Source organism: Bacillus sp. JJ675, from assembly GCF_036963165.1.
Lineage (GTDB): Bacteria > Bacillota > Bacilli > Bacillales > Bacillaceae > Bacillus > Bacillus glycinifermentans.
In genome coordinates this window covers 1-56,515 of record NZ_JBALMR010000046.1, presented here as the reverse complement: position 1 = coordinate 56,515, position 56,515 = coordinate 1, and the positions used below count along the sequence as shown (strand labels likewise).

The following is a 56,515-nucleotide window of genomic DNA, read 5'->3' as shown; positions in this document are numbered from 1 at the left end:
GTATAATAATGAAAATCATTATCAATTACGCGAGGTGATTCAGTTGGCGAAAGCGCTGATTGCGTTTGCCAGCATGTCTGGCAATACCGAAGATATCGCATCGATCATAAGAGATACATTGATCGAGCATTCCGTTGATGTCACATATTTGGAGATAGACGACGCAGACATCGATCTGCTGCCTGAATATGACTACATATTGATCGGCACATATACATGGGGCGACGGGGATCTTCCTTATGAAGCGGAACCGTTTTTTGAAGACGTCTCCTCGCTCGTTTTAAAAGGGAAAAAAGCGGCATGCTTCGGTTCGGGGGATTATGCGTATCCGCGGTTCTGCGAGGCGGTAAACACGTTTTGCGGCATGCTGGAAAAGACGGGGGCCGACCTTTTTCCTGAAACACTCAAAATCGAGCTGGCGCCTGAAACAGACGAGGATATCGAATGCTGCAAAGAATTTGCGCTAAGCTTTCTCAGATGGGCGAAACATGAGAGCGGGTTAGAGTCCCATGTTTCATAAAGGAGCAACAGCGGTCGCCTCTTCAAGGCGCTCGGGTTATTTTGTAGCCGTAAAGCGGGAAGGTATCTTTCATTATTCGTGTGAACAAGGCTGGAAAAAGCTATTTCAGCTAAAAAGTAAAATTTGTTCGATCGCATATGTCGGCCGCTATGTTTTCGGAGCGGGAGAATCAGGGGTCATCATCAGGTCGGCTGATGATGGAGAAACGTGGACGATGTCGAGCTTTCCGACAAATGCAACGATATGGTCCATCACAGGCAGGAACGACGGATTCGTATGTGCACACGGAAAGCATTGCATCTATACATCAGATGATTTCGGCGCATCCTGGAATATCATCAAGCCGTTTTCGGATTTGTCCGATCCGCCCGTCATCAGATCGCTGTGCATTCACGGGAACCGCTTGTACATCGGGACGCAGATTCATCATGAAAACGGCGGAATATGGTGTTGCGATTTGGAAAAAGGGACCGTTTATATGGTGAAAAAAGAAGCGGACCGCATGACGGCCTCCATGATTATTTTTGGCGGGGAATGGCTCGTTTGCGCGATGGGGTCAAAAAAAGGGAAACGCGGGGCTGTCGAAATTCTGAACACCCGTACAAACGCGGAACAGCGGATCTGTGCCGAAATCGTCGAAAAAGAAGAATCCTTTCTCGATGTATCAGAGAACAACGGCGTCATTTATGTGACATCCGCTCAGGATCATAACAAATTTTCGAGAATTTATCAGCTCGATTTCTTCGAGCGGGAACTAAAATGGTTCGACACGATCAAAGGTCACGGTTTCAGAGTGGCCAATCAAAAGGAGCATTTCTTTTGCGCCGGCCTTTACGAATGTAAATGTGTCAAACCTTTTGAACAGCCTGTAATCGCACACTAATATATCTGGAGGAATCAGAATGGGAAACGTTTTGCTTGTTTATGCCAGCATGTCGGGAAACACCGAAGCGATGGCGGACTTGATTGAAAAAGGCCTTTTGGAGGGCGGAGCCGAAGTCGACCGTCACGAAGCGATGGATATTGATGCATCGCTGTTCAACGATTACCGCCATATTATATTAGGCGCATACACATGGGGAGACGGAGACCTTCCCGACGAATTTTTGGACCTTTATGAGGAAATGGAAGATCTTGATTTCAGCGGACGGACATTTGCCGTTTTCGGTTCAGGTGACACATCCTATGAACATTTTTGCGGCGCCGTCGACATTCTTGAAAAAAAAATCGCAGAGCTCGGGGGAGAGATCGCACTCCCGTCCGTCAAAATCGAGATGAATCCGGAAGGCGAGGAGGAATCGATGCTGCTCGAATTCGGCAGGGCTTTTGCAGGGCAGGCTGGGGCGAAACAATAGCGCCTGCCGCCGTTACAGCCGATTTTTCGACAGGCTCCTTTTTTTCTTGTCTTTAAATCTTACCTTTGATACAGTAATGGGGTAGACAAGAGAAGGAGGACGTACATAATGAAAATGATGGATGCAAATGAAATTATTTCATTTATTCAAAATAGTAAGAAATCAACGCCTGTCAAAGTGTATGTAAAAGGCGATCTTGAAGGAATCGACTTCGGCGCTTCGGCACAGCCTTTTATTACAGGAAACACCGGGGTTGTATTTGGAGAATGGGATGAAATCAAAGCGGCCCTTGAAGCGAACAAAAGCAAAATCGCGGACTATGTCGTCGAGAACGACCGTCGCAATTCCGCGATTCCGACACTTGATTTGAAAAACATCAAAGCGCGCATCGAACCGGGTGCCATTATCCGCGATCAAGTGGAAATCGGCGATAATGCCGTAATTATGATGGGAGCTTCTATCAACATCGGTTCTGTCATCGGAGAGGGAACGATGATCGACATGAACGCCGTGCTCGGCGGACGCGCAACGGTCGGAAAAAACTGCCACATCGGAGCGGGAGCCGTGCTTGCCGGTGTTATCGAGCCGCCTTCAGCAAAACCTGTCGTGATTGAAGACGATGTTGTCATCGGCGCTAACGCCGTCGTTTTAGAAGGCGTAACAGTCGGAAAAGGAGCGGTCGTGGCCGCAGGAGCCATCGTAATCGAAGATGTCGCGCCTTACACGGTAGTCGCGGGAACGCCTGCGAAAAAAATCAAAGACATCGACGAAAAAACGAAAGGCAAAACGGAAATTAAACAGGAATTGCGTCAGCTGTAAGAAGCGGCATCGAAGCGTGCGTGGATGTAACAATCCACGCCTTTTCGCATATCTGGGAGGTTAAAAAAGATGAACTTGGAGCATTTGACAGCCATTCGAAGGGATCTGCACAAAATTCCCGAGCTCGGATTCCAGGAATATAAAACTCAGAGCTATATCCTCGACCATTTGCAAAAGCATCCCGAGAACAGGCTTGAGATCGAAAAGTGGAGGACGGGGGTGTTTGTTAAAGTGAAGGGTACGGCACCCGAGAAGATTTTGGCTTACAGAGCCGATATGGACGGGCTTTCGATCCGCGAAGAAACAGGCTATTCCTTTTCTTCCGTCCATCAGGACAGGATGCACGCATGCGGCCACGATTTTCATATGACGATCGCGCTGGGGCTAATCGATCATTTTGTGCATCATCCCGTCAAGCAGGATCTTCTGTTTTTGTTTCAGCCGGCGGAAGAGGGACCTGGGGGAGCCGAACCGATGCTTGAGAGCAGCGTTTTCAAAAAGTGGGAGCCGAGCATGATCACCGCGCTGCACATCGCACCAGAACTTCCGGTCGGCACGATTTCGACAAAAAGCGGACTCCTTTTTGCCAATACGTCGGAGCTTGTCATTGAGCTTGAAGGAAAAGGCGGACATGCGGCATATCCGCACCTTGCCGAAGACATGGTAGTGGCGGCAAGCTCGCTGGTCACCCAGATGCAGTCGATCGTGGCTAGAAACGTCGATCCCCTTGACAGCGCGGTCATTACGATCGGCACAATCAAGGGAGGATCTGCCCAAAACATCATCGCCCAGGAAGCGAAGCTTGAAGGCACCATCAGAACGCTGTCGCCTTCATCGATGGAGCGGGTGAAGACAAGAATCGAAGCGATGGTCAAAGGCTTGGAGACATCCTATCATTGCAGAGGAAAGGTCAGCTACCCTGCGGCGTATCATCAGGTTTACAATTCCGGCGACTTAGTCGAAGACTTTATGCGTTTTGTAGCCGAAAAAGGGCTTGCCAAAGTCGTCCGTGCAAAAGAAGCGATGACGGGAGAAGACTTTGGCTACATGCTGAAAAAATATCCGGGATTCATGTTCTGGCTCGGCGTCGATTCCCCGTTCGGACTTCATCATGCGAAGCTTACGCCGAAAGAAGAAGCGCTCGAAACGGCGGTCCGCGTTATGACGGCATATTTATCCGAGCAGGCCGATTAAATCCTTTAAAGACCGGTATAAAATCGCGGCAAAGGTGGCATCTTAGATGGTGGAGGTGTTTCTTCATGTCGAAAAAAATCGGAATTGAACAATCTTTATCAGATGTCGAGGCCGCACTAAAGGAAAAAGGATATGAGGTTGTATTAATGAAAACGGAGGATGATGCAAGGGGCTGTGACTGCTGTGTAGTAACTGGCCTGGATTCCGATATGCTCGGAATTTCTGACACGATGACCGGAGCTTCTGTCATTCAGGCATCAGGTTTAACCGCAGATGAGATCTGTGAGCAGGTTGACCGGAAGTTTCATTAATAGACGTTAAAACCGAAGTGTCATGCTTCGGTTTTAGCTTGTTTTTTCAGATGGGGAAGCGTGTGGTGCTAATTTAAATTCATTATCAATTAAAATTGACTAAAAAAACGCTTGACGCTATAATTGATTATGTGATGTTATTAACTAAATGAGAATGTATCATGTGCATTCTCATTTTGGATATGGGTAGCAGAACCCAAAAATATCATTGGAGGGATACATAAAATGGCAGAACGCATGGTAGGTAAACAGGCGCCCCGCTTTGAAATGGAAGCAGTGCTTCCTAACAAGGAATTCGGAAAGGTAAGCCTTGAGGAAAACATGAAAAACGACAAATGGACTGTCCTTTTCTTCTATCCAATGGACTTTACTTTCGTATGTCCGACGGAAATTACGGCAATGTCCGACCGCTATGACGAGTTCGAAGATCTAGATGCAGAAGTGATCGGTGTATCAACTGACACGATCCACACTCACCTTGCCTGGATCAACACAGACCGCAAAGACAACGGACTTGGACAGCTGAAATACCCGCTTGCAGCTGATACAAATCACGAAGTGTCCCGCGAGTACGGCGTGCTTATCGAAGAAGAAGGCGTCGCTCTTCGCGGATTGTTCATCATCAACCCTGAAGGTGAAATGCAGTATCAAACTGTTTTCCATAACAACATCGGCCGCGATGTCGACGAAACATTGCGCGTTCTTCAAGCGCTGCAGACGGGCGGACTTTGCCCGGCAAACTGGAAGCCTGGCCAAAAAACACTTTAATGCCGTCTCCCGGAATGGAATCGGATTGGAAAGGTCTAACATTTGTTAGGCCTTTTTCATCGAACAAATGAAAATGGAGGAAAAAACATGAAATTACGTCAGCCTATGCCGGAGCTTACTGGCGCAACAGAATGGTTAAACGGAGAAGTGTCAAAAGAGGAGCTGATCGGCGAAAAGCCGACGCTGATTCATTTCTGGTCAATCAGCTGCCATTTATGCAAAGAAGCCATGCCGCAGGTCAACGAATTCCGCGACCGCTACAGCGATAAATTAAACGTAGTAGCCGTGCATATGCCCCGTTCCGAAGATGACCTTGATGTCAATAAAATTAAAGAAGTGGCCGCTGAACACGATATTACACAGCCGATATTTGTCGACAGCGAACACAAATTAACGGATGCGTTTGAGAATGAATATGTGCCGGCCTATTATGTGTTTGACAAAACAGGACAGCTTCGCCATTTCCAGGCAGGAGGCAGCGGAATGAAAATGCTCGAAAAACGCGTGAACCGCGTTCTTGCCGAATCAGAGCAGGCTGCTGAATAAAAATAAAAAGCCCCGTTTTTTGGGGGTTTTTTATTTATCCGGGTCCTTCCGAAAAAATTTTTTTAAAAAATTCCGCACTCAGCCTCTCTTATCAAATGAATCATTAGACTCTTTCGGTTCATTTTGATGAGTCTAATTACCTGTTTTTAATGAAGTGTTATATTGCCCGTCCCCTGTTCATTCATGTATGCCATTTCGACACGAAGTGTCAACCAATTTAGAATATTCTAGATTTATAAGCCCTATAGATCACTGTTTTCTCACACTTTCCAGTCCGTGCGGATCGGTATATTCAGTTGCTTAATTATGTTCATCTCAAAAGTAATTTTCTAGGTTTCTTCATTATTTACCATATTTCGACAAGAGGGATGAGATAGGCCGATGTACTGCAAAAAACCCCATGGATTCAGCCTTCACAGAAATTTAGTTCTATTTTCTTAACGGGAAGCAACAGTAGAAAAACAAAAAAATAATTGATAAAATTAGTTTGGTAATCTAATATTTTTATTAGAGGGTTATTTATTCTGATAGGAGGGTAAAAACGGTATGTTTAACGAGAGGGAAGCATTGCGTTTACGATTGGAGCAGCTAAATGAAGCTGAGGTTAAGGTCATTAGGGAGTATCAAATTGAGCGTGACAATATATATGCAAAGCTGCGTGAATTGGATCGCCCATCCAGCTTTAATAACGATACAAAAAAAGATTTTCGCACAGAGCGAAAAACCGAATCGCTCCCTGTTTTAGCTGAATTGGCTGCACAGGAGATGAAAAGCTATCAACAGCAGCAACAGATGCAGACATCTCAAAAAACTCAGCAGCAGACTTCTCCGCAAGCCTCCGCACTGCCTGCCGGAATTCCAGACGGTACAACGCGGCGCAGAAGGGGGACGGCACGTCCGGGTTCAAAAGCTGCAAAACTGCGTGAAGCGGCGATTAAAACGTTGAAGCGTCACAATGCGGCAATCAAAAGCTCCGAACTTCAAAAAGAAATTGAAAAAGAAAGCGGGCTTGAAATTCCGAATATGACAACCTTCATGCAAAGTCTCATTAAAATGTATCCGGAAGTCAAAAAACCATACCGCGGTCAATATATATTAGAGGGAGACATATCTACCGAAACAGAAAAACAATAGTTTTATCCTTAATTTTTCAGATAGCGCTTGCATTGATAAGGATAAGGAGAGCGGCTTAACAGGCCGCCGTGTTCTTAAAACTGCTTGAGTCTATTCTCAAGCAGTTTTATCCATTTATCCCCTTAAAGTTTTGTTCAGTTTAAAGGTTTTGTTTCTTTATCCTTACGTTTTATTTTATAGACCCACTTTTGAGAAGGGGTCTCTTCTTTATACTGTTTTTTCCATTCTTCAATTTTATGTTCCATGATGCCGTCGTTTTTCTGAATGGCGCTCAGCTGCTTTTGCAGAACATCGACTTGTTCTGTCACGGATTGAAGAACCGCTTCAACCTGTTCTGAACGCTCAAACAATGCGCTGTCCTGCTGTGCTTCCTTCTTCGTCTGACGATGATATGCGTCAATATCGGCAAAATGAGAAGCAATCCACTTGTCGCTTTCATCAAGCTGCCTTTTGTAAGAAACGATCGTTTCGTAAAACAGCGTTTCCTTCGTTTTTTCCGCTTCTGCAATCCGATTTTCCATATCGATCATCCGCTCTTTTAATACACTTACGTCAGCTTCGATTTGCTTGAGCTGAAAACTTTTGGCTTGAAGATCGTCTTTCAGGAGGGCATTTTCCTTCGCCAGTTTTCCGAGTTCTTCTTCCTTTTGAAGCCTCATCTTTTTTTCTGTTTCTGCATGATGCTTTTCGGCTTTGAATTGCCGATAGAGACTTTTGTTTTCTTCCGCGGCTTTGACATTTATTAAATGAAGGCGGTGCTTTTCTTCTATTTCCTGCTTTCTCTTCAATGTTTCATTTTGAAGAAGCGCCTGCAGCGTCACGATTTTTTCGAGCAGTCCGCTTTTGATGCTGTTCAGCTCTTCATCCGCTCCGTCCTGCTTGTTTGCCAAAACCCGCTGTAATTCCAGTGTCAGCTGCTCAATCTCCTGTTTCATCGCGTTGTTTTCTTTATTAAGCTTTCGGTTCTTTTGATGAAAATAGCTCGCTTCAAGCTCATGAATCAGCTGATGGCATCTGGTGACCTCCGCCTTTAAAAAAAGATTTTCCTGTGACAGATCATGGAAGAAAGGCAGCGAACCTGATGGTTTTTTCATGGTGACCCAGCCTCCTAAAGAAGTTACAACTACAATATGCAAAATTTGAACGGCTCATGCTTTCGAAAATGTCTTTTACAGACTTGTTCCTTTTTCGTATGTTTTGCTATGATTTTCACTGAAACGTCTATCTGAACGAAGGAGGGAAGCGATGAAGCCCGTTCATGTCATATTGGCAGGAGGATTATCGAGCCGTTTTGGGGAACCGAAAGCATTTGCCTTATGGAAGAACAAACCCCTCTATCAGTGGTGCAAACAAGCTCTCGGGGGGGAAGCGCTCATATTGAGCCGTCCGGAGCTTACCGAGCGTTTTAAAGCCCGCGGAGAAACGGCGGTTCTTGAAGATGCCGAGCCGTTCAAAGGGAAAGGGCCTTTGGCCGGTATATATACGGCCATGGCGTATGAAGAAGGGGATATTTATACCGTTTTAGCCTGTGACACGCCACTTATCCGGAAAGAGACTGTAGCCGCTTTGAAGCAGCTGATCGCTACAGGAAGAGATGCGGTTGTGCCTGTCGCCGGAGGAAGAGCGCAGCCGCTTGCAGCAGTCTATCATAAAAGAGTCAAACAAACTATCTATGAACAGCTTTGTCGCGATCAGCTGAAAATCAGCGATTTCCTCTCGCAGATTTGTGTAGAGTACGTTGAAGCAGGCGAAATCGGGGCAAAGGAAGACGAATTTACAAATGTCAATAAAAAGTCAGATTTAGAAAGAATAGAAGCGTTTCGCTTTGAATGAACCGCTTTTATCAAAGCTTTCAAGAAGCCACCGGGCGGTCAAACGGTAAAATAGAAAGAGATTTTTACAGCGGAAAAGTGATATGATACTAAAAAAGACAGCAAAGGAGATTCCCCTGATGGATGAACGGTATTCAAGACAAATCAGATATCAAAACATCGGACAGGCAGGGCAGGACAGAATCAATAAAAGTCATGTTTTGATAGTCGGCGCCGGAGCGCTCGGCACGTCTGCCGCAGAAGGGCTGGTGCGCGCAGGCGTCGGTGATTTGTCCATCATTGACCGCGATTACGTGGAATGGAGCAATCTGCAAAGGCAGCAGCTCTATACGGAAAAAGACGCGGAAAACCGCTTGCCGAAGGCGATCGCTGCCAAAAACCGCCTGGCGCAAATAAATCGAGATGTCAACTTGCATACATATGTTGCAGAAGGCAACGCCGAAACGCTGAAGCCTCTCATTGAAGAGGCAGATGCCGTCATTGATGCGACGGACAATTTTGAGACGCGCATGATCATCAATGACCTCGCACAACAGACGGGCACTCCCTGGGTATACGGCGCTTGCGTCAGCAGCCAGGGGATGTACATGACAATCGTTCCCGGGCGTACGCCCTGTCTCGCCTGTCTGTTTGAAGAAATTCCGGTCGGCGGGGCTACATGCGATACATCGGGAATCATTTCGCCTGCCGTACAAATGGTCTCGGCTTATCAGCAGGCTGAAATATTAAAGGTCTTGACCGGTAGGGAAGAAGCGCTTCAAACCGCTTTTGTGACCTTTGATTTATGGATGAACACCCATTTTGAGATGCGGATCAGCAGGAATGGCGAATGCCCGTCATGCGGTCATGCGCCGGTTTATCCCCACCTTTCGGATAGAAGCCTAAAGAAAGCGGACGTGCTGTGCGGAAGGGAAACGGTCCAGATCCGCAGCGAAGCGCTAAAACGCCTCCCGAAAGAGGAGCTCGCCGAAAAGCTCGCCGCAATCGGGAAAGTTGACATAAATGAGTATCTGCTTCATGTCGCATATGAAGCGTTCAGAATCGTCATTTTTAATGACGGGAGGGCGCTTGTTCACGGAACGAACGATATCAAGGAAGCCAATTCAGTATTAGCCAGACTGATCGGAATGTAACAACAGGAGGTTTTTTGAATGATCGAAAAAAGAACGCCCATTCCAGTTTATGAAGCCACAGCGCTCGTGTCGCAGCACCATAAACACGGAGAAATAGAATGGGTTCATCTTGAAGAAAGTCTGAACAGATATTTGGCGGAGGATGTAACGGCTGATCACGATGTACCGGCATTTGACCGTTCACCATATGACGGCTTCGCAGTCAGGGCGTCCGATACGGCCGGCGCCTCCCGGGAACAACCGGTGCGATTCGAAGTCATTGATCACATCGGTGCGGGTGCTGTTTCCGAAAAAACACTCGGGCCCTTTCAAGCGGTCAGGATCATGACAGGAGCACAAATACCTGAAGGCGCTGATGCGGTAGTCATGCTGGAGCTTGCGAAAACCTGCAGCGAGGGCGAAAAACAGTATATGGAGCTGAAGCGATCTTTTCAGCCTGGAGACAATATTTCAAAAAAAGGTGAAGACGCTGAAAAAGGCTCGGTCCTCTTAGTGAAAGGAACGAGAATAACATCCGGAGTGATCGCTCTGCTTGCGACTTTCGGCTATGCATTGGTACCGGTCGTGAAAAAGCCGGTCATCGGTGTCATCGCCACCGGGACAGAGCTGCTGAATGTCAGCGATCCCCTCGTTCCCGGGAAAATCCGCAACAGCAATGCAAGCATGGTAATGGCACAAGTCAAAGAAGCGGGAGGCATTCCCCTATATTTAGGGAAAATTTCGGATGACTTCGAGGAGAGCTTTGACGCCGTAAAAAAAGCGCTTGAAAAAGTTGACTTTCTCATTACAACCGGAGGAGTTTCCGTCGGGGATTTTGACTTTTTGCCAGCCATTTATGAGAAGCTCGGCGCAGAAGTGTTATTTAATAAAATCGCGATGCGTCCGGGAAGCGTGACGACTGTTGCTCATTTGGACGGAAAGCTGTTATTCGGGCTTTCAGGAAATCCGTCTGCTTGCTTTGTCGGATTTGAACTGTTTGTAAAGCCTTCCGTCAGAACCTGGCTTCTCGATCAAAAGCCGTATGCCTTATGCGCTGAAGCCGTTTTAACCAGGGATTTTCCGAAGCCGAATCCGTTTACCCGCTTTGTGCGTTCTTTTGTTTCGGTCAAAGACGGAATGCTCCAGGCAGAGCCTGTCGGCTTGGATAAATCGAGTGCGGTCACCTCGCTGGCGGATGCAAATGCCCTCGTCGTCCTGCCGGGAGGTACGAGGGGCTATGAAGCCGGAAGGCGTGTACATGTTCTTTTATATCGGGATGAGAACGGAAGTGAGCAGCTGTGGCCGGAAATGTTCCAATCCTCCAGATCGTAGGCTACCAAAACAGCGGCAAGACGACCATTATCGAACGGCTCACGGAAAGGCTGGAGCGGCTCGGCGTAAAGGCCGCATGCCTGAAGCATCACGGACATGGGGGAGAGCCCGACTCCTTTTCGGAAGGAAAGGACAGCGACCGTTATTTGCGTTCGGGAGCAGCGGTTTCCGGAGTTGAAGGGGCAGGTGTTTTTCAGCTGACAGCACGCGGAAGCTGGACGCTTGACAAGCTGATTTCCGTCTACCGTCTGCTGTCAATTGACTGCCTCTTAATCGAAGGTTTTAAAGGAGCGCCTTATCCAAAGATCGTGATGGCCAGACATGAAGGGGACCATCAATTGATCGAACAATTGGAAGGGGTCCGCGCTGTTATTTATCAGCGCGGCGAACCGCCTGCACCAAGGCCGGACGTACAATCCTTCCATATCGAAGACCCGGCTGCCATATCATTCATATTACACCATTTAAAGGAGGAAGGCGTTTGTCTGAACGATTTATCATAACAGCAAAGCCGATCGTGATCGAAGATGTCGTAAAAAAAGTCGAAAAAAGGGAAGCGGGTGCGATTACGACGTTTATCGGCACTGTGAGGGAATGGACAAATGGAAAAAAAACACTTTATCTTGAATATGAAGCATACGTCCCGATGGCGGTTAAAATGCTTTCTCAAATAGGGGAAGAAATCAGCGAAAAATGGCCGGGAGCGACTGCGGCGATTACCCACAGGATCGGCAGGCTGGACATATCCGAAGCCGCGGTCGTCATCGCCGTCTCTTCTCCTCACCGTAAAGCGGCATATGAAGCAAACGAATATGCGATTGAACGGATCAAGCAGATCGTTCCGATTTGGAAAAAAGAGCATTGGGAAAACGGGGAATCCTGGATCGGCGATCAGCTTGAAACGACAGCTTATCCGGATGGCAAACCAGACATCGAAGCGGCGGCTTCGGCAAAGAAAGAGGTGTTAAAACATGATTAAAATTCTCCTGTTTGCCGGCCTTGCGGAACAAGCCGGGACGCAGAGCATCATGATGGATGAAGAGAAAACGACAACAGACCGCATCAAGGCATATTTAAAAGAAACATACCAGCTTCAGGGAATCGAACGGGCGATGATCGCCGTCAATGAAGAGTACAAGAGGGGAGAGAGCGACGTAATGTCAGGTGACACAGTCGCTTTTATTCCGCCGGTAAGCGGCGGGTGAAGAAACTGGCGCGGCAACCGGTTATGCATAAGCTATAACCGGTTGCCGTTTTTATCGGACGAATTCCCAAGGTAAAGAAAACAGCCGCGCCGTTCTTTCGAAATGTTCGGTTCTAATTTTTGAATCAGCTCATAAAGCTCACTAATGCGGTGAACGTTAAAATTGGTCCGTTCTTTCAGCTTCATTTTAAGCTCTTTTGTCGTCACGATTTTTCCTTTCTGCTGCTTAATAATTTCCACGCAATGTGCTGCATAATACTCTTTATTGGAACGTCTATGTCGATGGATTTCCCTGTCAAGCTCACCGAGCCTTGCATAGATTCCTTCTCGTTCTTTTCTGAAGTCTTTCCAGATTTTTTGTTCCAATTCACCTAAGAGGAGAAGCCGATTTTTTAAAGCCTCTCGTTTCGACATTGCAATCAACTCCGTCATTTATTATTCGATAATATTTTCTACTATTTTACATCATTTTCCTCTATTCATCAAAAAATTTCCTTTCTCATTTTATAAAAACTTGGAAAAATATATTTTTAGATACTGAGGGGATTTCCAGCATAAGGGGTAAAATGTTTACATAATTAGTCTGAATTTTATAAAATCGGTGGAAATTCATTTCGGAAACCGATATATTAGATGATGTGTTCCTGTTTACATGAATTGGAAAGGAGCTGATGCGAATGGAGTCGCTAAAAAAACTAAAAGCCTTTTATTGGCCTTATAAAAAATTGTTTGTATGGTCGCTGTTTTCGATGCTTTTGCTGACGGCGATCACCGTCGTCTATCCGATCATGCTTCAGATGACGATTGATGAAGTGATCCTGGGCGGCCGCTATGGCTTAGTGATTTGGATCAGCCTTGGCTTTATTGTCGTGATGGCGGTAAAGGGCGTTGCGACGTTTTTTCACCAATATCTCGGAGATATGTTCGGCATTCAATCAGTATACCGTTTGCGAAAAGAGCTGTATGCAAAGCTTCAGAGGCTGCCGTTTTCGTATTATGACAGCGCAAAAACGGGTGATTTGATGTCCCGTCTCACAGCAGATGTCGAAGGTATCAGATTCTTTTTATCGTTCGGTTTTTCAGAAGCCGTCAGATTTGTGCTGCTCGTGACGCTCAGCTTATCCGTCATGTTTTCCTATTCTGTCCCGCTTTCGCTTGTCACCATCGCCTCTTTGCCGTTTTTGGGAGCAGCAGTCTATCGGTTCGACAAAAAAGTACACCCCGCATTTCGAAATATCAGAAAATCCTTTGCCAGATTAAATACGAAAGTTCAGGAAAATATCAGCGGCATGAATACCGTCAAATCATTATCAAAAGAAGATTTTGAGATTCACAAATTCACCGATTCGAATGAACACTTTCGAACCAAAAGCTTGAATGCTTCATTGATCATGTCGAAATTCTTCCCTTTGATGGAGTTTATCGGAAATATTTGTCTCGTAGCGCTTCTCTCATTCGGCGGCTGGCTTGTCATTCAAAACAGCCTGCAGCCGGGGGAGCTCGTCGCTTTTTTCAGCCTTGTCAATTACATGATGTGGCCGATTATGAACCTCGGCTATGTGATCAACTTGTTTTCACAGGCGAAAGCATCGGGAGAGCGTTTGTTAGAGATTCTTGACGCCGATGAGGATATAACCGACCGCGCTCACCCGAAGGAAACCGGCCGGCTGAATGGTGATGTCGTGTTCAGCGGCGTGACCCTCCAATATTCGGAAGGAAACGCCGACGCTTTGCACGAGGTGTCTTTTCAGGCTCCGCGCGGAACGACGATTGGATTAATCGGGGGTACCGGCTCGGGTAAGAGCAGCATCGTACAGCTCTTAAGCCGTTTTTACGAGCCGACATCGGGAACGGTCACAATCGACGGAAAACCCCTTTCCCATTACTCATTAAAGATGCTCCGCTCCAACATCGGGATTGTGCCCCAGGAATCGTTTTTATTTTCGTCGACCATACGGGCGAACATTTCTTACGGCAGACCGGATGCATCGATGGATGACATCATCGAAAGCGCGAAAAGGGCCCAGGCCCATGATTTTATCATGGAGCTTCCGGATCGGTATGACACAATGCTTGGCGAAAGGGGGCTCGGGCTGTCGGGAGGGCAGAAACAGCGGATTGCGATAGCGAGAGCGATCTGTCTCGATCCGAGCATTCTGATTCTTGATGACTCGACAAGCGCCGTCGATATGGAGACGGAGCACCGGATTCAGCTTGCGCTCCGGGATGTAATGCGCGACCGGACGACGTTTATTATCGCCCATCGGATTTCATCCTTGAAGCATGCTGATGAAATACTCGTCCTTGATAAAGGCGTTGTCAAAGAAAGGGGAACGCATGAAGAACTATTAAGAAAAAACGGTTTGTACAAACGGATTTTCGATTTGCAGTATAAAGACCAAAATATTCTGAATGAACCGCATGTTGCGCGATAGGAGGTTTTGCCCTTGGAAAATCATGCGAAAAAACAAACGCTTTTGAACCGGTTTTATTATTCCTCAGATCAGATCATTGAAAAGCCTTTTAACTGGTCGCAAATGTGGCGTTTGCTCAAATACTTAGCGCCATACCGCAATAACCTGCTTCCCTTGTCTTTTCTGACGGTGATGATCGCTGCCGCTGTCAGGCTGACGGTGCCGAGCTTGATCGGCGTCTATGCGCTTGACAAAGCGATCACAGGCAAGGACATGAACCTCTTATTGATCTTAATATGCGTCATCAGCCTGATGTACTTGATCAACTACGGAGCGAACGTCCTGAGAATCCGCTGGATGAACATGCTCGGGCAGCATGTCATTTACGATCTCAGGCAGCATTTGTTTACACATGTTCAGCGCCTTTCACACCGCTTTTTCGATGAACGTTCGGCAGGCTCCATTCTGGTCCGGATCATGAATGATATCAATTCCCTTCAGGAGCTGTTTACGAGCGGGGTCATCAATTTGCTGATGGATATCTTGCTTCTTCTTGGCATTATCGTCATTTTGTTTTCGCTCAGTCCCGAGCTGACGATTGCAATCATGATTACGCTGCCGGTCATGTTTTTTATCTCTACTAATCTGCGCAGAAAAATCAGGCGTTCATGGCAAAAAGTCCGCCTAAAGCAATCAAAGCTGAACTCCCATTTAAATGAAAGCATCCAAGGAATCCGTGTTACACAGGCTTTTACACAAGAAAAAGAAAACATGATGTATTTTGACGGCGTAAACGGCGAAAACCTTGAGTCCTGGCGGGAAGCGACGAAAAAAAATGCGACATTCCGCCCGCTCGTGGAAATGACGAATGCGGTCGGAACGGCGATTTTAATTTGGTACGGTTCAAGTCTCATCATAAATGAAACGATTACGATCGGCGTCTTTGTGTCTTTTGCCTTTTACCTCGGAATGTTCTGGGAGCCGATATCAAGGCTGGGGCAGGTGTACAACCAGCTTTTGATGGGGATGGCTTCATCCGAACGGATTTTTGAGTTTCTTGATGAAAAGCCGATTGTAGCTGATAAGGAAGATGCGGCCCAAATCAAGGAATTAAAAGGCGCCATATCGTTTGAAAGGGTCGAATTTTCATACGGCGGGAAACGAAAAGCGCTTCACAGCGTATCATTCGACATTCCGGCCGGAACGTCGCTGGCGCTTGTCGGGCACACGGGTTCAGGCAAGACGACGATCGCCAGCTTAATCAGCCGGTTTTACGACGCCACGGGGGGAACGGTGAAGGTGGACGGAATTCCGATAGCCGATATATCGCTGTCTGATCTACGTTCGCAAATCAGCGTCGTTCTTCAGGATACATTTATTTTCTCAGGAACGATCATGGAAAATATCCGGTTCGGCCGCCCAAACGCAACGGATGAAGAAGTCATCAAAGCGGCAAAAGCCGTCAGCGCCGACGCGTTCATTGCGGAGCTTCCGGACGGGTATGCCACAGAGGTGGAAGAACGCGGCAATATGCTGTCGGCGGGCGAAAGGCAGTTAATTTCATTTGCGAGAGCGCTTTTGGCAGATCCGCGCATTCTCATTCTTGATGAGGCGACGGCAAGCATTGATACAGAGACGGAAGTGAAAATTCAGGCGGCGTTGAAAACCCTGCTAAAAGGGAGGACGGCGGTTATGATCGCCCATAGGCTTTCCACGATAAGAGACGCCGATAAAATCATCGTGCTTGATCATGGCAAAAAAATGGAGGAAGGCAGCCATTCCGAATTGATGGAAAAAAAGGGAATTTACTACGAGCTTGTCAAAGCACAATATCATTTGCTGCAAGTATGACAGTTTCGTATTAACGGAAAAAATGAAACTTTTGGCTGGATGATTCGTACTCATATTCAGAAAAAACTATTGGAGGTATTGCGAAATGGAAGCGAATTTGGAAAAAAATCCGGTTAAAAGTCCCTCGATATTTGGAATTTTTACGAGCCCCGGCGAACAATTTGAAAGAATCAAAACAAAACCGGCAATATGGGGGCCGCTGCTTCTCGTACTCGTTTTAACCGTAGTTGGTGCAGTGTATACGGCTGTGGGCACTAATTATGACGCGATTTTTAAAGAGTCCGGATTAACGGGTGAGGAACTTGAAATTGTCAGACCACTTGCGGTGGGCGGAGCCATATTCGGCACAATATTTATACAAATCGCAACCGTTTTTATTGCTCCGCTTATTTATTGGCTCTGCGTCAAAATATCCGGCGGTACGACAACTTACCGGAACATGCTGTCTTTGAACCTTTTCATTATGTTTATTTCCTGCATCGGCTTACTGATCAACGGACTATTCTTATATTTTACCGACTCAACTTCACTGTACAATGTAACATCGCTTGCGAGCATCATTCCGGCTGAGCAGCCTCTTGCAAGTATTTTAAATCTCTTTGAAGTATTCTCGCTTTGGGGGTATGTTTTGCTGGCTGTCGGCCTTGAAAAAGTAGGGGGAATCTCCAAAAAATCAGCGTGGATCAGCGTAGCTGTCTTGTTTGGAATTCTTTTGTTATTCTCAGTCGCATCCGGATTTTTTGATGCAATGTCGGCGGGTGCATAGAAGATGAAGAAAATATTGATCGGAAGCGGTATAGTCGTGATTGTCGCTCTATTTATCGGAATTAATTTGTACCGGTCAGCTGCTCAAACCGGCGGCAGCGCCGGTGCCGAATTCAAAACCGGTAAGCTGGAGGAAAAGGAGATAGCGGCAACCGTTATGGTTCCCGGTAAGTTAAAGTTTGAAAATGAACAATCTGTTTTTTATGAGGCGGATAAGGGAGATCTCGATCAGATAAAAGTAAAAGAAGGGGACAAGGTCAAAAAAGGAACGGTCCTCTTAACCTATACGAATGAACAGCTGAAGCTGGAAAAAGAAAAAAATGAATTGGCGATAGAATCTAGTCAGCTCAAACTCAAGCAAATCAACGAAAAGAAAAAAGCATTAAACAAAAAAGAAAAAGAGGCCGGCGAACAATTTGAGTCTCAGCGATCTGAGCTAGATATGGAAGAAAAAACGGCGAAACTCGAGTTGCGGCAGTATAATCTGGAGAAGAAATCACTTGAGCGCCAATTGAGTGACCTTGAAGTCCGCAGCGAAATTGAAGGAACTGTCATTTCCGTCGAAAGGGAAGCGGCATCTAAAAAATCCAAGATTCAGGAGCCGGTTATACATATTGGCAATACTGATCGTCTCATCGTTGAAGGTGCATTGTCTGAATACGATACGCTAAAGGTGAAAAAAGGCCAGAAAGTAGCGTTGACATCAGACGTCATTCAGGATCATGAATGGAGAGGAAGGGTTGCAGCTGTCGGTCTTGTGCCCGAAAGGCAAAACGAAACAGCGGCTGCGGGGGCTTCTGAAACGGAGAAAGCCGTACAGTATCCGCTCAAAGTTAAAATCGCCGGTCGGCTCCCTCAAGGAAAGCCCGGATTTAAATTGATCATGAATATTGAAACAGATAAGCGTAAAGCGAATACGCTGCCTGCAAAAGCTGTCAAAAAAGAAGACGATCAGTACTATGTCTATACGGTAAAAGACGGCAAGGCAACACGTGTCGACGTAAAGATCGGTGAAACGGTGGATAACCTCATCGAAATAAAGGATGGCATTTCACCGGATGATCAAGTCATTTTAAATCCTTCAGACGATTTGACTGACGGAACGGATGTGAGAGTCTGATGATTCAGCTTTCCAATGTGACAAAAAGTTATCATATCGGGAAAGAGACATTTGATGTCCTTCATTCCATTGATGTCGCCATTGAACAGGGAGAGTATCTTTCGATCATGGGGCCGTCCGGATCAGGAAAATCAACGCTCATGAACATCATTGGCTGTCTTGATCGCCCAACGTCGGGTACGTATAAGCTGGACGGAGAAGATATTTCTTCTTATAAAGATAAGGAGCTGGCGGCGGTCAGAAATCGATCGATCGGCTTTGTGTTTCAGCAGTTTCAGCTTTTGCCAAGGCTTAACGCTAAAAAGAATGTAGAGCTACCGATGATTTATGCAGGGATCGGCAAAAAAGAGAGGCAGGAACGGGCCGAAAGGGCTTTAGAAAAGGTTGGGCTAAAAGACAGAATGCTTCACATGCCGAATGAACTATCGGGTGGGCAAAAACAGCGGGTGGCAATTGCCCGCGCCATTGTGAATGAACCAAAGCTGGTTTTGGCAGATGAACCAACCGGAGCCTTAGATACGAAAACGAGCATTTCGATTATGGAGCAATTTTCTGAATTAAATTCCGAAGGTACGACGATCGTATTGGTTACACACGAACCGGAAATAGCAAATTATACGAACCGTATGATTTTGGTGCGCGACGGCGAAATCGTCTCTCCTGAAGGACAAAGGAGAGTGGGGGAATGAGCCTTTTGGAAAATGTGCAGATGGCTCTAAGCTCTGTGTTGGCTCATAAAATGCGGTCAATCTTAACGATGCTCGGAATCATAATCGGCGTCGGTTCGGTTATTGTCGTGGTAGCCGTCGGACAAGGCGGGGAACAGATGCTCAAACAGTCTATCAGCGGTCCCGGCAATACAGTGGAATTATATTATTCACCGAGCGAAGAAGAGCTTGCCAGCAATCCTGCCGCTTATCAAGCAAGCTTTACAGAAGCCGATATTAACAGTTTAAAGGAAATTGAAGGAGTTAAGCAGGTTGTCGCTTCAAAAACAGAAAGTATGTCTGCCCGCTATCGCGAAGAGGAAACCGATTCATCAATAATCGGTATTAACAGCGGGTATATGGATGTCAATTCATTGGACATAAAAGAAGGCAGAGGGTTTACCGAAAATGATTTTCTATCAGGAAAACGAGCGGGAATCATTTCTGAAAAATTGGCAGAGGAACTGTTTGACAAAAAATCACCGCTTGGTCAGGTCATATGGGTAAACGGACAACCCGTTGAAGTGATCGGTATCCTGAAAAAAGAAACCGGGCTGCTTTCGTTTGAACAGAGCGAAATGTATTTGCCGTTTACGATGATGAAAACATCATTTGGCACGAGCGACTACAGCAAAGTGTCCCTTCAGGTGCAGTCAGCTGATGATATCAAGGCGGTCGGTGAAGAAGCCGTGCAGCTGATGAATGACCATCATGGAACTGAAGATTCTTATCAAGTCATGAACATGGAAGAAATCGCAAAAGGCATCGGCCAAGTCACAACGATTATGACGACGATCATTGGTTCAATTGCCGGCATCTCTCTATTGGTCGGAGGGATCGGTGTCATGAATATCATGCTTGTATCCGTAACTGAACGCACTAGGGAAATCGGGATCAGAAAATCACTTGGAGCAACGCGAGGACAAATCCTCACCCAGTTTTTGATTGAATCGGTTGTTTTGACCCTGATTGGGGGGCTGATCGGAATCGGGCTCGGATACGGAGGAGCTTCACTGGTTTCTCTTTTGGCAGGGTGGCCGTCCCTCGTTTCTTGGCAGGTTGTTCTCAGCGGGGTCTTATTCAGTATGGTAATCGGCGTCGTTTTTGGAATGCTTCCGGCAAACAAAGCGGCCAGATTAGATCCGATCGAGGCTTTGCGTTATGAATAATGAAAAGAGACCGTTTGACGATCGGTCTTTTTTTATTGGAATTTAAAACAAAATTAAGCTGATTTTAATAAAACTTAGTCTGATAAATGCTAGACTGGGTATTGTCTTTATTTCATAAAAAGGAATTTTCAGGAGGAATTAGAAAGTGGAAGCAACGATAGAAACAGCAAAAGAAAAAAAGCCGTTTTTAATCGGCCTCATCACAAGTCCCGCCAAGCAATTTGAAAGAATGAGAGAACGGCCCGCCATCTGGCTGCCGATGATCATCGCAGCTGTATTATCAGCCTTGGCCGCCTATCTCGTCATCTCCAAAAGTGCCATATTCAGTCAAGAGGATTTAAACACTGTAAGAAGCACTGCAATCATCGTCCGTAATATTTTCCAATCGGTCATTTTCTTCGTGATTGGTGCTTTAGTTCTATGGCTGCTTGCGAAAATCGGCGGGGGAAAAACAAATTTTATCACGATGCTTTCGTTATGCGTTTTTGTGAATTTCATCCCTGCCATTAGGGATATTATCATCAGCGTCATTTATTATATGACGGGTTCCGGCGTCGTCTTTTCGGTAACGTCGCTGGACGGATTGATTCCTGCCGAAGAACCGCTTGCGACCGTTTTAAACGTCTGTGACATCTTTACGATCTGGTCATTTGCCCTAACGGCGATCGGCCTGCAAAAAGCGGGCGGATCTTCAAAGCGGGCAGCATGGATCGGAGTAGCCGCTTTATTTATCCTTAAGCTTCTTTTGGCTTATTTATACGGGATGCTCCTTCTTTTAATAGCAAATTTACCTAATTAACGGACCCGCCTTTTGTCAGCCTCATGCCTTGTGCATGAGGTTTTATTTTGTTTATCCCGAATGAATGAAGAATGAATAGATCATAATAATGTCACATATTTTTGCGGATTTTTATCGCTTATACAGTTTACAAATGGTATATATCGCGTTAAGATGTTAAAATGTGAAGGATTTTGATGGTTATTGAATGAATTTGAAAGATTTTTGTTGAGTTATGTCGAAAAAGCGTTTACAATAGAATTGTAAGTGAAATGAAGGCGTTTTCAAAGAGGGGTGGTAATGTGTTGACTCCCGAACGGCATCAGCTGATCATCGACGAGATCAAAAAGCATGATGTCGTGAAAATCCAGTATTTAATGAACTTGACAAAAGCATCTGAGTCAACGATCAGAAGAGATTTGTCGACGCTGGAAGCCCGCGGATATTTAAAGCGCGTTCATGGAGGGGCATCAAGGCTGTCCGACATTCGGACGGAGCCTGATATGCTTGAGAAATCATCCAAAAACCTTCATGAAAAGAAAAACATCGCCAAGGAAGCGGCCTCTCTTCTTGAAGAAGGCGATTGCATTTATTTAGATGCCGGGACGACCACCTTGCAAATGATCGACTTTATAGATCAAGAGAAGGATATAATCGTCGTCACAAACGGAGTCATGCATATCGAGGCATTAATCCAAAAAGGCATTACATTCTACTTATTAGGCGGACAGGTAAAGCATAAAACCGGTGCGATCGTGGGCGGCTCCGCTCTTTCGGCCATCGGCCAGTACCGGTTTGACAAGAGCTTTATCGGCGTCAACGGCATTCATAAGGAAGCGGGATATACAACGCCCGATCCCGAGGAAGCACTCCTGAAAGCAAAAGCTGTCAAACAGGCGAAAAAAGCCTTCATTTTAGCCGATGCTTCCAAGTTTGGGGAAATGTCTTTTTCTGCCTTTGCAAGTTTAGACGAAGCAACGATCATTACAGCAGGATCTGCAAAGCATTCATTCGATAACTATCAAGAAAAAACTGTCGTAAAGGTAGTGAAAACATGATTTACACTGTAACTCTCAACCCATCAGTCGACTACATTGTTCACGTTGAAAACTTTTCCTTGGGCGGATTAAATCGTTCAGCTTATGATTCGAAATATCCGGGGGGCAAAGGCATCAACGTCTCAAGGGTATTAAACAGACACCATGTGCCATCAAAGGTTCTCGGTTTTGTCGGCGGTTTTACCGGGGGATATATCAAGTCATTTTTGGAAGAAGAAAAGCTTGAGACAGCCTTTCATGAGGTAAATGGCGATACCCGGATCAATGTAAAGCTGAAAACGGGCGACGAAACGGAAATCAATGGACAGGGCCCGTCGATCACCGACGAAGATTTTGCGGCGTTTTTAGATCAGTTTTCAGATATGCAGGAAGGGGATATCGTCGTATTGGCAGGCAGCATTCCCGCTTCACTTCCTCAAGACACGTATGAAAAGATTGCTGCAAAATGCAAGGAGAAAAACGTCAGGGTTGTTGTTGACATCTCTGGAGAAGCGCTTTTAAAGGCCCCGGAAATGAATCCGCTTTTAATGAAGCCGAATCACCATGAGCTCGGAGAAATGTTCCAGACGACGATTCACACAGCTGAGGAAGCGGTTCCTTACGGAAAAAAACTGATCGAACAAGGAGCGGAAAACGCCATCGTTTCCATGGCTGGAGAAGGAGCTCTGCTGTTTACGAAAGATCGGGTATATCACGCAACCGTTCCTAAAGGAAAACTCGTAAACTCTGTCGGCGCGGGAGATTCAGTGGTTGCCGGTTTTCTTGCCGGCATCGAAAAGCGGCTGGGCATCGAAGAGGCTTTTCGGTTAGGGGTCGCTTCAGGGAGCGCTACGGCTTTCTCAGAAGAACTCGGAACGGAAGAGCTGGTACACAAGCTGCTTCCTGAAGTTCAGGTCAAAGCCATCTAAAGGAGGAAAGGTTATGAAAATCACAGAGCTACTCACGAAGCATACGATCAAACTAAGCCTTGAGAGCAGCAAGAAAGAAAACGTTATTGAAGAAATGGTAACGGTTTTGGATCAAGCCGGAAAGTTAAATGATAAAGAAGGCTACAAAGAAGCGGTCATCAACCGTGAAAAACAAAGCTCCACAGGGATCGGCGAAGGCATTGCCATCCCCCATGCGAAAACGGCCAGCGTAAAAGAGCCGGCGATCGCTTTCGGACGTTCAAAAGAAGGCGTTGATTACGAATCTTTGGACGGACAGCCAAGCCATTTGGTATTCATGATCGCAGCAACTGAAGGGGCGAATAACACGCACCTCGAAGCGCTGTCAAGGCTGTCAACATTGCTCATGCGGGAAGAAATCCGCAAGCAGCTTCTTGAAGCAGCAACTGAAGACGAAATCATTGACATCATCAACATGCATGATAAAGATGATGAAGAAGAAGAGCAGGCTGAAGAGGCTCAAGCTCCTTCTGCAAAAGGAAAAATCCTCGCGGTTACGGCGTGTCCGACGGGAATCGCGCACACGTTCATGGCCGCTGACGCTTTGAAAGAAAAAGCAAAAGAAATGGGCGTTGACATCAAAGTTGAAACAAACGGCTCCAGCGGTGTGAAAAATAAATTGACAGCACAGGAAATCGAAGACGCAGTCGCGATCATCGTTGCTGCCGATAAACAGGTTGAGATGGAACGCTTCAACGGCAAACACGTCATCGAAGTGCCGGTGACAGCGGGGATCAGACGTCCAAAAGAACTGATTGAGCAGGCGCTCAAACAAGATGCGCCTATTTATCAAGGCGGCGGCGCTTCCCAAAATGATGAAGGTGAAGCAAAAGGAAAATCCGGCGCAGGAAATGCCTTCTACAAGCATTTGATGAGCGGTGTCAGCAACATGCTTCCGTTTGTCGTAGGCGGCGGGATTTTAGTTGCTATTTCGTTCTTCTGGGGCATTAACTCAGCGAAGCCTGGAGACCCTTCTTATAATGAATTTGCGGCTGCGTTAAATGCGATCGGCGGCGGAAACGCCTTGAAATTAATCGTTGCAGTATTGGCCGGATTTATTGCGATGAGCATTGCAGACCGCCCTGGTTTTGCGCCTGGTATGGTCGGCGGTTTTATGGCAACACAGGCTGATGCAGGATTCTTGGGCGGATTAATTGCCGGTTTCCTTGCCGGTTACATCGTCGTTCTCTTGAAAAAAGTATTTGCAGGTCTTCCGCAAGTGCTTGACGGATTGAAGCCTGTTTTAATCTACCCGTTATTCGGTATCTTCTTTACAGGAATTATCATGCATTATGTCGTCAATACGCCGGTCAAGATGATAATGGACGGATTGACGCACTGGCTTGAAGGCCTTGGAACAGGAAACCTTGTTTTAATGGGAATCATTTTGGGCGGTATGATGGCGATCGATATGGGAGGTCCGATCAACAAAGCGGCCTTTACGTTCGGGATTGCGATGATTGACGCCGGAAACTTCGGTCCTCACGCTGCTATTATGGCGGGCGGTATGGTTCCTCCGCTTGGCATCGCGCTGGCAACAACGATCTTTAAAAACAAATTTTCAAAACGCGACCGTGAAGCTGGTATTACTTGCTATTTCATGGGTGCGTCATTTATCACAGAAGGTGCGATTCCGTTTGCGGCAGCCGATCCGGCACGGGTTATCCCTGCTTGTGTAATCGGATCAGCAATCGGAGGCGGATTGTCTCAATTTTTCCGAGTCACGCTTCCTGCTCCGCACGGAGGAGTGTTCGTCTTCCTGACAACAAACCATCCGCTTCTCTATTTGGTGAGCGTCCTGATCGGAGCAGTTGTCACAGCTGTCTTGCTCGGCATCTTGAAAAAGCCGGTTCCAGCTGAATAATAAGTGCTAGAAAGTGCCGCTTTGTTCTCTCTGCGGCACTTTCTTTTTTACTGTTTTTTCCGGCAGAAGGCATGCGAATTAGGAAATATCCCATGACTTATGATAAAGTATAGGAAAAGCCGATATTTTGCGTGATAGACTGTTTTAGGAGGAAGCGTTTTGACTGAAGAAAAATCCGCCAAAAAGAAAAGTTCTCTCTTTGAATGGGTAAAAGCCATTGTCATTGCAGTCGCTCTGGCTCTATTGATCAGGACGTTTTTATTCGAGCCGTATTTAGTTGAAGGGACATCGATGGATCCGACGCTCCACGACGGGGAACGCTTGTTTGTTTATAAAACGGTGAAATACGCCGGGGAATTGAAGCGGGGAGACATCGTCATTATCGACGGCGATGAAAAAAATGTCCACTATGTCAAACGCCTGATCGGTCTGCCGGGAGATACTGTGCAAATGAAGGATGACACGCTTCTCATTAACGGGAAGAAAGTGGATGAGCCGTATCTTTCGCACAACAAAAAAGAAGCTGAGGAAGTCGGGGTGAAGCTGACCGGTGACTTCGGTCCTGTCAAAGTTCCTGAAGGCAAGTACTTCGTGATGGGCGACAACCGCCAGAGATCGATGGACAGCCGGAACGGCCTCGGGCTGATTGATAAAAAGCGGATAGCCGGGACATCGGAATTTGTGTTTTTCCCGTTTAATGAAATCCGAAAAACAGATTAAAAAAACGCCTGACGTCCGCATCGGACGCCAGGCGTTTTTTCTTTTATGATGAGAATGATGCCAGTACTATAATAAACAGCACGGTAATGAACACCGAAGCTGTAATAAGGAGCACGCTGTAGAAGAGCTTGATGTCGGCGGCTTCTTTTCCGTGCTTTGTCAGCATGCGCTTTGCTGCGATATGTACGAACGTATAAATGATGGCGATTCCGAGATAAAGGCCGAGATCGCGCGCTGTAAAACCGGTTACCGCCACATATACCCCGGTAAAAAAAATAAACATGCAGTATTCTGTCAGAGTGATAAGCTTCATGTTTTCCTCCGTCTAATTTTCCGTGTTTTCCCCGAACATTACTTTTTTATAATATATCTTTTGGAGCCAGCCTACAAGAAGGCCGAAAAAGGCTAAAAGGCACGAAAAAATAAGAAAGTCCGTCGTCCACATATCATAGCCTTTAAAAAATCCGATCGACATCGTGGAAATCACCATCGCGAGCGAGACGAACAGCGCATGCCACGGCCTCATGTTTATCCATCTTTTAATTTCAGGATCATCTTTTATATTCATATTCCATCCCCCAATCCACATTAATTGTAACATATTGTAACAACATAGATGCAAGTGTTCATATTGCTTTAAAACTTTATTGTAAAAAAGCAAAGCATTTCTCTTAAAGACTATTCGTGTTATACTCTTTTTAATGAAGTATTAGTGATGGAGGATATTACATGATAGCTGTGAGTAATGTCAGCTTGCGGTTTGCGGACCGGAAGCTGTTTGAAGATGTAAACATTAAATTTACGCCTGGAAATTGCTACGGGTTAATCGGAGCAAACGGAGCGGGGAAATCTACCTTTTTGAAGATATTATCAGGGGAGATCGAGCCGCAGACCGGAGACGTTCACATGAGCCCGGGAGAGCGCCTCGCCGTGCTGAAGCAGAACCACTTTGAATACGAGGAACACGAAGTGCTGAAAGTCGTCATCATGGGCCATAAGCGCCTGTACGAAGTCATGCAGGAAAAAGATGCTATTTACATGAAGCCGGATTTTTCCGATGAAGACGGCATTCGCGCTGCAGAGCTTGAAGGTGAATTTGCCGAGCTGAACGGCTGGGAAGCTGAAGGGGAAGCGGCGATTCTGCTGAAAGGACTCGGTATTCCTGAAGAGCTTCATACGAAGAAAATGGCCGATCTCGGCGGATCTGACAAAGTGAAAGTTCTGCTTGCACAAGCGCTATTCGGCAAGCCTGACGTACTTCTTTTGGATGAGCCGACAAACCACCTTGATATTCAGGCGATCCAGTGGCTTGAAGAGTTTCTGATCAACTTTGAGAATACGGTTATCGTCGTATCGCATGACCGCCACTTTTTAAATAAAGTATGTACGCATATCGCCGACCTCGATTTCAACAAAATCCAAATTTACGTCGGCAACTATGATTTCTGGTATGAATCAAGCCAGCTTGCGCTTAAAATGGCCCAGGAAGCCAATAAGAAGAAAGAAGAACAGATCAAACAGCTTCAAGAGTTCGTTGCCAGATTCAGCGCAAATGCTTCCAAATCGAAGCAGGCGACTTCCAGAAAAAAACTGCTTGAAAAAATTACGCTCGATGACATTAAACCGTCATCGCGGAAATATCCGTACGTCAACTTCACGCCGGAACGCGAAATTGGCAATGACGTGCTTGTTGTTCAGGATCTTTCCAAAACAATCGACGGCGTGAAAGTGCTTGATTCGGTGAGCTTTATGATGAACAAAGACGATAAAATCGCTTTTACGGGCCGGAATGAGCTTGCCGCCACGACGCTGTTTAAAATTTTGGCGGGGGAAATGGAGCCTGACAGCGGAACCTTTAAATGGGGCGTGACAACATCGCAGGCCTTTTTCCCGAAGGACAACAGCGAGTTTTTCGAGAACAGCGATATGAACCTTGTCGACTGGCTTCGCCAATTTTCGCCGAACGATCAGAGCGAAAGCTTTTTGCGCGGATTTTTAGGCCGGATGCTGTTCTCCGGGGAAGAAGTGCTCAAAAAGGCAAGCGTCTTGTCAGGGGGAGAAAAAGTCCGCTGCATGCTGTCAAAAATGATGCTTTCAGGAGCGAACGTGCTTGTGCTTGATGAGCCGACAAACCACTTGGACCTTGAGTCGATTACCGCGCTGAACAACGGCTTAATCAGCTTTAAAGGCGCCATGCTGTTTACGTCCCACGACCATCAGTTCGTTCAGACGATTGCCAACCGGATCATCGAAATTACGCCAAACGGCATCGTTGATAAGCAAATGACCTATGATGAGTTTTTAGAAGACAAAACGGTTCAAAGCAAATTGGCCGAGTTATACGCATAACACGAAAGCCCGCCTCTTCGGCGGGCTTTCAGCGTGTCGACAAACCCTTGCATTCGTTGCCAGGCCTGCTAAGTCGGTGCTCACGAATAAGAAAGGAACGGCGGCTAAACGCTCAGGCGCCCTGCCTGAACGCCGCCGTCATCACATCCTGTGAAAGTCCGCTCTGATGCCCGGCCTTCCTAGACTGCAAGGGTTTCGGGTCACTCAGCAGCAGGATAATTGCACCGGTTGTTGACATCCTGTGCAACAAACGGACAGTTTCCGGTCGGAGCATCATAAAAAGGGCTTCCATTTGAAGCCCTTTCGCCTTAAAAAGCCCAATTGCCGTTGCGGAAGATTGGTTCTCTTTTTCCGTCGGCCGTGATTCCGTCGATGTCCATTTCGCCTGAGCCGATCATGAAATCGACATGGGTGATGCTTTCATTCAACCCTTCCTTAGCCAGCTGTTCGCGCGTCATTTCTTTGCCGCCTTCGATGTTGAACGCATACCCGCTTCCGATGGCAAGGTGATTTGAAGCATTTTCGTCAAACAGCGTGTTATAAAACAGGATATTTGATTTTGAGATCGGCGAATCGTGGGCTACCAGTGCGACTTCGCCCAGGTAGTGCGAGCCTTCGTCCGTCTCGACCAGCTCTTTTAAAATATCCTCGCCCTGCTCTGCTTTGACATCGGTAATCCGTCCGTTTTCAAACGTCAGCGTAAAGCCGTCAATGATGTTTCCTCCGTAGCTCAGCGGTTTTGTGCTGGAAACGGTTCCGTTCACCCCGTCTTTTTTCGGAGCGGTAAACACCTCTTCCGTCGGCATGTTGGCCATGAATTCATCGCCCTTTTCATTAACGCTTCCGGCCCCGACCCAGACGTGTTTTTCAGGAAGTTCAATCGTGAGGTCCGTGCCTTTCGCTTTATAATGAAGGGCCTGATAATGCTTTTCGTTTAAAACGCTCACTTTATCGCGAAGCGTCTGGTCGTGCTCTTTCCATGCTTTGACCGGGTCTTCGCGGTCGACGCGGGTCGTCTTGAAAATTTCGTCCCAAAGCATTTGCACCGCTTTTTCTTCGCTGCTTTCAGGGAACACTTTTTTCGCCCATGCCGGAGAGGGGGCTGCCACGACAGTCCAGCTCACTTTATCGGACTGAATCATTTGTCTGTATGTATGCAAAGCTTTTCCGGCCGCTTTTTGCTGCGCTGCAATCCGTTTTGAATCGATTCCTTTCAAAAGGTCGGGGCCTGATGAGACAATCGAAATAAATGCTGCACCCTCTCTGGCGAGCGTTTCCATGCCTTTTGCTTCCCATTCCGGATACTCTTCGAACGCTTCAGTTGGTGCAAGCTCATATTTCAGTCTGGTGACGACGTCATCCTGCCAGCGGACTGTCACATGTTTTGCTCCTCTTTCATATGCGCTTTTTACGAGCAGGCGTACGAAGTCGCGAATCTCCGTCGAAGCGTTGATCACGACTTGCTGTCCTTTTTGAACGTTGACACCTACTTCTGTGACAAGCTGGGCGTATTTACTAAGTTTATCGGTAAATGAACTCATGTTTGCAAAACCTCCTTTATTGTCCATAACATCATAACAAATTTTGACTCAAAATAAAAAGTTCGCAGCGGGCAGGCTGCGAACTTTTTCAGCGGTTTATTTTGGCTGTCTGGCCGGGGGGAGAGCTCGGCATGTTGCTGAGCGAAACACTGATCCCGCCTAAAATGATCCCGCTTAAGATAGCGGTAATGGCCACGCGTCTTCCCAAATCCTTGAGCATGTTCTTCCTCCTTATCGTTACTCCATTTCCCACGATATGAAGAAAGTCTGCAAAAAAGACGTTAAAAATAAAATTATTTAGCGGCTTTTTGCAATTTGTGAATTACGTCAAGAGAACGGCCGGTCCCGATGGCCACGGATTCAAGCGGATTTGCAGCAACGTGGACAGGAACGACGATTTCCTGGGAGAGCCATTCTTTGATGCCGTTCAAGAGGGCGCCGCCACCCGTTAAAATGACGCCGCGGTCGACGATGTCTCCGCTCAGTTCCGGAGGGCAGTCCTCAAGCGTTGCTCTGATCGCTTCGATAATGTGAAGAAGGGACTCGCGCATCGCTGCCTGGATCTCGTTTGATTCAAGCGTAATCGTTTTTGGCAGGCCTGTGACAAGATCGCGTCCCCTGACTTCCATCGTCTTCGTTTCATGCTCAATCAAAGCATAGCCGATTTCGATTTTGACTTCCTCGGCCGTCCGTTCCCCGATCAGCAGGTTGTATTTTTTTCGTACGAATGAAACGATGTCTTCATCAAGCTGATCGCCGCCGATTCGGATCGAGTGGCAGGATACGATGCCTCCGAACGAAATAATCGCCACTTCAGTCGTACCTCCGCCGATATCGACGACGACGTTGGCGACGGGTTCATCGACAGGCAGGTCTGCGCCGATTGCCGCTGCGACAGGCTCTTCGATCAAGTGGACCTGTTTGGCGCCGCAGTTTTTGACGGCGTCGCTGATGGCCCGTCTTTCGACAGCGGTCGAGCCGGAAGGCGTGCAGACGACGACGCTCGGCTTTCTGAATGTAAAGCCGATGTTTTTCCCGGCTTTTTTCATGATCTGTTTTAAAAGGTCGGTCGTCATGTCGTAGTCGGCAATAACCCCGTCTTTCAGCGGACGGACTGCGACGATTTTGCCCGGTGTCTTTCCGATCATGTTTTTCGCTTCGATTCCGACGGCCAAAACGCTTTTTGTTTCCGTATCAACGGCTACGACGGAAGGTTCGTTTAAAATGATTCCTTTGTTTTTACTGTAAACCAGTATGTTCGCTGTTCCTAGATCAATTCCGATCTCGGTTGTTTGAAACATATTTTCACCCAATCTCTATTTAAAATTTTTTGATAAACGAAATGGTTTTTCTTCGCGTTGAGAAAAAGATATTCATTCCATTTAAATTTTCTCTGAAAAACATCGATTTTTGGGGGTCTGTGACGACATTGAAAAAAACCTGTAAAATGATGACCTCATATTGGCATCATGAGAAAATTATTTCATTTTTATTGCGCGGATTTTTTGTCTGAAAGGGGGAAACCTTTTTCCCCTATTGTACGTCTATCGTTATACTAAGACAATATCTTAGAAAAATAGAAACATAATGAGGAAGAAGGCGAAAGACTTTGAAATCCATAGGAGTTGTGAGAAAAGTAGATGAACTCGGCCGCATTGTGATGCCGATTGAATTGAGAAGGGCGCTTGATATCTCAATCAAGGACAGCATTGAATTTTTCGTTGACAAGGATAAAATCGTTTTGAAAAAATATAAACCTTACGGCGTTTGTCTGATAACCGGAGAGATTACATCCGAAAACCGCGAATACGGAAACGGAAACATTACGCTCAGCCCGGATGGCGCCAAATTGCTTTTGGAAGAACTCAAAAGCGCGCTGGACCAGGCCAAATCGTAACATTGAGCCGCCCTGCCTGTTCACCCGGGCAGGGCTTTTTTTGCCAATTGGTTCAGAAATCGGTTTCCTCCGAAAAGATGACCGACATCACCGTCACTGAAAAATTCGGCAATACAGACGATAAATACTTCGAACAATCCTCTCAAAGATGGTGTAAAGAATGTTACAATTAACAGAGAAATACAAGTGGCAGGTGGGGTCATGAAAAGATATCAAGGACGGATCATTGCGACCGCTTTGGCAATGACTTTTATTATGTTTTGGAATTATTTATTTTACGGGATATTGGGAAATCAAATTAACTGGACGGTTGATCTGCTGTTTACACTTGTGACATTGGTCAGCGTATGGTGGCTGACGCTGTACATCGATGAATCCAATCAGCTTGTTTATAAGCTGAAGGAAAGCGAAAAACAATATAAAGAGCTTTCGGCGGCAACGAACCGGATTATGGACAACCTTCAGGAAATCGTGTTTCAAACCGACCGGAAAGGCAACATCACCTTCTTGAACCAGGCGTGGACCACCCTGACCGGCTTCAACATTGAAGAAAGTCTCGGAACGATGTACAATGATTATTTTGATCATGAAGAGCGCATCTCGAATCATCTGATGAGCCAGCTGAAGAACAGGGAGCGGGAAGGAAGAATCGAAGTTCTGTACCACCGCAAAGACGGAAGCAAGTTTTGGGGTGAAGTGCACTATAAGCTTTATTATACGAATGGCCAATTTACGGGAAGCTTAGGCACGCTGACAGATGTTACAGAGAGAAAGAACACGGAAATGGAGCTTTTGAAATCAAATCAGCGCCTTGCCATGCAGTCTCAGAAGCTGGCGATGGCAGGTCAGCTTGCCGCAGGAATCGCACACGAGGTGAGAAATCCGCTCACATCTGTAAATGGGTTCCTGCAGCTGATGAAAACGGAATACCCTGACAGAACCGAGTATTTTGACATTATCTTTTCTGAAATCAAACGGATTGATTCCGTGCTCGGGGAGCTGCTCGTATTGGCAAAGCCCCATCAGGTTCAGTTTAAAAAAATCAAGATCAATTCCGTGTTGCAGCAGGTCACGACCCTGCTTGAAACAAATGCGGTTTTGTCCCATATCGAAATCGAAAAAGCCTTTCAAAAGGAAGGAAGAGAGTGGGAAATAAACGGCGACGAAAATCAAATCAAGCAAGTGTTCATCAACTTGATCAAAAACGGGATCGAAGCGATGCCTGACGGAGGAAAAATCACGATTTCATCAGAGAAGGAAGCAAGCTTTGTGAAAATCAGCATCAAAGATGAAGGCGGAGGCATGTCACAAGATGACCTGGCCAAGATCGGCGAACCTTTCTTTTCGACAAAACAGGAAGGCACAGGGCTCGGGCTTACGATCTGTTTAAATATCATCGGCGCCCATAACGGGGAACTAAAGGTAGACAGCAAATTGGGCGAAGGGAGCACATTCCACATTTTGCTGCCGCTTGAGGAGGGCGCACAATACGAAAAATCGCAGAAATTGAGTCATGCAACCTGAATGAACATACATATGAAGAAAAAGAGGAAAAAACCTTTTTCATATGATAGAATTTGTAAAAGATTGACCCATGGAGGAATTTTCGATGAAAAAAGAATTTGCTGTAATCGGACTCGGCCGGTTTGGCGGCAGCATTTGCAAGACATTAAGTGAAGAAGGCCTTGAGGTGATGGCGATCGACAGGGACGAGGACCGTGTCAACGAATACGCGAAGATCGCTTCTCATGCAGTCATAGGCGACACGACAGACGAGTCCGTCCTGAAAAATCTTGGGCTGCGCAATTTTGACCATGTCATCGTGGCGATCGGAGAAGATATTCAAGCGAGCATCCTGACTACCCTCATGCTAAAAGAGCTGGGCGTTAAATCGATTACCGTCAAGGCGCAGAATGATTATCATGAAAAGGTACTATCGAAAATCGGAGCTGACCGGATCGTTCATCCGGAGCGTGATATGGGCAAAAGAATCGCGCATAATATCGTGTCCAACAATGTGCTTGATTATCTCGAACTGTCAGATGAGCACAGCCTTGTCGAAATTGTAGCCAACAGCAGGCTCGCGGGAAATACGCTGCTTGACCTCGATATCAGGGCGAGGTACGGAATTAATATCGTTGCGATTAAACGCGGAAAAGAAGTGATCGTGTCCCCGCTTGCCACCGAGGAGATTCAAAAGGATGATATTCTCATTGTCATCGGCTCCAATCCCGATATCGACCGTTTTGAGAAAAAGGTTTTTCAGCATTCATAATGTACGGCTTATGCCGCAAGCGTTTTTCGCTTGCGGTTTTTTTATCTTTTCATTGACTGTTTCAATCGATTCAGATACGATATTGAACAATATACATAACAAAACGAGAGGGGCTTTATACCTTTGGAGAAACAGATGTTCATTCACCGGCTTGGTGCTGCGGGACATCGCAGAAAAGCTGATATTGTGATCAAAAACGGAAAAATAATGGATGTTTTTAATCAGGAATGGATCGAGCAAGACATAGCCATCACAGACGGAGCCATTGTCGGGTTAGGCGATTACGAGGGCGAAGAGGTCATCGACGCAGAGGGACAGATGATTGTTCCCGGCTTTATCGACGGCCATGTCCATATCGAGTCTTCTATGGTGACGCCGCCGGAGTTTGCAAAAGCGGTGATTCCCCACGGGGTGACGACCGTTATAACAGACCCTCATGAAATCGCGAATGTCTCAGGGGTAAAAGGTCTGCATTTCATGATGGAACAGGCCCGGCTGACCCCGCTGAACATCTATTTCATGCTCCCTTCGTGCGTACCGGCGGCGGCGTTTGAAAAATCGGGCGCCGCTCTTTATGCCGATGATTTAAAACCGTTTTACAGCCGGGAAGATGTACTCGGCCTGGCGGAAGTGATGGATTACGTTTCAGTGGAATCTTTGGCGGCGGACATGACGCAAAAGCTGTTTGACGCGCAAGCAGCGGGCAAGCGGATCGACGGTCATTTAGCGGGGCTTACGGCTAAATACGTCAACATCTACCGGGCGGCGGGGGTTCTGACAGATCATGAGGTCACAACTCCTGAAGAAGCGCTTGAACGCATCAGACGGGGAATGTATGTCATGCTCAGGGAAGGCTCTGTGGCAAAGAATGTGTGCAGCGTACTGCCCGCCGTAAACGAAAAAAATGCAAGGCGCTTCTTTTTTTGTACGGATGATAAGCACTTGGACGAACTGATCGATGAAGGGAGCATTAATCACCAGGTGAAGCTCGCCATCCTGTCAGGGCTTGATCCCTTTCTTGCCTATCAAATGGGAAGCCTCAATGCCGCAGAATGCTATGGGTTAAAAACGAAAGGTGCGGTCGCTCCGGGCTATGATGCAGATCTCCTCTTTATCAGCGATTTAAAGAATGTACGCATCACAAAGACGATGATTAACGGGAAGGTGTACAGCGGACTGAATGAAGCGGACGCTGCCGCCTCTAAGCCTGAACCGGCGCTGCTCGAGACGGTGCATCTCCCCGATTTACAGGCGGAGGACCTCAGGATTCCCCTTGTTCGGGACAAGGACGTTCGCATCATCGAAATCATTCCCAACCAGCTTGAAACAAAGCTCGTCATCGCTAAGCCGAAAGACGGGGCATTTTTCCGTGCAGATCCGGAAAGAGATTTGCTGAAGATCGCGGTGATTGAGCGCCACCGGGGTATAAAGGAAATCGGCCTTGGGATTGTAAAGGGATTCGGATTGAAAGAGGGAGCAATCGCAGCGACGATATCGCATGATTCACACAATTTCATCGCCGTCGGCACGAATGATGAGGATATGATGAAAGCGGCTGGCATCTTGGGCAAGATCGGCGGAGGACTGACCGTCGCGAAAGGGGGAAAAGAGCTCCATTCCGTCGCACTGCCGATCGCAGGGCTTTTATCAGACAAACCGCTGGAAGAGGTCAACAAGAGCTTGAAATCGCTTCACGGCGCCTTGAAACAAACCGGTTTTTCAGGAAGCTTCAATCCGTTTTTAACGCTTTCCTTTTTGGCGCTGCCGGTCATTCCTGATGTGAAGATGACGACCGAAGGGCTGTTTGATGTTAAAGCGTTCACGCACATTTCCGTGCAATGAAAAAACGGATGCACTGATAAGGTGCATCCGTTTTTTTAGTGCCCCGCGATTATACTTCCATAATGATTGGAAGTATCATCGGACGGCGTTTTGTTTTTTCGTACAAGAAAGGTGCAAGCGTGTCTGTAATCTCGTTTTTGATTTCAGACCACTGTGTCGCTTTGCGCTCCATCACTTTTCTCAAATGTCCGGCAATCAGTTCCTGAGCGTCATTGATGAGGTCGCCTGACTCCCTCATGTAGACAAACCCTCTTGAAATTAAATCAGGTCCGGCGGAAATTTTGAATTCCTTCATGTTAATGCTGACGACGACGATGACGAGCCCTTCCTCAGAAAGGATTCTCCGGTCGCGCAGGACGATGTTGCCGATATCGCCGATGCCGCTTCCGTCAATATAAACGTTTCCGGAAGGGACTTTTCCGGCGACTGATGCTTCTTCGCTCGTCAGCGCCAGCACCTCGCCATTGTCCATGATAAAGCAGTTTTCCTCGGGAATTCCGCAGTCGGTCGCCAATTTCACGTGCATTTTTTGCATTCTGTATTCACCGTGAATCGGCATGAAGAACTTCGGCTTGATCAGGCGGAGCATCAGCTTTTGCTCTTCCTGGCCCCCGTGTCCGGATGTATGGATGTTCGTTACCGCGCCGTGGATAACATCCGCTCCTGCCCGGTACAGCTGGTTGATCGTGCGGCTGACGCTGATCGTATTGCCCGGGATCGGAGATGATGAAAATACGACTGTATCCCCCGGGTTGATCGAAATTTGCCGGTGCGTGCCGTTTGCGATTCTCGAGAGAGCCGCCATCGGCTCGCCTTGGCTACCCGTACAGAGAATCGTCACTTTCCCGGCCGGAAGCCTGTTGATTTCATTGGCTTCAACAAACGTGTTTTTAGGGCATTTAATATACCCGAGAGTTTGTCCGATTTCAATCGCCGATTCCATGCTTCGTCCGAATACGGCCACCTTCCGGCCGTTGGCAACCGCTGCTTCGATCACCTGCTGAAGACGGTGGATGTTTGAGGCAAAGGTGGCAAAGATGATTCTGCCTTCGACCTTGCGGAAAATGTCGTCAATGCTTTCCCCGACTTTGCGCTCGGACATCGTGAAATCCGGAATTTCGCTGTTTGTGCTGTCAGAAAGGAGGCAGAGAACGCCTTCTTTTCCGATTTCGGCCATTTTGGTCAAGTTGGCCGGTTCGCCTACCGGCGTAAAATCGAATTTAAAATCGCCGGTATGTACGATATTTCCTTGCGGTGTTTTTACGACAATACCGTATGAGTCCGGAATGCTGTGTGTCGTCCTGAAGAAAGAAACCGCCGTTTTTCTGAACTTGACAATATCGTCCTCTTCAATAATATGAAGCTTTGTCTGGCGCAAGAGGCCGTGCTCTTCAAGCTTCTTCCTTAAAAGGCCGATCGCAAGCTGCCCACCGTAAACCGGTACGTTCACCTGTTTGAGCAGGTACGGAATACCGCCGATGTGGTCTTCGTGTCCGTGTGTAATAAAAAGGCCTTTGATCTTTTCTTCGTTTTTGACCAGATAGGTGTAGTCGGGGATAACGTAGTCTATTCCGAGAAGCTCGTCTTCCGGAAACTTAATCCCCGCGTCAATTAGCACGATCTCATCCTGAAATTGAACGCAGTACGTATTTTTGCCGATTTCCCCCAGTCCGCCCAAGGCAAAAACGGCTGTTTGATCGTTTTTAACAAATTTCATTCACTCATAACTCCAATACTTTAAATTTTTCGCTCTGTTTTTCAAATTCTAAAAAAGCGCCTTCAACTTCCTGTATAAACTCAATGTTGTAGTTGTATGATTTTAATTTAGATCTGACATCACGTTCAGATTGAGCTTCCACAAAAATTGAATCTGTTTTTTCACGAACAGGTACTTCGTCATTGCTGCTCTGAAAAAATACCTTATAAATCATCCAAATCTCTCCTTAACTGCCGATTGTTAGACTCATCTTTCTATTATATGCGAAATTGCCTCATAAGAAAAGCATTGAGAAAAAAAGGACCTGTTCACCTGTGTGAAGGTCCTTTTTACGCAATTGATTTTCTGCGCATCATGCCGTTTAATTGTTTTTTTAATTTTTTTCGAAGGCGGCGAAGCATGTCTTATTCCTCCTTTCGCTGACTTGTCCCAAACCGGCCTTGTTACCTTTAGTTCTATTATATGACGAATTTGCTCATTGTTACATGGATATTATTGGAATGCAATTTTGTTTTGATTTTCGGGTTGCGAAGGTTTTCTGAACGCTTCAGTTTTTGTATGATGGAACAGAGGAATGATAAAATCATACAACTAAGGGAGAAGGATTCACAGTCATGGATAAAAAACTGATTTTTTTTGATATTGACGGAACGATTTATGACCACGATAAAACCATTCCCGCGAGTGCAAAAACGGCCATATCCAATTTGAAGGAGCGGGGACACCATGTTTTCATCGCCACCGGACGGGCCCCTTTTATGGTCAGTCCAGTGCTTGAAGAGCTCGGCATCGACTCGTTTATATCTTATAACGGCCAATATGTTGTGTTCGAAGGGGACGTCATCTATAAAAACCCCCTTTCCGGGCAATCCCTTGAAGCGCTGCTTGCGCATTCAGACCAATGCGGCCATCCCATCGTTTTTATGGGAGAGGAAGGCATGCGGTCTTCTGTCGATGATCATCCCTTTATTCACGAGGGAATCGGCAGCTTAAAAGTCGATCCGCCGCAATTTGACCGCTCTTATTATAAAGGCAGGGACATTTTCCAGGTGCTTTTGTTTTGTGAGGAGGCAGATGAACGCCAATACGGCCGCTTCAGCGAATTCGACCTCGTCCGCTGGCACGAGCGTTCGACAGATGTGCTGCCTGCGGGGGGATCAAAGGCCGAAGGGATTAAAAAAGTCATCGAAAAGCTTCCATTTGACAGGGAGGACACATACGCGTTCGGAGACGGGCTGAACGATTTGCAAATGATCAAATTTGCAGGCACCGGAGTGGCGATGGGAAATGCCGTACCAGAGTTGAAAAAAGCCGCCGATTTTATTACAAAACCCGTCGATGAGGACGGAATTGCGTTTGCGGTTGAGTCGCTCGGCCTTTTGAAATAATCCAAAAAAAGCGGATCAAAGCATGATCCGTTTTTTTGTTATCTGCCGACCGGTATTGCATGATCCGGCTCTTTCAGCGGGTTTTCTTTGTCGATGTGATCATAGAACATCACACCGTTCAAATGATCGATTTCGTGCTGAAAGACGATTGCGGGAAATCCTTTTAAGCGAATGTCAATATTCTCCCCTTCAAGGGTCGTTCCTTTTACCCTGATCCGCGCATATCTCGGCACATAGCCCGGAATCGGCTCATCGACGGAAAGGCAGCCTTCTCCGCTCGTCAAATAGCTTTTCTCGACCGAGTGGCTGACGATCTTCGGGTTGAAAAGCGCGTAGCTGTATAATGTACCGTCCTCGCTTTCGGCATGAACGGCGATCATCCGTTTATTGACGTTAATTTGCGGAGCGGCAAGGCCTACCCCTGGACGAAGGTTGTATTTTTTAGCGATTTCGGGGTCCTGACTGTTCTTGACGAATTCGATCATTTCAGTCAGTTGTTTGATTTCTGTTTCGTTTGCCGGCAATTGAACTTCTTCGGCGACGGTCCTTAATGCGGGATGACCGTCGCGGACAATGTTTTCCATCGTGATCAACATCTTCACTCCCAATGATTAATATGTAAAGTATAGCGGATCATTTGCATGCCGCGCAATGTCTGAAAAAGCGCATTGGTAAAATGACCAGCCTGTTTCGGCTGGTCATTGCACAGGTACTAGCAGCCCCCTAAATAAGCGGCACCTACAATAATCAGCAATATAAATAGAACAACGATCAAAGCGAATGTGCGGCCGTAACCATAACCGCCATACCCGTATCCATATGAAGGGCAGCAATAACCGTACATATTAAGACCTCCTCCGTAAATTTACGCAAAGCCTTTTTTCGTTGGTAGGCATAGCGTCTAATATAAATTATGTAAAAGCGTAAAGGTTGTATAGTCGAATGCCCACTTTCGCGCAAATTTCCCGGGTCAGCTGTTCTAAATCGGATATCGGCTACATACCGATTTTGTATCAGCTTGTCCGATAGAGACAGGGACTTCGGTTGTCAAACAAACGAAGACGCTTTATAGTTGAATTTGTGTTTAGATTGGGGGAAATACGAAAGTGAAATCTTTAAAAATGCGCGTGCCGACCGGCATTGCCGTCTTTTGCGCGGCGGCCTTTCTGCTTGCGGGATGCTGGTGGGAAGATCCGGTGGACTCGCTGCACGCCGCGTTCGAAAAAGTCGTAGATCTGGAAAAGCCGTTTCAAAAGGAGCAGAAATCTCTGAAAAGCCTGGAGCAAACCGAATCAAAGCTTTACGACAAGATGATGAAACTCAATATGGATGATTTTGACCAAGTCGTTGCCCTCTCAGAAAAAGCGCTCACATCAGCAGATAAACGGGAACGGCATTTGAAATCGGAAAAAGAAAGCATCGATAAGGCCAAAAAGGAGTTTGAGGCGCACAAAGCTTCCGTCGAAAAAATCGACGATCAGAAAGTCAAGAAGAAAGCGCTACCTGGCGTATGACAATCTCTACAAGTCCTATCAGGATGCGCTCGGGCTTGATAAAGAACTGTACAAGCTGCTTCAGAATAAAGACGCCGGACTTAGCGAGCTTGAAGCGCAGCTGAATAAAATCAACAAATCATACGATGCAGTGTTAAAGCAAAACGAACGCTTTAATACCTACACGACAGACTACAACAAAGCGAAAAAAGATTTTTACAAGGCCGCAGGGTTTGATGTCAAGGAGAGCCGTTGATTCGGCTCTCCTTTTTTCGACAAAACCTGCAAAGCTATTGTAATACAGTTTGAGGTTTATACTAGAACAGTTTTATAACAGGGTGAAGAGCGTGAAAACAGTGTTTTAGTAAAGCGAATACATTTATTGAATTTCGGGAATGAAATCGATTGACGAGTACCATCGACTGGTGTAAACTTAGCGGTGGTGGAACTTGTTGTATTAGTTTGTAGCAAGCGATAAATGATACAGTTTTAGAACGCGTCGGGCTGTCCTTACATAAAATGTTTCGACAACAAGTACAGCGGCTAATATGAAATAAATATGAGTTGCGCCTGACAATTTAGGACACCCTAATTCTGTATGTATAAGGATTACACGTCTATGACTGTCAAAAGAAAGGAAGAGGTGACTTTAATATGGCTGCAAAAACGAAAAAAGCAATCGTTGATAGCAAAAAGCAATTTGATGCCATTAAAAAGCAGTTCGAAACGTTTCAAATTTTGAATGAAGAAGGCAAAGTCGTAAACGAAGCGGCAATGCCTGATTTATCTGATGATCAATTAAAAGAATTAATGCGCCGCATGGTGTATACGCGTATTTTAGACCAGCGTTCCATTTCTTTAAACAGACAAGGCCGCCTTGGTTTCTATGCGCCGACTGCAGGTCAGGAAGCTTCTCAAATTGCTACGCATTTTGCGCTTGAGAAAGAAGACTTCGTCCTTCCCGGCTACCGTGACGTTCCGCAGCTGATCTGGCACGGTCTTCCGCTTTATCAGGCGTTCCTGTTCTCACGCGGACACTTCCGTGGAAACCAAATGCCTGACGATGTTAATGCGCTTTCACCGCAAATCATCATCGGTGCGCAGTACATTCAGACAGCCGGTGTGGCTCTCGGTCTGAAAAAGCGCGGCAAACAGGCTGTGGCGATTACTTATACAGGTGACGGAGGAGCATCTCAAGGGGATTTCTACGAAGGAATCAACTTCGCGGGCGCTTACAAAGCTCCGGCTATCTTCGTTGTCCAAAATAACCGCTATGCGATTTCAACGCCTGTCGAAAAGCAGTCAGCTGCTGAGACGATTGCTCAAAAAGCTGCAGCCGCAGGTATCGTCGGCGTTCAAGTAGACGGAATGGATGCGCTTGCTGTATATGCCGCTACACGCGAAGCTCGCGAACGCGCGATCAACGGCGAAGGCCCTACTCTGATTGAAACGCTTTGCTTCCGTTACGGTCCTCATACAATGGCCGGAGACGATCCGACGAAATACCGCACAAAAGAAATCGAGAATGAGTGGGAGCAGAAAGATCCGCTTGTCCGTTTCCGCAAGTTCTTGGAAGCTAAAGGCCTATGGTCTGAAGAAGAAGAAAACAAGGTAATCGAAGAAGCGAAAGAAGAGATCAAACAGGCAATCAAAAAAGCCGACGAAGAGCCGAAGCAAAAAGTGACCGACCTGATCGACATCATGTATGAAGAGCTTCCTTACAACCTTGCAGAACAAAAGGAAATTTATAAAGAGAAGGAGTCGAAGTAAGCCATGGCGCAAATGACAATGATTCAAGCAATCACTGATGCGTTACGCACAGAACTGAAAAATGACGAAAATGTCTTAGTTTTCGGAGAAGACGTCGGTGTTAACGGCGGCGTATTCCGTGCGACTGAAGGATTGCAAAAAGAGTTTGGTGAGGATCGCGTATTTGACACTCCTCTTGCTGAATCTGGTATCGGCGGTCTTGCGCTCGGTCTGGGCTTACAAGGCTACCGTCCGGTAATGGAAATTCAATTTTTCGGTTTCGTCTATGAAGTAATGGATTCCGTTTCCGGCCAAATGGCTCGGATGCGCTACCGTTCCGGCGGACGCTGGACTTCCCCTGTGACGATCCGTTCTCCGTTCGGCGGCGGCGTTCACACGCCTGAGCTTCATGCCGACAGCCTTGAAGGGCTTGTTGCGCAGCAGCCTGGTCTTAAAGTGGTAATTCCTTCAACTCCGTACGATGCAAAAGGACTTTTGATTTCCGCGATCCGCGACAACGATCCGGTTGTTTTCCTTGAGCACATGAAGCTTTACCGTTCATTCCGCCAGGAGGTTCCTGAGGAAGAGTACACGATCGAAATCGGCAAAGCTGATGTGAAGCGTGAAGGTACAGATCTTTCCATCATCACATACGGAGCGATGGTTCACGAATCATTAAAAGCTGCAGAAGAACTTGAAAAAGAAGGCGTATCTGCTGAGGTTATTGACCTTCGCACTGTCAGCCCGCTTGATATTGAAACGATCATCGCGTCAGTTGAAAAAACAGGCCGTGCAATCGTCGTTCAAGAGGCTCAAAAACAAGCAGGCGTCGGGGCTAACGTCGTAGCCGAAATCAACGACCGCGCAATTCTTTGCCTTGAAGCGCCTGTGCTTCGCGTCGCTGCACCTGACACTGTATTCCCGTTCTCTCAAGCTGAAAGCGTTTGGCTTCCAAACCATAAAGACGTGCTTGAGACTGCGAAAAAAGTGTTGGAATTTTAATCTGACAACCGGAAAGGGAAAAGATGTCATACATCTTTTTCCCTCATGCCTTTCCACAGTCAGACGGAAACATTTAGCCGTGTAACTGACGGTCGGCCGGGACGCCCGGCTGACGGATTTATCAACTACGTAAATATCTTAGGAGGTCGAGAACTGTGGCATTTGAATTTAAACTTCCAGATATCGGGGAAGGAATCCACGAAGGCGAAATCGTAAAATGGTTCGTCAAGCCAAACGATGAGGTAAACGAAGACGACGTTTTGGCAGAGGTTCAAAACGACAAAGCTGTTGTAGAAATTCCTTCACCTGTTAAAGGAAAAGTATTAGAATTAAAAGTTGAAGAGGGAACAGTCGCAACTGTCGGGCAGACGATTATCACATTTGATGCACCGGGTTACGAAGATCTTCAATTTAAAGGCGACGACTCTGGCGACGCCAAAACAGAAGAACAAGTTCAGTCTTCAGCCGAAGGCGGTCAAGATCTGGACAAAGCGAAGAGTCCTGAACAGCCGGCACAAGAAACAGGCGCAGGCAAGCAGGACCAAGCGGATGCAGATCCGAATAAACGCGTTATCGCGATGCCTTCCGTACGTAAATACGCTCGCGAAAAAGGCGTAGAGATCGCGAAAGTTGCCGGATCCGGCAAAAACGGCCGCGTTCTCAAAGAAGATATCGACAGCTTCTTAAGCGGCGGAAATGCGGAAGCTCCGGCTGCGCAAGCAGACAAAAAAGCGGAAACAGCCGCACAACCTGCAGCTCAAGCCCAAGCTCCGGAAGGCGAATTCCCGGAAACACGCGAAAAAATGAGCGGAATCCGCAAAGCAATCGCAAAAGCAATGGTAAATTCAAAACATACGGCTCCACACGTTACATTAATGGACGAAGTCGATGTTACAAACCTTGTGGCACACCGCAAGCAGTTTAAGCAAGTTGCGGCTGACCAAGGCATTAAGCTTACTTACCTCCCTTATGTGGTGAAAGCTTTAACATCAGCTCTTAAAAAGTATCCAGTATTGAACACATCAATTGACGATAACACTGATGAAGTTATTCAGAAGCACTACTACAACATCGGAATCGCAGCAGACACAGATAAAGGCCTGCTTGTACCGGTTGTTAAACACGCGGATCGCAAAGCGATTTTTGAGATTTCAAACGAAATCAACGAACTTGCTACAAAAGCACGCGAAGGAAAGCTTGCTCCTGCTGAAATGAAAGGCGCTTCTTGCACGATCACAAACATCGGTTCTGCGGGCGGACAATGGTTCACACCGGTTATCAACCATCCTGAGGTTGCGATCCTTGGAATCGGCCGCATTGCTGAGAAAGCTGTTGTTCGTGACGGTGAAATTGTCGTTGCACCTGTTCTTGCTCTTTCTTTGAGCTTTGACCACCGTATGATCGACGGAGCAACTGCTCAAAACGCGTTGAATCACATCAAGCGTTTACTGAACGATCCACAATTAATTTTAATGGAGGCGTAATGTCATGGTAGTAGGAGATTTCCCTATTGAAACAGATACTCTTGTCATCGGTGCGGGACCTGGCGGCTATGTAGCTGCCATCCGCGCTGCCCAGCTTGGACAAAAAGTAACAATCGTTGAAAAAGGCAATCTTGGAGGCGTATGTCTGAATGTCGGATGTATTCCTTCTAAAGCTCTGATCAATGCAGGCCACCGTTATGAGAATGCAAAGCATTCTGAAGATATGGGGATCACTGCTGAAAACGTAACAGTGGACTTTACAAAAGTTCAAGAATGGAAAGCCTCTGTCGTGAACAAGCTTACCGGCGGTGTTGAAGGCCTTCTGAAAGGCAACAAAGTCGATATCGTAAAAGGTGAAGCGTATTTTGTAGACAGCAACTCTGTCCGTGTAATGGATGAGAATTCAGCTCAGACTTACACGTTCAAAAATGCGATCATCGCTACGGGTTCTCGCCCTATTGAATTGCCAAACTTCAAATATAGCGACCGTGTACTGAATTCAACCGGCGCTTTGGCTCTTAAAGAAATTCCTAAGAAGCTTGTCGTAATCGGCGGCGGATATATCGGAACAGAGCTTGGAACAGCGTATGCAAACTTTGGTACTGAACTTGTTATTTTAGAAGGCGGAGACGAAATTCTTCCTGGCTTTGAAAAACAAATGAGTTCTCTTGTCAAACGCAACCTTAAGAAAAAAGGCAATGTTGAGATCCATACAAACGCGATGGCAAAAGGCGTTGAAGAAAAAGCTGACGGCGTAACAGTCACTTTTGAAGTAAAAGGTGAAGAAAAAACCGTTGATGCAGATTACGTACTGATCACTGTCGGTCGACGTCCAAATACGGATGAGCTTGGCCTTGAGCAAGTAGGCGTCGAAATGACAGACCGCGGCATCATCAAAACAGATAAGCAATGCCGTACAAACATTCCAAACATTTACGCAATCGGTGATATCATCGAAGGCCCGCCGCTTGCACACAAAGCGTCTTACGAAGGTAAAATTGCCGCTGAAGCCATTTCCGGTGAAGCTGCTGAGATCGACTACCTCGGAATTCCTGCAGTTGTCTTCTCTGAGCCTGAGCTTGCATCAGTCGGCTATACTGAAGCACAAGCGAAAGAGGAAGGCATTGAAATCACTGCTGCGAAATTCCCGTTTGCTGCAAACGGACGCGCGCTGTCACTCAATCAAACTGACGGTTTCCTTAAACTTGTGACACGCAAAGAAGACGGACTCGTTATCGGTGCACAAATCGCCGGCGCGAGCGCTTCTGATATGATTTCTGAGCTGAGCCTGGCAATCGAAGCAGGAATGACTGCAGAAGATATCGCCATGACGATCCACGCTCATCCAACATTGGGAGAAATCACAATGGAAGCTGCCGAAGTAGCAATCGGCCTGCCGATCCATATCGTAAAATAAAAAATAAGAAATCCCCTTTTTCCGGGGATTTCTTATTTTTTTAATTGTTTTCGAAGAAGCTCCACGATTTTTGCTTTGTCTTTTATTTTTCCCTCAATCTTGACCAGTACTTTTTTATCATGGACAAGCAGCAAGCTTGGAAATGTGTGCACGTCCTTTTTCCAATCTCCCTTTTCATGCAAGATTTCCATACCTGAAACCTGCTTTGGAAACTCCTGTTTTAAATCCATCAGAGCATCATAGTATGCGACTTCCTGTTCCATATGCTCGTCATCGGAAAAAAAGAGAAGCTTGACGCGATGTGTATTGTCATTTTGCTCATTCTGATCAGCCGAGATGTGAGATAAAGAACATCCACTCGCAAAAAAAAGGATACAAACAGCGGTGATAACAGCCCGACACAGCATCCGTCCCTTCACCTCTCTTAAAAATGCAAGTCAATTTACCTGTTTTTACATAACTGTTCAATTAGTAAACAATTCCTATTTTATCATGATAATAGGAAAATCCATTCGTTGTTACCGATTTGTTATCAAATTGATAACTCTTGTTTCATTTGCGGAATGTTTCTTAATGACAGGATAAATTAGGATAAATGACACAGGTCTTAAAAAACGTTCTGCACATGCTTAAAGTGTGAATAAACATGAAATACCGGATTGTTCAATCGCTAAAAAACATACAAAAATAATATAAATGTGTTATACAATTTACCGTTGACAATGTTAATGTGACATCATATTATAAGGGTAACAAAATTAAACGCTTCCATTTTGAAATGAAAAGGGGAATGAAAGATGGGAACGATCGTTTGTCAAGAATGCAATGAAACCATTCAGCATTTTGAGGATGAAAAGGTGACGGTTCTTTACGGAACGTGCGGACATTGCAACTGCTGTCACGAAGAGGAGAAATAGACAAAAAAAGCATGCGGCATCAGATCAAATCGGCCGCATGCTTTCGTATTTTACAGGATTGCCTGCTGTTCTTTAATGACCCGGATCATATGGAGCGTGTCATCTTCAGGCCCTTGAACAGGAAGGCCCGCTTCAAGGTTTTTTTCAATGTAGGTGATGTTTTCCTCTGTAATGATCTCTCCCGGAATGAAGATCGGTATGCCTGGAGGATAAACCATGACAAACTCTGCGATAATCCGTCCGGCCGCTTGTTTAAACGGGACGACTTCCGTATTTGCGTAAAATGCATCACGGGGCGTCATTGCAAGGGCAGGGATATCGGGAAGAAGCACTTCAGGCTTTGTTTTGCTTACTCCGGATGAAACAGCCTGGCGGGCGATTTCCGTCAGCGCTTTGATCAGCGCTTCTGCATCCTCGCTGCGGTCTCCCGGCGTAAAGATGCAAAGGATGTTGTACAAGTCAGAAAGCTCAACTTCGATATGATAGGATTCGCGAAGCCATTTTTCTACATCATGCCCCGTCAAACCGAGGTTTTTCACAGAGATAATCAGCTTTGTCGGGTCATAGTCATAGGCTGCTTTTGAACCGAGGATGTCCCTGCCGGCGCAAAAGAGCCCTTTAATGTGATTGATGCGCTCCCGCGTTTGGTTGGCGAGTTGAATCGTTTGTCCGATCAATTTATGCCCTTCTGTTGCCAGGCGTTTTCTGGCGACATCGAGGGAAGCAAGCAGCAAGTAGGATGTCGACGTCGTCGTCAACATGCTCAAAATCGACTGCACCCTCTCTTTTGAGACGAGTCCTTCTTTCATATTGAGCACTGAGCTTTGCGTCAGTGACCCGCCGAGTTTATGAACGCTTGTTGCCGCCATATCAGCTCCCGCCTGCATGGCTGAAACAGGCAGGTCCTCATGGAAGTGGATATGAACGCCGTGCGCTTCATCCACAAGGACAGGGACGTTGAACGAATGCGCCACATCGACGATGCTTTTTAAATCGGCCGCAATGCCGAAATACGTCGGATTGATCACGAGAAGCCCTTTTGCATCTGGATGCTCAAGCAGCGCTTTTTTTGCTGATTCAGGCGTAATACCGTGAGAAATCCCGAACTCATCGTCGATTTCAGGGTGAACGAAGATCGGCACAGCACCGGAAAATACGATTGCCGACATAACCGATTTATGAACGTTTCTCGGAACGATGATCTTGTCTCCCGGCCCGCAGACTGCCATGACCATCGTCATGATGGCCCCGCTTGTTCCTTGAACGGAAAAGAATGTGTAGTCGGCGCCGAACGCTTCAGCCGCCAAGTCCTGCGCCTCTTTGATGATCCCTTTTGGAGCGTGGAGATCATCAAGCGGCTCAATATTGATTAAATCTATACTTAACGCATTTTCGCCGATGAACTGTCTGAATTCAGGATCCATTCCAGACCCTTTTTTGTGCCCGGGAATATGGAATTGAATCGGCTGCTTTTCAGCGTGTTTTTTTAAACCGGTAAATAAGGGTGTTTCGTGCTGCAACAATTGTATTCCCACCTTCATGTAGATGCCTACTGCTTATTGTTAGTCAAAAATCGATTTTATTTTCCTTGATGGCATAAAACAAATGAATTATATTATGTTCTTGAAAGAATGTAAAGAACAATTTAAGATCTTTCTAAGGGGATGGAACATGCCCTTGGATAGACGCAAAAAAGAAAACGAATACTACATAGAACAAAGCCGTTACAAGGAGATGAAGAAAATGGAAGAAGAATATCAATATCCGATGGATGAAGACTGGAGCACCGAAGAAGCGATTGATGTCATTTCGTTTTTCCAGGCTGTCGAGCTCGCTTACGAAAAGGGCGTAAAGCGCGATGTATTAATGAGCGCATACCGTCGATTCAAAGAGATCGTGCCTGGAAAAGCCGAGGAAAAAAAGCTGTGCAGCCAGTTTGAAGAGGTGAGCGATTATTCTCCGTACCGGGTGGTAAAAAAGGCAAAAGAACTGACAGAAGACGATAAAATCAAAATGTAAAAAGGGATGAATGTGTTCATCCCTTTTTACAAAATCGTCAGAGCGCGACTTTGTGGGTCAACCGGTAAAGAAAGGCAAGCTTTTCAAAAGACGATTCGATTTCAGATAAAAATTCCTGTTCGTTCATCTTGAGCACCTGTTCTTTTGAAAGCTGAATGCCGCACAGAGCCTCGGCTTTTTTTACATTCTCGAGCCGGTCAAACAGCTTTTCAAGCCCTTCTTTCCCCAGGTCGGACTGCTTGCTGGCTTCAGGCTTCGTATGGTCGGCTGACCAGAAAAATCCGTCAGGTATCGTGCTTTTGATCTCTGACAGATGATCTTTAAACAGCTTTCCGTATTCTTGTTTAAGAGGAGATTCGTAAATCAAGGCAAACCAGACGAAAACATGGGTTTCCCAAAGGCCGATTTGAAAATGGGGCAGCTTTTTATAGCCGCGCTTGTTATTTGCAAACGCAACCCAGCTGTCATCAGGCGGATTAACCGAACGGCGGGCATGCTTCGCAACGTGTACGAACATTTCGTCCCCGGCCAGGGCGGAAAGAACAGGCGCAAAATGTTCGCCAAGCCCCTGGAGCTTCGGCCGTACGGTTTCTTTCAAAACGTCCATCCGCGCATCTAAACCTTCTATTGTAAATGTGTGAAAATCCTCTTCTGTGAAACGCAGATTGTTCATTTTTTTCCTCCTTGTCCAATCAGTAATGATATTTTACCACAGCCAGCTTTCCAAACAAAAAATAACGTTTGAAACTTTCGTATTATGGGAAACGGTAGGTAAACACACAATTTTTAGAATGACGTTGCGAAAGCACCGGCGATTCATACGATATGAATAAGAAAATATCATAAATGCCGCGAGAAGCTATGACCAGAAGGATGACTTTTCAAATCAATTTTCTCTGGAAGGGGCGTAGGGCGATGAAACCAATTGTAAAACAAGGGATTAAGGAAGAAAAAGACAATCGGGTCGCCGTGTGGAGGCTTGAGGTCGATTATGAATTAGCAACACTTTATGAAGCGATGGAGAAAAAGGATGAAACCCAAATCGAAATGAGCAAGCGAAAACTGGAGCAGCTCAGAAAAGAATGGATCAGATTGCATGGATGAAACCATAATAAAAACGAACCTGGCAGACGGTTCGTTTTTATCTGGGCGACGGGATTCTTCTTTCATTTTTCTTGCTTTTTTGAGATCAATATCAGTATGCTATGAATAAAACAACACGTATACATAGAAAGGAGGTTGTGCGATGACAAACTGGAAGGAAATCGACCGGCTTGCAAAAAGCTGGGTAAAGGAAGCTGGACAAAGAATTCAGGAATCGATGAAAAAGAAGATGACGATCGAAACAAAATCGAATCCCAATGACCTTGTCACGAATATCGATAAGGAAACAGAGCGCTTTTTCATTGAAAAAATCCAATCGGCTTTTCCCGACCATCATATTCTCGGCGAAGAAGGCCAAGGGGACAAGCTCACATCGCTCGATGGAATCGTCTGGATTATCGACCCGATCGACGGGACGATGAACTTTGTTCATCAAAAACGGAACTTCGCGATCTCAATCGGCATTTTTGAAAACGGAAAAGGCAAAATCGGACTTATTTATGATGTAACCCATGATGAATTGTACCACGCGTTTCGCGGAGAGGGTGCATATATGAATGACATCAAGCTTGAAAAGATGAAAGAGGTGCCGCTTGAGGAAGCCATTTTGGCGATCAATGCAACATGGATAACGGAAAATAGACGGATCGATCCAAGCGTTTTATCCCCCCTCGTCAAACGGGTCAGAGGAACGCGTTCTTACGGCTCGGCAGCCCTGGAGCTTGCATATGTGGCGGCGGGCAGAATGGACGTCTATGTGACGATGCGTCTCGCCCCTTGGGATTATGCGGCCGGCTGCATCCTGCTTGACGAGGTTGGAGGTACATATACGACGATTGACGGAAAACCGCTCAATTTTCTTGAAAACAACAGCATTATAGCCGGCAATCCTGCCGCTCATCGAACGATATTCACAGACTATCTGCCGCATGAATAGCAGACCTTTTTCTGCGTCTGACCTTGCGTTTTTCGAAGAGCTGATACGTTTCAGTCCCGAATGGGCTGAAGAAGAGCTGAGCGGGGAACCGGTAAAAAGCTATATGCAGTCCTATGCGATGTACAACGGAAGCTGGCTCGTGTGGGAGGATGACGGCCGGCCGGCGGCGGTCAGCTTTCACCTTGAATGGGCCCCCTCAAACGGCAAACCTTGGCTCGGCACATTGCTCGTTCATCCCGATTATCGAAGGAAGGGCCGCGGCAAAACAATCATTGGGAACATCGGGAGCAGGCTGAAAAACGCAGGGCATAAAGCGCTCTTTGCCGCCGTCCCTTTTGATCGGGATGAATGGCAGCAGATGCTCGCACATTGCGGTTTTGAACAGCTGAAAACGGAAAAGGATGAAAAGGGAAACCGGTATTTGATCATGGTATATCCGCTGACGCACACGTGAATTTGTTTCGCGTGTGCGTTTTTTTGTTTTTCCTGAAACTTTTGGGATAGCTGTTTGTCTAAGGTTGCGAGGCCTTAATTTGTTGCAGAGGGTTTTTGGGTGCAAAATGGTTTATAAAAAGAGGTAGTTAAGTGGCCCAGGTAACCGGATAATTAAGGCGGCTGATCCTAACCGGAACCGTGCTGTTTTGCGGCGGGTATGTGTTGATGATGGCCTTATACCTTTTGTTATTCTAGAAAACCGGCGGCACGAGACCGCCGGTTTATGCTTTTGTCATTCGAGTATCCCTTTTTGGCGCATTCTCTTTTTGAGCGTAAAGCCGCCTCCCATGATAACGATGAGAGCCGCTATAGCGACTAGTACCCCGACCAGGCTTTTTTCGGCGATCGCGACCCCGATCAGCATGATGCTGGCGACAGCGGCGAATGCAAACAATAAAAACAGCCATTTCACTTGCTTCATAAGTTTTCCATCCCCTTTTTCAGTCTACTGTTAGTTTACAGAAAAATGTTTAAAATATAAAGAGGGAAGCGCTTTATCTTGCTAAACAAATTGAAATGACTGCAATTCTCATGTATAATATGAAAGGTTATCTGACTTTTTTAGGAGATGAAAATGTGAAACTTCGAGAAGATCTTCGCAATATTGCTATTATCGCCCACGTTGACCATGGAAAAACGACGCTGGTGGACCAGCTTCTCCATCAAGCCGGTACATTCCGGGCAAATGAGAACGTGGCTGAGCGCGCGATGGATTCCAACGATTTGGAAAGAGAGCGCGGCATCACGATTTTAGCAAAAAATACGGCGATTAATTATAAAGATACACGCATTAATATTTTGGACACTCCTGGACACGCGGACTTTGGCGGCGAAGTTGAACGGATTATGAAAATGGTTGACGGCGTACTGCTCGTTGTCGACGCTTATGAAGGCTGCATGCCGCAGACCCGCTTTGTGTTGAAAAAGGCGCTAGAGCAAAACTTGACGCCGATCGTTGTCGTCAATAAAATCGACCGCGATTTTGCCCGTCCTGAAGAGGTCGTTGATGAAGTTCTTGATCTGTTCATCGAGCTGGATGCAAACGAAGATCAACTGGAATTCCCGGTTGTATATGCTTCAGCGATCAACGGTACCGCTTCAACGGATCCGAATCAGCAGGATGAAAACATGGAAGCTTTATTTGAAGCGATTGTCAGCCATATTCCAAGCCCTGTCGATAACCGCGAAGAGCCGCTTCAATTCCAGGTGGCGCTGCTTGACTACAACGATTATGTCGGCCGTATCGGAATCGGCCGCGTCTTCAGAGGCACGATGAAGGTTGGACAGCAGGTGGCATTAATGAAGCTTGACGGCACTGTTAAGCCGTTCCGCGTAACGAAAATCTTCGGCTTCCAAGGGCTGAAGAGAGTCGAGATCGAAGAAGCAAAAGCCGGCGATCTCGTCGCTGTATCCGGAATGGAAGACATTAACGTCGGGGAAACCGTCTGCCCGATCGATCAGCAGGAAGCTCTGCCGGTTCTCCGCATCGATGAGCCGACGCTTCAGATGACGTTTGCGGTCAACAACAGTCCTTTTGCCGGACGCGAGGGCAAATATGTCACCGCAAGAAAAATCGAAGAGCGCCTCGAACAGCAGCTGCAAACAGATGTCAGTCTCAGGGTCGATCCGACGCCTTCGCCTGATGCCTGGATCGTCTCAGGACGCGGTGAGCTTCATCTTTCTATTTTGATAGAGAACATGCGCCGTGAAGGCTTTGAATTGCAGGTGTCAAAACCTGAAGTCATCATCAAGGAAATCGACGGCGTCCGCTGCGAGCCTGTTGAGCGCGTTCAAATCGATGTTCCTGAAGAACACACAGGCGCCGTGATGGAATCAATGGGCGCCCGCAAAGGCGAAATGATCGATATGATCAATAATGGAAACGGGCAGGTCCGTCTGATTTTCAATGTGCCTTCACGCGGTTTAATCGGGTATTCGACAGAGTTCCTTTCATTGACGCGCGGCTTCGGTATTTTGAACCACACGTTTGACAGTTATCAGCCGGTCGAGCCGGGTCAAGTCGGCGGACGCCGTCAGGGCGTTCTCGTTTCAATGGATACCGGAAAAGCTTCAGCTTACGGTATTCAAGGTGTTGAAGAGCGGGGCGTGATTTTCGTTGAGCCGGGTACGGAAGTGTACGAAGGCATGATCGTCGGCGAACACAACCGCGAAAACGACCTTGTCGTCAACATCAACAAAATGAAACAGCAGACAAACGTGCGTTCAGCGACAAAAGATCAGACGGTCAGCATGAAAAAACCTCGCATCATGTCTCTCGAAGAATCGCTCGAATATTTGAATGAGGACGAGTACTGCGAGGTAACGCCTGAATCGATCAGATTGAGAAAGAAAATTCTCGATAAAAATGAACGCGAAAAAGCAGCGAAAAAGAAGAAGCTGGCAGGATTGTCTTAAGTTTACGCAGAATTGAAAAAAGAGGCACCCAACTAAGCAAAGGGGAGGGGAATCTTTTTGACTGAAGTAAGTGAACGGCTTTCGTTTTTTGCCGCTCTTTATAAAGTGGACGAAAATCCCGGGGCGGGGATGTGGTGGCTTTACTTTACCATCTTCATCCTGTCCGCCGTCGTTTTTCAATTGGGGTTTGCCAAACGGCTGCCCCTGTTAAAAACAGCGATTATTTATTTCTTTCTTGCTTTGGGATGTACGTTTCTCACGTTTTTCGGCGTGTTTTTGCCGGTTGGAGAAGGATTGATCGTCGCCGCTCTTATTTTGACGATCTACAAAATCCGGCTGCACCGCTCGAAAAAAGGACAGGAGACAGGGGCATAAGCGTCCAGTACGAAAAAAGACACAGCCAAGTGCTGTGTCTTTTTTACGTTTCTGCCAAAAAGTCATTCATGAGCAAGTCGCTGAACAGCCGTCTGGCAAATAGGATTTCCTCTGTTGAGTAGCGGTCTAAAAAACCTTTAAACCGCTGTTCGATTTTCTCGTGTTCCCGCTGATGAACGGCATGCACTTTTTTTCCTTTGCCGGCTAAGCGAAAATAGACCTCTTTTTTATTGTCGCTTAGCTGGGTTTTGCCGATGAGGCCTTTTTTCATAAGCTTTGCCGTAATTCTTGAAACGGTTGCTTTTGACAGACCCATTTTCCCTGCGATGGAGGTGACATTAATCGGTTCGTGATCCCCAATACAGGCGATTGTGTGAATGTCGGACATGGTCAGATTCAGCTCTGAGCCCAATTCCTGCTCCATGTTTTCGAGTTCTGCCGATATTCGCTCCTTCATTGCGCTTTCCTGCTGTTCTTGCTGGTGGATGAGTGCAATGTACATGTCAAAAATCTCTTGTTTGGCGTGTGTCAAATGTTCCATGCAGAAAACAGTCTCCTTTTGATCGATTTCCTGCTTTATTATATCATTTTGTTTCAGATGAAACAAAATGATTATAAGGATGGCATTGGAACATTTCCGCACCAGCGGCGAATGCCTTCTGAAATGAGATGTTTCGGGTGTTGGTGCGCTTTGCTGACAGCCCAGGCAACATGGCCGTCAGGACGGATCAGGACTGATTTGACATCGTCCCATTCCGGCCGGTTCAACACAGCTTTTGCAATTAGCGTTTTCAGATGCGGAAGGCAAGGGATTTGCATTGGATCATCATCTTCAAATGCGATATACAAAAAGTGTCCGGAATGAAGAAACGAATAGAGGCGCTTGGCAGAGCCGTCTTTCAGCGTGATATCCAGGTCGGGCAGTCGTTTTCCATTCAGCTGATGCTGCGGCGACATTTCATCTGACGGGTAATTAACGCTGAGAGCGGCGATTTGTTCTGCCAGGTAGCGATTGACCTCAGGGAAAGTGAGGATGTCTGAAAGCAGCTCGCGCAAATAGAGTCCCGCCCTGGTGAAATCAAACAGTTTTGTTTGAATTTGCGTATTCCGGAGAAGCTCTTTCCCGACAGGATTCCTTTCCGTGTGATAGCTGTCCAGGAGCCAGTCGGAAGCCCTGCCTTTGACGGCTGAAAATCCTGATCAGGAGGCGAAGGATTGAGTAAAATTTATGTGTTAGATACGAATGTGTTATTGCAGGATCCAAATTCAATCTTTTCTTTCGAGGATAATGAGGTTGTCATTCCGGCTGTTGTATTGGAGGAGGTTGATTCTAAAAAACGCTATATGGATGAAATCGGGAGAAACGCAAGGCGCGTATCTAAACTGATAGATGAATTGCGTGAAAAGGGAAGGCTGTATGAAAACGTATTGCTTCAAAATGGAGGGAGCATCAGAATCGAACTCAATCACCGCTCCTTTCATCAGCTTCAGGAAATTTTTGTGAAAAAAACAAACGACAACCGCATTTTAGCCGTTGCGAAAAATTTGAGTCTTGAGGAGGAAACGAAAGAGGACGGGCGTCCCGTCATCCTCGTCAGCAAAGACATGCTCGTCCGCGTCAAAGCCGATGCGATCGGCTTGATGTCAGAGGATTTTCTGCATGATCGGGTTGTTGAAAATGATGATATATACAGCGGTTTTACCGAATTATATATTCATGCCGACCAGATGAACGCTTTTTACGAACAACATTGTTTGCCTCTTGATGAGATCAGCAGTGAACCGTTTTGCCCGAATCAGTTCATCATCATGAAGGATGCGCTCGGCGGCTCATCATCTGCGGTCGGGATCGTCGATCAGAATGGAAAAGCCGTCAGAAAATTGGTTTTTGATCAGGAGCAGGTTTGGGGCATCCGCTCGAGAAATGTCCAGCAGACGATGGCGCTTGAACTTCTTTTAAGGCCGGACATTCCGCTTGTTACGCTGATCGGAAAGGCGGGCACAGGAAAGACGCTGCTTGCGCTGGCTGCCGGTTTATTGCAGACGGAAGACTTGGGGAATTTTAAAAAGCTGGTTGTCACAAGGCCGATCGTGCCTGTCGGGAAGGATATCGGATATCTGCCCGGGGAAAAAGAAGAAAAGCTCCGCCCGTGGATTCAGCCGATTTTTGATAACCTGGAATATTTATTCAACGCGAAAAAGCCCGGGGAGCTTGAGGATATTTTAGCCGGGATGGGTTCTATTCAGGTCGAAGCCCTTACGTATATACGGGGCAGAAGCATTCCCGATCAATTTATTATCATCGACGAGGCGCAAAATCTGACCAAGCATGAAGTCAAAACGCTCCTTACACGCGTCGGAGAGGGCAGTAAGATCGTCCTGATGGGGGACACCGAACAAATCGATCATCCGTATTTGGATGCGATGAACAACGGCTTGGCCTACGTCGTGGAGCGCTTTAAAGATCAGAAAATTTCCGGAAACGTAAAGCTTTTAAAAGGGGAGCGCTCAGGGCTTGCAAGGCTGGCCGCCGATCTATTGTAAAGAAAAAACCTGGACGGATGATCTGCACCCTGTCA

Annotated in this window: 61 protein-coding genes and 1 pseudogene; 45 read left to right on the top strand and 17 right to left on the bottom strand. The window is 46.5% G+C overall.

Going from position 1 to position 56,515, the window contains the following annotated elements:
- Positions 1-43 precede the first annotated feature (43 nt).
- The 9 genes from V7126_RS12915 to rok all read left to right on the top strand — a co-directional run bounded on the left by V7126_RS12915 (position 44) and on the right by rok (position 6,647).
- A complete protein-coding gene (locus tag V7126_RS12915) occupies positions 44-520 on the top strand; it encodes a flavodoxin (RefSeq protein ID WP_048353043.1) in 477 nt (158 codons plus the stop codon).
- Positions 510-1,403 (top strand): WD40/YVTN/BNR-like repeat-containing protein, encoded by an 894-nt coding sequence (locus V7126_RS12910; RefSeq protein WP_335497637.1) that lies wholly within the window; start codon positions 510-512, stop codon positions 1,401-1,403. Before V7126_RS12915 ends, V7126_RS12910 begins: the two co-directional genes overlap by 11 nt.
- Positions 1,404-1,422: 19 nt before the next feature.
- A complete protein-coding gene (locus V7126_RS12905; protein ID WP_335497636.1) occupies positions 1,423-1,875 on the top strand; it encodes a flavodoxin in 453 nt (150 codons plus the stop codon).
- A gap of 108 nt (positions 1,876-1,983) precedes the next feature.
- Positions 1,984-2,694 carry a 2,3,4,5-tetrahydropyridine-2,6-dicarboxylate N-acetyltransferase gene (gene dapD / locus V7126_RS12900; protein WP_048406117.1) on the top strand — a complete coding sequence of 237 codons (711 nt, stop codon included), beginning with the start codon at positions 1,984-1,986 and terminating at the stop codon, positions 2,692-2,694.
- Between the two features lie 69 nt (positions 2,695-2,763).
- Positions 2,764-3,888, top strand: coding sequence for an N-acetyldiaminopimelate deacetylase (locus V7126_RS12895; protein WP_335497635.1), 1,125 nt, complete (start codon positions 2,764-2,766; stop codon positions 3,886-3,888).
- 65 nt (positions 3,889-3,953) lie between these two features.
- Complete coding sequence (locus tag V7126_RS12890; protein ID WP_046132267.1) at positions 3,954-4,199, top strand: YkuS family protein; 246 nt, start codon at positions 3,954-3,956, stop codon at positions 4,197-4,199.
- A gap of 225 nt (positions 4,200-4,424) precedes the next feature.
- The gene (gene ahpA / locus V7126_RS12885; protein WP_046132266.1) at positions 4,425-4,967 is read left to right on the top strand and encodes a biofilm-specific peroxidase AhpA; all 543 of its coding nucleotides are present in this window, start codon (positions 4,425-4,427) and stop codon (positions 4,965-4,967) included.
- Positions 4,968-5,054: 87 nt separating this feature from the next.
- A complete protein-coding gene (locus V7126_RS12880; protein ID WP_335497634.1) occupies positions 5,055-5,513 on the top strand; it encodes a TlpA family protein disulfide reductase in 459 nt (152 codons plus the stop codon).
- Between the two features lie 546 nt (positions 5,514-6,059).
- Positions 6,060-6,647, top strand: a complete 588-nt coding sequence (gene rok, locus V7126_RS12875) for a transcriptional regulator Rok (RefSeq protein WP_046132264.1) — start codon at positions 6,060-6,062, stop codon at positions 6,645-6,647.
- Positions 6,648-6,781: 134 nt separating this feature from the next.
- Here the strand turns inward: rok and V7126_RS12870 are convergent, their stop codons facing one another.
- Positions 6,782-7,741, bottom strand: a complete 960-nt coding sequence (locus tag V7126_RS12870; RefSeq protein WP_335497633.1) for a sporulation protein — start codon at positions 7,739-7,741, stop codon at positions 6,782-6,784.
- A 151-nt stretch (positions 7,742-7,892) separates the two neighbouring features.
- On the opposite strand from V7126_RS12870, the gene V7126_RS12865 reads away from it, so the two are divergent.
- The 6 genes from V7126_RS12865 (at position 7,893) to moaD (ending at position 12,128) form a co-directional block, all read left to right on the top strand.
- The gene (locus tag V7126_RS12865) at positions 7,893-8,480 is read left to right on the top strand and encodes a molybdenum cofactor guanylyltransferase (protein ID WP_046132262.1); all 588 of its coding nucleotides are present in this window, start codon (positions 7,893-7,895) and stop codon (positions 8,478-8,480) included.
- Positions 8,481-8,598: 118 nt separating this feature from the next.
- Entirely contained in the window at positions 8,599-9,612 is a 1,014-nt protein-coding gene (locus tag V7126_RS12860) for a MoeB/ThiF family adenylyltransferase (RefSeq protein WP_046132261.1), read from the top strand.
- An 18-nt stretch (positions 9,613-9,630) separates the two neighbouring features.
- The gene (locus V7126_RS12855) at positions 9,631-10,923 is read left to right on the top strand and encodes a molybdopterin molybdotransferase MoeA (protein WP_335497632.1); all 1,293 of its coding nucleotides are present in this window, start codon (positions 9,631-9,633) and stop codon (positions 10,921-10,923) included.
- Positions 10,890-11,426 (top strand): molybdopterin-guanine dinucleotide biosynthesis protein B, encoded by a 537-nt coding sequence (mobB, locus tag V7126_RS12850; RefSeq protein WP_175076975.1) that lies wholly within the window; start codon positions 10,890-10,892, stop codon positions 11,424-11,426. The genes V7126_RS12855 and mobB overlap by 34 nt, the downstream gene beginning before the upstream one ends.
- Positions 11,405-11,902, top strand: a complete 498-nt coding sequence (locus V7126_RS12845) for a molybdenum cofactor biosynthesis protein MoaE (protein WP_175076976.1) — start codon at positions 11,405-11,407, stop codon at positions 11,900-11,902. The genes mobB and V7126_RS12845 overlap by 22 nt, the downstream gene beginning before the upstream one ends.
- Positions 11,895-12,128 carry a molybdopterin converting factor subunit 1 gene (gene moaD, locus V7126_RS12840; protein WP_046132257.1) on the top strand — a complete coding sequence of 78 codons (234 nt, stop codon included), beginning with the start codon at positions 11,895-11,897 and terminating at the stop codon, positions 12,126-12,128. The genes V7126_RS12845 and moaD overlap by 8 nt, the downstream gene beginning before the upstream one ends.
- Positions 12,129-12,160: 32 nt before the next feature.
- Here the strand turns inward: moaD and V7126_RS12835 are convergent, their stop codons facing one another.
- On the bottom strand, positions 12,161-12,541 hold the full coding sequence (locus tag V7126_RS12835) for a Rok-like winged helix domain-containing protein (RefSeq protein ID WP_046132256.1): 381 nt from the start codon (positions 12,539-12,541) through the stop codon (positions 12,161-12,163).
- A gap of 263 nt (positions 12,542-12,804) precedes the next feature.
- Between V7126_RS12835 and V7126_RS12830 the strand changes: the two genes are divergently transcribed.
- The 11 genes from V7126_RS12830 to lepB all read left to right on the top strand — a co-directional run bounded on the left by V7126_RS12830 (position 12,805) and on the right by lepB (position 25,520).
- Positions 12,805-14,562, top strand: a complete 1,758-nt coding sequence (locus tag V7126_RS12830; protein WP_046132255.1) for an ABC transporter ATP-binding protein — start codon at positions 12,805-12,807, stop codon at positions 14,560-14,562.
- A gap of 12 nt (positions 14,563-14,574) precedes the next feature.
- Positions 14,575-16,392 carry an ABC transporter ATP-binding protein gene (locus V7126_RS12825; RefSeq protein ID WP_335497631.1) on the top strand — a complete coding sequence of 606 codons (1,818 nt, stop codon included), beginning with the start codon at positions 14,575-14,577 and terminating at the stop codon, positions 16,390-16,392.
- Positions 16,393-16,477: 85 nt separating this feature from the next.
- On the top strand, positions 16,478-17,158 hold the full coding sequence (locus V7126_RS12820; RefSeq protein WP_046132253.1) for a Yip1 family protein: 681 nt from the start codon (positions 16,478-16,480) through the stop codon (positions 17,156-17,158).
- A gap of 3 nt (positions 17,159-17,161) precedes the next feature.
- Entirely contained in the window at positions 17,162-18,277 is a 1,116-nt protein-coding gene (locus tag V7126_RS12815; protein ID WP_175076977.1) for an efflux RND transporter periplasmic adaptor subunit, read from the top strand.
- On the top strand, positions 18,277-18,966 hold the full coding sequence (locus tag V7126_RS12810; RefSeq protein WP_046132251.1) for an ABC transporter ATP-binding protein: 690 nt from the start codon (positions 18,277-18,279) through the stop codon (positions 18,964-18,966). Before V7126_RS12815 ends, V7126_RS12810 begins: the two co-directional genes overlap by 1 nt.
- Positions 18,963-20,153, top strand: coding sequence for an ABC transporter permease (locus V7126_RS12805; protein WP_175076978.1), 1,191 nt, complete (start codon positions 18,963-18,965; stop codon positions 20,151-20,153). Before V7126_RS12810 ends, V7126_RS12805 begins: the two co-directional genes overlap by 4 nt.
- Before the next feature lie 145 nt (positions 20,154-20,298).
- Positions 20,299-20,952, top strand: a complete 654-nt coding sequence (locus V7126_RS12800; RefSeq protein WP_175076979.1) for a Yip1 family protein — start codon at positions 20,299-20,301, stop codon at positions 20,950-20,952.
- 281 nt (positions 20,953-21,233) lie between these two features.
- The gene (locus tag V7126_RS12795; protein WP_046132248.1) at positions 21,234-21,989 is read left to right on the top strand and encodes a DeoR/GlpR family DNA-binding transcription regulator; all 756 of its coding nucleotides are present in this window, start codon (positions 21,234-21,236) and stop codon (positions 21,987-21,989) included.
- Positions 21,986-22,897, top strand: a complete 912-nt coding sequence (pfkB, locus tag V7126_RS12790; protein WP_048353064.1) for a 1-phosphofructokinase — start codon at positions 21,986-21,988, stop codon at positions 22,895-22,897. Before V7126_RS12795 ends, pfkB begins: the two co-directional genes overlap by 4 nt.
- Before the next feature lie 13 nt (positions 22,898-22,910).
- On the top strand, positions 22,911-24,800 hold the full coding sequence (locus V7126_RS12785) for a PTS fructose transporter subunit IIABC (protein ID WP_046132246.1): 1,890 nt from the start codon (positions 22,911-22,913) through the stop codon (positions 24,798-24,800).
- 159 nt (positions 24,801-24,959) lie between these two features.
- Positions 24,960-25,520 (top strand): signal peptidase I, encoded by a 561-nt coding sequence (gene lepB, locus V7126_RS12780; RefSeq protein ID WP_046132245.1) that lies wholly within the window; start codon positions 24,960-24,962, stop codon positions 25,518-25,520.
- 43 nt (positions 25,521-25,563) lie between these two features.
- Here the strand turns inward: lepB and V7126_RS12775 are convergent, their stop codons facing one another.
- Together V7126_RS12775 and V7126_RS12770 are read right to left on the bottom strand one after the other, a co-directional pair.
- Entirely contained in the window at positions 25,564-25,833 is a 270-nt protein-coding gene (locus tag V7126_RS12775) for a hypothetical protein (protein ID WP_046132244.1), read from the bottom strand.
- A gap of 12 nt (positions 25,834-25,845) precedes the next feature.
- Positions 25,846-26,088, bottom strand: a complete 243-nt coding sequence (locus tag V7126_RS12770) for a hypothetical protein (RefSeq protein WP_057957605.1) — start codon at positions 26,086-26,088, stop codon at positions 25,846-25,848.
- Positions 26,089-26,249: 161 nt separating this feature from the next.
- Between V7126_RS12770 and V7126_RS12765 the strand changes: the two genes are divergently transcribed.
- A complete protein-coding gene (locus V7126_RS12765) occupies positions 26,250-27,869 on the top strand; it encodes an ABC-F family ATP-binding cassette domain-containing protein (protein ID WP_046132242.1) in 1,620 nt (539 codons plus the stop codon).
- A 308-nt stretch (positions 27,870-28,177) separates the two neighbouring features.
- Here V7126_RS12765 and V7126_RS12760 read toward each other — a convergent pair whose 3' ends face one another.
- The 3 genes from V7126_RS12760 to mreBH all read right to left on the bottom strand — a co-directional run bounded on the left by V7126_RS12760 (position 28,178) and on the right by mreBH (position 30,711).
- Entirely contained in the window at positions 28,178-29,410 is a 1,233-nt protein-coding gene (locus V7126_RS12760; protein ID WP_175076981.1) for an aminopeptidase, read from the bottom strand.
- An 88-nt stretch (positions 29,411-29,498) separates the two neighbouring features.
- Positions 29,499-29,630, bottom strand: coding sequence for a protein YkpC (locus tag V7126_RS12755; protein ID WP_096891714.1), 132 nt, complete (start codon positions 29,628-29,630; stop codon positions 29,499-29,501).
- A gap of 73 nt (positions 29,631-29,703) precedes the next feature.
- Positions 29,704-30,711, bottom strand: a complete 1,008-nt coding sequence (gene mreBH / locus V7126_RS12750; protein WP_335497630.1) for a rod-share determining protein MreBH — start codon at positions 30,709-30,711, stop codon at positions 29,704-29,706.
- Between the two features lie 308 nt (positions 30,712-31,019).
- Here mreBH and V7126_RS12745 point away from each other — a divergent pair, with 308 nt between their 5' ends.
- The 4 genes from V7126_RS12745 (at position 31,020) to ade (ending at position 35,424) form a co-directional block, all read left to right on the top strand.
- Positions 31,020-31,307, top strand: coding sequence for an AbrB/MazE/SpoVT family DNA-binding domain-containing protein (locus tag V7126_RS12745; RefSeq protein WP_046132238.1), 288 nt, complete (start codon positions 31,020-31,022; stop codon positions 31,305-31,307).
- Between the two features lie 201 nt (positions 31,308-31,508).
- Positions 31,509-32,831: an ATP-binding protein gene (locus tag V7126_RS12740; RefSeq protein ID WP_175076982.1), complete on the top strand. Its 1,323-nt coding sequence runs from the start codon at positions 31,509-31,511 to the stop codon at positions 32,829-32,831.
- A gap of 85 nt (positions 32,832-32,916) precedes the next feature.
- Entirely contained in the window at positions 32,917-33,582 is a 666-nt protein-coding gene (locus tag V7126_RS12735) for a potassium channel family protein (protein ID WP_046132236.1), read from the top strand.
- Positions 33,583-33,717: 135 nt separating this feature from the next.
- Complete coding sequence (gene ade, locus V7126_RS12730) at positions 33,718-35,424, top strand: adenine deaminase (RefSeq protein ID WP_373688035.1); 1,707 nt, start codon at positions 33,718-33,720, stop codon at positions 35,422-35,424.
- A 49-nt stretch (positions 35,425-35,473) separates the two neighbouring features.
- On the opposite strand, the gene rnjA is transcribed toward ade, so the two are convergent.
- The gene (rnjA, locus tag V7126_RS12725; RefSeq protein ID WP_335497629.1) at positions 35,474-37,141 is read right to left on the bottom strand and encodes a ribonuclease J1; all 1,668 of its coding nucleotides are present in this window, start codon (positions 37,139-37,141) and stop codon (positions 35,474-35,476) included.
- A 4-nt stretch (positions 37,142-37,145) separates the two neighbouring features.
- Positions 37,146-37,355, bottom strand: a complete 210-nt coding sequence (locus tag V7126_RS12720; protein ID WP_046130600.1) for a DNA-dependent RNA polymerase subunit epsilon — start codon at positions 37,353-37,355, stop codon at positions 37,146-37,148.
- Between the two features lie 400 nt (positions 37,356-37,755).
- On the opposite strand from V7126_RS12720, the gene V7126_RS12715 reads away from it, so the two are divergent.
- Positions 37,756-38,529, top strand: a complete 774-nt coding sequence (locus tag V7126_RS12715; RefSeq protein ID WP_046130601.1) for a Cof-type HAD-IIB family hydrolase — start codon at positions 37,756-37,758, stop codon at positions 38,527-38,529.
- A gap of 38 nt (positions 38,530-38,567) precedes the next feature.
- Here the strand turns inward: V7126_RS12715 and def are convergent, their stop codons facing one another.
- Positions 38,568-39,122: a peptide deformylase gene (gene def / locus V7126_RS12710; protein ID WP_046130608.1), complete on the bottom strand. Its 555-nt coding sequence runs from the start codon at positions 39,120-39,122 to the stop codon at positions 38,568-38,570.
- A gap of 119 nt (positions 39,123-39,241) precedes the next feature.
- Positions 39,242-39,373: a YjcZ family sporulation protein gene (locus V7126_RS12705; RefSeq protein ID WP_175076985.1), complete on the bottom strand. Its 132-nt coding sequence runs from the start codon at positions 39,371-39,373 to the stop codon at positions 39,242-39,244.
- A gap of 262 nt (positions 39,374-39,635) precedes the next feature.
- Here V7126_RS12705 and V7126_RS12700 point away from each other — a divergent pair.
- The 5 genes and pseudogenes from V7126_RS12700 to lpdA all read left to right on the top strand — a co-directional run bounded on the left by V7126_RS12700 (position 39,636) and on the right by lpdA (position 45,674).
- A pseudogene (locus V7126_RS12700) lies at positions 39,636-40,278 on the top strand (YkyA family protein).
- Between the two features lie 398 nt (positions 40,279-40,676).
- The gene (pdhA, locus tag V7126_RS12695) at positions 40,677-41,792 is read left to right on the top strand and encodes a pyruvate dehydrogenase (acetyl-transferring) E1 component subunit alpha (protein WP_046130602.1); all 1,116 of its coding nucleotides are present in this window, start codon (positions 40,677-40,679) and stop codon (positions 41,790-41,792) included.
- 3 nt (positions 41,793-41,795) lie between these two features.
- On the top strand, positions 41,796-42,773 hold the full coding sequence (gene pdhB / locus V7126_RS12690; RefSeq protein ID WP_175076986.1) for a pyruvate dehydrogenase complex E1 component subunit beta: 978 nt from the start codon (positions 41,796-41,798) through the stop codon (positions 42,771-42,773).
- A 155-nt stretch (positions 42,774-42,928) separates the two neighbouring features.
- Positions 42,929-44,257 (top strand): dihydrolipoamide acetyltransferase family protein, encoded by a 1,329-nt coding sequence (locus tag V7126_RS12685; RefSeq protein WP_175076987.1) that lies wholly within the window; start codon positions 42,929-42,931, stop codon positions 44,255-44,257.
- Between the two features lie 4 nt (positions 44,258-44,261).
- Positions 44,262-45,674 (top strand): dihydrolipoyl dehydrogenase, encoded by a 1,413-nt coding sequence (lpdA, locus tag V7126_RS12680; RefSeq protein WP_046130605.1) that lies wholly within the window; start codon positions 44,262-44,264, stop codon positions 45,672-45,674.
- A 32-nt stretch (positions 45,675-45,706) separates the two neighbouring features.
- Here the strand turns inward: lpdA and V7126_RS12675 are convergent, their stop codons facing one another.
- Positions 45,707-45,865, bottom strand: coding sequence for a hypothetical protein (locus V7126_RS12675; protein WP_236689794.1), 159 nt, complete (start codon positions 45,863-45,865; stop codon positions 45,707-45,709).
- Positions 45,866-46,471: 606 nt separating this feature from the next.
- Here V7126_RS12675 and V7126_RS12670 point away from each other — a divergent pair.
- Positions 46,472-46,591 (top strand): GapA-binding peptide SR1P, encoded by a 120-nt coding sequence (locus V7126_RS12670; protein ID WP_082094090.1) that lies wholly within the window; start codon positions 46,472-46,474, stop codon positions 46,589-46,591.
- A 50-nt stretch (positions 46,592-46,641) separates the two neighbouring features.
- Here the strand turns inward: V7126_RS12670 and V7126_RS12665 are convergent, their stop codons facing one another.
- The gene (locus V7126_RS12665; RefSeq protein WP_175076988.1) at positions 46,642-48,114 is read right to left on the bottom strand and encodes an aminotransferase class I/II-fold pyridoxal phosphate-dependent enzyme; all 1,473 of its coding nucleotides are present in this window, start codon (positions 48,112-48,114) and stop codon (positions 46,642-46,644) included.
- A 220-nt stretch (positions 48,115-48,334) separates the two neighbouring features.
- Here V7126_RS12665 and V7126_RS12660 point away from each other — a divergent pair, with 220 nt between their 5' ends.
- A complete protein-coding gene (locus V7126_RS12660; protein ID WP_046130610.1) occupies positions 48,335-48,610 on the top strand; it encodes a UPF0223 family protein in 276 nt (91 codons plus the stop codon).
- 37 nt (positions 48,611-48,647) lie between these two features.
- Here the strand turns inward: V7126_RS12660 and V7126_RS12655 are convergent, their stop codons facing one another.
- On the bottom strand, positions 48,648-49,283 hold the full coding sequence (locus tag V7126_RS12655; protein WP_175076989.1) for a YktB family protein: 636 nt from the start codon (positions 49,281-49,283) through the stop codon (positions 48,648-48,650).
- Positions 49,284-49,525: 242 nt separating this feature from the next.
- On the opposite strand from V7126_RS12655, the gene V7126_RS12650 reads away from it, so the two are divergent.
- The 3 genes from V7126_RS12650 (at position 49,526) to V7126_RS12640 (ending at position 51,105) form a co-directional block, all read left to right on the top strand.
- Positions 49,526-49,714, top strand: coding sequence for a hypothetical protein (locus V7126_RS12650; protein ID WP_175076990.1), 189 nt, complete (start codon positions 49,526-49,528; stop codon positions 49,712-49,714).
- A gap of 142 nt (positions 49,715-49,856) precedes the next feature.
- Positions 49,857-50,651, top strand: a complete 795-nt coding sequence (locus V7126_RS12645; RefSeq protein ID WP_048353081.1) for an inositol monophosphatase family protein — start codon at positions 49,857-49,859, stop codon at positions 50,649-50,651.
- Positions 50,644-51,105, top strand: coding sequence for a GNAT family N-acetyltransferase (locus tag V7126_RS12640; RefSeq protein WP_175076991.1), 462 nt, complete (start codon positions 50,644-50,646; stop codon positions 51,103-51,105). Before V7126_RS12645 ends, V7126_RS12640 begins: the two co-directional genes overlap by 8 nt.
- Before the next feature lie 273 nt (positions 51,106-51,378).
- Here the strand turns inward: V7126_RS12640 and V7126_RS12635 are convergent, their stop codons facing one another.
- Positions 51,379-51,567 (bottom strand): YlaF family protein, encoded by a 189-nt coding sequence (locus tag V7126_RS12635; protein WP_175076992.1) that lies wholly within the window; start codon positions 51,565-51,567, stop codon positions 51,379-51,381.
- A gap of 155 nt (positions 51,568-51,722) precedes the next feature.
- On the opposite strand from V7126_RS12635, the gene typA reads away from it, so the two are divergent.
- A complete protein-coding gene (gene typA, locus V7126_RS12630) occupies positions 51,723-53,561 on the top strand; it encodes a translational GTPase TypA (RefSeq protein ID WP_046131916.1) in 1,839 nt (612 codons plus the stop codon).
- 57 nt (positions 53,562-53,618) lie between these two features.
- Complete coding sequence (locus V7126_RS12625; RefSeq protein ID WP_175076993.1) at positions 53,619-53,936, top strand: YlaH-like family protein; 318 nt, start codon at positions 53,619-53,621, stop codon at positions 53,934-53,936.
- 43 nt (positions 53,937-53,979) lie between these two features.
- Here the strand turns inward: V7126_RS12625 and V7126_RS12620 are convergent, their stop codons facing one another.
- Positions 53,980-54,477: a MarR family transcriptional regulator gene (locus V7126_RS12620; protein WP_175076994.1), complete on the bottom strand. Its 498-nt coding sequence runs from the start codon at positions 54,475-54,477 to the stop codon at positions 53,980-53,982.
- A gap of 71 nt (positions 54,478-54,548) precedes the next feature.
- A complete protein-coding gene (locus V7126_RS12615; RefSeq protein ID WP_335497628.1) occupies positions 54,549-54,992 on the bottom strand; it encodes a hypothetical protein in 444 nt (147 codons plus the stop codon).
- Positions 54,993-55,151: 159 nt separating this feature from the next.
- Here V7126_RS12615 and V7126_RS12610 point away from each other — a divergent pair, with 159 nt between their 5' ends.
- The gene (locus V7126_RS12610) at positions 55,152-56,480 is read left to right on the top strand and encodes a PhoH family protein (protein ID WP_335497627.1); all 1,329 of its coding nucleotides are present in this window, start codon (positions 55,152-55,154) and stop codon (positions 56,478-56,480) included.
- Positions 56,481-56,515: the final 35 nt, after the last annotated feature.

Coding starts and splice junctions, on each gene's coding strand:
- pfkB (WP_048353064.1), top strand. CDS start 21,986: ATGATTTACACTGTAACTCTCAACCCATCAGTCGACTACATTGTTCAC.
- V7126_RS12755 (WP_096891714.1), bottom strand. CDS start 29,630: ATGCTCAAGGATTTGGGAAGACGCGTGGCCATTACCGCTATCTTAAGC.
- V7126_RS12855 (WP_335497632.1), top strand. CDS start 9,631: ATGATCGAAAAAAGAACGCCCATTCCAGTTTATGAAGCCACAGCGCTC.
- V7126_RS12865 (WP_046132262.1), top strand. CDS start 7,893: ATGAAGCCCGTTCATGTCATATTGGCAGGAGGATTATCGAGCCGTTTT.
- rnjA (WP_335497629.1), bottom strand. CDS start 37,141: ATGAAATTTGTTAAAAACGATCAAACAGCCGTTTTTGCCTTGGGCGGA.
- V7126_RS12620 (WP_175076994.1), bottom strand. CDS start 54,477: ATGGAACATTTGACACACGCCAAACAAGAGATTTTTGACATGTACATT.
- pdhA (WP_046130602.1), top strand. CDS start 40,677: ATGGCTGCAAAAACGAAAAAAGCAATCGTTGATAGCAAAAAGCAATTT.
- V7126_RS12655 (WP_175076989.1), bottom strand. CDS start 49,283: ATGAACAATCTGCGTTTCACAGAAGAGGATTTTCACACATTTACAATA.
- V7126_RS12735 (WP_046132236.1), top strand. CDS start 32,917: ATGAAAAAAGAATTTGCTGTAATCGGACTCGGCCGGTTTGGCGGCAGC.
- V7126_RS12635 (WP_175076992.1), bottom strand. CDS start 51,567: ATGAAGCAAGTGAAATGGCTGTTTTTATTGTTTGCATTCGCCGCTGTC.
- ade (WP_373688035.1), top strand. CDS start 33,718: ATGTTCATTCACCGGCTTGGTGCTGCGGGACATCGCAGAAAAGCTGAT.
- V7126_RS12805 (WP_175076978.1), top strand. CDS start 18,963: ATGAGCCTTTTGGAAAATGTGCAGATGGCTCTAAGCTCTGTGTTGGCT.
- rok (WP_046132264.1), top strand. CDS start 6,060: ATGTTTAACGAGAGGGAAGCATTGCGTTTACGATTGGAGCAGCTAAAT.
- V7126_RS12775 (WP_046132244.1), bottom strand. CDS start 25,833: ATGAAGCTTATCACTCTGACAGAATACTGCATGTTTATTTTTTTTACC.
- V7126_RS12760 (WP_175076981.1), bottom strand. CDS start 29,410: ATGAGTTCATTTACCGATAAACTTAGTAAATACGCCCAGCTTGTCACA.
- V7126_RS12830 (WP_046132255.1), top strand. CDS start 12,805: ATGGAGTCGCTAAAAAAACTAAAAGCCTTTTATTGGCCTTATAAAAAA.
- V7126_RS12740 (WP_175076982.1), top strand. CDS start 31,509: ATGAAAAGATATCAAGGACGGATCATTGCGACCGCTTTGGCAATGACT.
- V7126_RS12650 (WP_175076990.1), top strand. CDS start 49,526: ATGAAACCAATTGTAAAACAAGGGATTAAGGAAGAAAAAGACAATCGG.
- V7126_RS12640 (WP_175076991.1), top strand. CDS start 50,644: ATGAATAGCAGACCTTTTTCTGCGTCTGACCTTGCGTTTTTCGAAGAG.
- dapD (WP_048406117.1), top strand. CDS start 1,984: ATGAAAATGATGGATGCAAATGAAATTATTTCATTTATTCAAAATAGT.
- lpdA (WP_046130605.1), top strand. CDS start 44,262: ATGGTAGTAGGAGATTTCCCTATTGAAACAGATACTCTTGTCATCGGT.
- V7126_RS12765 (WP_046132242.1), top strand. CDS start 26,250: ATGATAGCTGTGAGTAATGTCAGCTTGCGGTTTGCGGACCGGAAGCTG.
- V7126_RS12835 (WP_046132256.1), bottom strand. CDS start 12,541: ATGTCGAAACGAGAGGCTTTAAAAAATCGGCTTCTCCTCTTAGGTGAA.
- V7126_RS12870 (WP_335497633.1), bottom strand. CDS start 7,741: ATGAAAAAACCATCAGGTTCGCTGCCTTTCTTCCATGATCTGTCACAG.
- mreBH (WP_335497630.1), bottom strand. CDS start 30,711: ATGTTTCAAACAACCGAGATCGGAATTGATCTAGGAACAGCGAACATA.
- moaD (WP_046132257.1), top strand. CDS start 11,895: ATGATTAAAATTCTCCTGTTTGCCGGCCTTGCGGAACAAGCCGGGACG.
- V7126_RS12810 (WP_046132251.1), top strand. CDS start 18,277: ATGATTCAGCTTTCCAATGTGACAAAAAGTTATCATATCGGGAAAGAG.
- V7126_RS12860 (WP_046132261.1), top strand. CDS start 8,599: ATGGATGAACGGTATTCAAGACAAATCAGATATCAAAACATCGGACAG.
- V7126_RS12705 (WP_175076985.1), bottom strand. CDS start 39,373: ATGTACGGTTATTGCTGCCCTTCATATGGATACGGGTATGGCGGTTAT.
- V7126_RS12820 (WP_046132253.1), top strand. CDS start 16,478: ATGGAAGCGAATTTGGAAAAAAATCCGGTTAAAAGTCCCTCGATATTT.
- ahpA (WP_046132266.1), top strand. CDS start 4,425: ATGGCAGAACGCATGGTAGGTAAACAGGCGCCCCGCTTTGAAATGGAA.
- V7126_RS12910 (WP_335497637.1), top strand. CDS start 510: ATGTTTCATAAAGGAGCAACAGCGGTCGCCTCTTCAAGGCGCTCGGGT.
- pdhB (WP_175076986.1), top strand. CDS start 41,796: ATGGCGCAAATGACAATGATTCAAGCAATCACTGATGCGTTACGCACA.
- V7126_RS12895 (WP_335497635.1), top strand. CDS start 2,764: ATGAACTTGGAGCATTTGACAGCCATTCGAAGGGATCTGCACAAAATT.
- V7126_RS12720 (WP_046130600.1), bottom strand. CDS start 37,355: ATGATTTATAAGGTATTTTTTCAGAGCAGCAATGACGAAGTACCTGTT.
- V7126_RS12660 (WP_046130610.1), top strand. CDS start 48,335: ATGGAAGAAGAATATCAATATCCGATGGATGAAGACTGGAGCACCGAA.
- V7126_RS12890 (WP_046132267.1), top strand. CDS start 3,954: ATGTCGAAAAAAATCGGAATTGAACAATCTTTATCAGATGTCGAGGCC.
- V7126_RS12770 (WP_057957605.1), bottom strand. CDS start 26,088: ATGAATATAAAAGATGATCCTGAAATTAAAAGATGGATAAACATGAGG.
- V7126_RS12905 (WP_335497636.1), top strand. CDS start 1,423: ATGGGAAACGTTTTGCTTGTTTATGCCAGCATGTCGGGAAACACCGAA.
- V7126_RS12675 (WP_236689794.1), bottom strand. CDS start 45,865: ATGGAAATCTTGCATGAAAAGGGAGATTGGAAAAAGGACGTGCACACA.
- V7126_RS12645 (WP_048353081.1), top strand. CDS start 49,857: ATGACAAACTGGAAGGAAATCGACCGGCTTGCAAAAAGCTGGGTAAAG.
- V7126_RS12880 (WP_335497634.1), top strand. CDS start 5,055: ATGAAATTACGTCAGCCTATGCCGGAGCTTACTGGCGCAACAGAATGG.
- V7126_RS12670 (WP_082094090.1), top strand. CDS start 46,472: ATGGGAACGATCGTTTGTCAAGAATGCAATGAAACCATTCAGCATTTT.
- V7126_RS12785 (WP_046132246.1), top strand. CDS start 22,911: ATGAAAATCACAGAGCTACTCACGAAGCATACGATCAAACTAAGCCTT.
- V7126_RS12715 (WP_046130601.1), top strand. CDS start 37,756: ATGGATAAAAAACTGATTTTTTTTGATATTGACGGAACGATTTATGAC.
- V7126_RS12815 (WP_175076977.1), top strand. CDS start 17,162: ATGAAGAAAATATTGATCGGAAGCGGTATAGTCGTGATTGTCGCTCTA.